This window comes from Pseudomonas allii, from assembly GCF_055380095.1.
This window is the reverse complement of record NZ_AP039450.1, coordinates 5,639,482-5,697,152: the sequence shown is the minus strand read 5'-3', so window position 1 is coordinate 5,697,152 and position 57,671 is coordinate 5,639,482. Positions and strand designations below refer to the sequence as shown.

The 57,671-nt window shown below is 58.8% G+C and carries 47 protein-coding genes, 2 tRNA genes and 1 other RNA gene (2 of these 50 only partly in view); 29 read left to right on the top strand and 21 right to left on the bottom strand.

Annotated features, from left to right (window positions below; genetic code table 11):
• Together ACZ445_RS26090 and ACZ445_RS26085 are read right to left on the bottom strand one after the other, a co-directional pair.
• On the bottom strand, positions 1–1,182 hold the 5' portion of the coding sequence (locus ACZ445_RS26090) for an Lnb N-terminal periplasmic domain-containing protein (RefSeq protein WP_464707744.1). Its footprint begins 672 nt before the window's first position; only the first 1,182 of its 1,854 coding nucleotides appear in the window; its start codon is at positions 1,180–1,182; its stop codon lies off the left edge, out of view.
• A 93-nt stretch (positions 1,183–1,275) separates the two neighbouring features.
• Positions 1,276–1,764 (bottom strand): DUF3015 domain-containing protein, encoded by a 489-nt coding sequence (locus tag ACZ445_RS26085; RefSeq protein WP_015885974.1) that lies wholly within the window; start codon positions 1,762–1,764, stop codon positions 1,276–1,278.
• A 267-nt stretch (positions 1,765–2,031) separates the two neighbouring features.
• Between ACZ445_RS26085 and ACZ445_RS26080 the strand changes: the two genes are divergently transcribed.
• On the top strand, positions 2,032–4,470 hold the full coding sequence (locus ACZ445_RS26080) for a Lon protease family protein (RefSeq protein ID WP_464707742.1): 2,439 nt from the start codon (positions 2,032–2,034) through the stop codon (positions 4,468–4,470).
• Positions 4,471–4,852: 382 nt separating this feature from the next.
• A complete protein-coding gene (locus ACZ445_RS26075; RefSeq protein WP_058427690.1) occupies positions 4,853–5,161 on the top strand; it encodes a PA4575 family protein in 309 nt (102 codons plus the stop codon).
• A gap of 3 nt (positions 5,162–5,164) precedes the next feature.
• Here ACZ445_RS26075 and ACZ445_RS26070 read toward each other — a convergent pair whose 3' ends face one another.
• On the bottom strand, positions 5,165–6,988 hold the full coding sequence (locus ACZ445_RS26070; protein WP_464707741.1) for a hypothetical protein: 1,824 nt from the start codon (positions 6,986–6,988) through the stop codon (positions 5,165–5,167).
• A 166-nt stretch (positions 6,989–7,154) separates the two neighbouring features.
• Between ACZ445_RS26070 and ACZ445_RS26065 the strand changes: the two genes are divergently transcribed.
• Complete coding sequence (locus ACZ445_RS26065) at positions 7,155–7,643, top strand: TIGR00645 family protein (protein WP_016973829.1); 489 nt, start codon at positions 7,155–7,157, stop codon at positions 7,641–7,643.
• Between the two features lie 15 nt (positions 7,644–7,658).
• On the opposite strand, the gene ACZ445_RS26060 is transcribed toward ACZ445_RS26065, so the two are convergent.
• The 4 genes from ACZ445_RS26060 to ACZ445_RS26045 all read right to left on the bottom strand — a co-directional run bounded on the left by ACZ445_RS26060 (position 7,659) and on the right by ACZ445_RS26045 (position 11,422).
• Entirely contained in the window at positions 7,659–9,092 is a 1,434-nt protein-coding gene (locus ACZ445_RS26060) for an ArnT family glycosyltransferase (protein ID WP_310863778.1), read from the bottom strand.
• 116 nt (positions 9,093–9,208) lie between these two features.
• On the bottom strand, positions 9,209–10,234 hold the full coding sequence (locus tag ACZ445_RS26055; protein WP_464707739.1) for a hypothetical protein: 1,026 nt from the start codon (positions 10,232–10,234) through the stop codon (positions 9,209–9,211).
• A gap of 91 nt (positions 10,235–10,325) precedes the next feature.
• A complete protein-coding gene (locus tag ACZ445_RS26050) occupies positions 10,326–10,733 on the bottom strand; it encodes a PIN-like domain-containing protein (RefSeq protein ID WP_464707738.1) in 408 nt (135 codons plus the stop codon).
• Complete coding sequence (locus ACZ445_RS26045; RefSeq protein WP_248484641.1) at positions 10,730–11,422, bottom strand: MerR family transcriptional regulator; 693 nt, start codon at positions 11,420–11,422, stop codon at positions 10,730–10,732. Before ACZ445_RS26045 ends, ACZ445_RS26050 begins: the two co-directional genes overlap by 4 nt.
• Before the next feature lie 302 nt (positions 11,423–11,724).
• On the opposite strand from ACZ445_RS26045, the gene ACZ445_RS26040 reads away from it, so the two are divergent.
• The 3 genes from ACZ445_RS26040 to ACZ445_RS26030 all read left to right on the top strand — a co-directional run bounded on the left by ACZ445_RS26040 (position 11,725) and on the right by ACZ445_RS26030 (position 15,716).
• Positions 11,725–12,234, top strand: a complete 510-nt coding sequence (locus tag ACZ445_RS26040) for a sigma-70 family RNA polymerase sigma factor (protein ID WP_179040709.1) — start codon at positions 11,725–11,727, stop codon at positions 12,232–12,234.
• Positions 12,231–13,199 carry a DUF4880 domain-containing protein gene (locus tag ACZ445_RS26035; protein ID WP_179028278.1) on the top strand — a complete coding sequence of 323 codons (969 nt, stop codon included), beginning with the start codon at positions 12,231–12,233 and terminating at the stop codon, positions 13,197–13,199. Before ACZ445_RS26040 ends, ACZ445_RS26035 begins: the two co-directional genes overlap by 4 nt.
• 108 nt (positions 13,200–13,307) lie before the next feature.
• Positions 13,308–15,716, top strand: coding sequence for a TonB-dependent siderophore receptor (locus ACZ445_RS26030; RefSeq protein WP_464707736.1), 2,409 nt, complete (start codon positions 13,308–13,310; stop codon positions 15,714–15,716).
• A 42-nt stretch (positions 15,717–15,758) separates the two neighbouring features.
• Here the strand turns inward: ACZ445_RS26030 and ACZ445_RS26025 are convergent, their stop codons facing one another.
• From ACZ445_RS26025 to ACZ445_RS25980, 10 genes are all read right to left on the bottom strand, one after another.
• Positions 15,759–16,010, bottom strand: a complete 252-nt coding sequence (locus ACZ445_RS26025; protein ID WP_179028280.1) for a DUF6124 family protein — start codon at positions 16,008–16,010, stop codon at positions 15,759–15,761.
• Positions 16,011–16,530: 520 nt separating this feature from the next.
• Positions 16,531–17,466, bottom strand: a complete 936-nt coding sequence (locus ACZ445_RS26020; protein ID WP_060752289.1) for a restriction endonuclease — start codon at positions 17,464–17,466, stop codon at positions 16,531–16,533.
• A 26-nt stretch (positions 17,467–17,492) separates the two neighbouring features.
• On the bottom strand, positions 17,493–18,911 hold the full coding sequence (locus ACZ445_RS26015; protein WP_464707734.1) for a restriction endonuclease subunit S: 1,419 nt from the start codon (positions 18,909–18,911) through the stop codon (positions 17,493–17,495).
• Positions 18,904–20,454: a class I SAM-dependent DNA methyltransferase gene (locus tag ACZ445_RS26010; RefSeq protein ID WP_464707733.1), complete on the bottom strand. Its 1,551-nt coding sequence runs from the start codon at positions 20,452–20,454 to the stop codon at positions 18,904–18,906. Before ACZ445_RS26010 ends, ACZ445_RS26015 begins: the two co-directional genes overlap by 8 nt.
• Positions 20,455–20,520: 66 nt before the next feature.
• Positions 20,521–22,032, bottom strand: a complete 1,512-nt coding sequence (locus tag ACZ445_RS26005; protein ID WP_464707732.1) for an RNA-binding domain-containing protein — start codon at positions 22,030–22,032, stop codon at positions 20,521–20,523.
• Between the two features lie 95 nt (positions 22,033–22,127).
• Positions 22,128–25,592: a type I restriction-modification system endonuclease gene (gene hsdR / locus ACZ445_RS26000; protein ID WP_464707731.1), complete on the bottom strand. Its 3,465-nt coding sequence runs from the start codon at positions 25,590–25,592 to the stop codon at positions 22,128–22,130.
• 424 nt (positions 25,593–26,016) lie between these two features.
• Positions 26,017–26,413: a transfer-messenger RNA gene (ssrA, locus tag ACZ445_RS25995) on the bottom strand.
• Between the two features lie 104 nt (positions 26,414–26,517).
• Complete coding sequence (locus ACZ445_RS25990; protein WP_010206635.1) at positions 26,518–26,796, bottom strand: hypothetical protein; 279 nt, start codon at positions 26,794–26,796, stop codon at positions 26,518–26,520.
• A 137-nt stretch (positions 26,797–26,933) separates the two neighbouring features.
• The gene (locus tag ACZ445_RS25985; RefSeq protein ID WP_058427666.1) at positions 26,934–29,744 is read right to left on the bottom strand and encodes an FAD-binding and (Fe-S)-binding domain-containing protein; all 2,811 of its coding nucleotides are present in this window, start codon (positions 29,742–29,744) and stop codon (positions 26,934–26,936) included.
• Positions 29,745–29,814: 70 nt separating this feature from the next.
• Positions 29,815–31,509, bottom strand: coding sequence for a lactate permease LctP family transporter (locus ACZ445_RS25980; protein ID WP_058427665.1), 1,695 nt, complete (start codon positions 31,507–31,509; stop codon positions 29,815–29,817).
• A gap of 251 nt (positions 31,510–31,760) precedes the next feature.
• Here ACZ445_RS25980 and ACZ445_RS25975 point away from each other — a divergent pair, with 251 nt between their 5' ends.
• Complete coding sequence (locus tag ACZ445_RS25975; RefSeq protein ID WP_058427664.1) at positions 31,761–32,528, top strand: GntR family transcriptional regulator; 768 nt, start codon at positions 31,761–31,763, stop codon at positions 32,526–32,528.
• Between the two features lie 36 nt (positions 32,529–32,564).
• Here the strand turns inward: ACZ445_RS25975 and smpB are convergent, their stop codons facing one another.
• Entirely contained in the window at positions 32,565–33,047 is a 483-nt protein-coding gene (gene smpB / locus ACZ445_RS25970) for an SsrA-binding protein SmpB (protein ID WP_058427663.1), read from the bottom strand.
• Between the two features lie 168 nt (positions 33,048–33,215).
• On the opposite strand from smpB, the gene ACZ445_RS25965 reads away from it, so the two are divergent.
• Both ACZ445_RS25965 and ACZ445_RS25960 read left to right on the top strand, forming a co-directional pair.
• Positions 33,216–33,650, top strand: a complete 435-nt coding sequence (locus tag ACZ445_RS25965) for a type II toxin-antitoxin system RatA family toxin (protein WP_049711477.1) — start codon at positions 33,216–33,218, stop codon at positions 33,648–33,650.
• A complete protein-coding gene (locus ACZ445_RS25960; protein ID WP_058427662.1) occupies positions 33,643–33,945 on the top strand; it encodes an RnfH family protein in 303 nt (100 codons plus the stop codon). Before ACZ445_RS25965 ends, ACZ445_RS25960 begins: the two co-directional genes overlap by 8 nt.
• A gap of 63 nt (positions 33,946–34,008) precedes the next feature.
• On the opposite strand, the gene ACZ445_RS25955 is transcribed toward ACZ445_RS25960, so the two are convergent.
• Positions 34,009–34,536 carry an outer membrane protein assembly factor BamE gene (locus tag ACZ445_RS25955; RefSeq protein ID WP_058427661.1) on the bottom strand — a complete coding sequence of 176 codons (528 nt, stop codon included), beginning with the start codon at positions 34,534–34,536 and terminating at the stop codon, positions 34,009–34,011.
• Positions 34,537–34,634: 98 nt separating this feature from the next.
• Between ACZ445_RS25955 and fur the strand changes: the two genes are divergently transcribed.
• Entirely contained in the window at positions 34,635–35,039 is a 405-nt protein-coding gene (gene fur, locus ACZ445_RS25950; RefSeq protein ID WP_003194220.1) for a ferric iron uptake transcriptional regulator, read from the top strand.
• Positions 35,040–35,126: 87 nt separating this feature from the next.
• Here the strand turns inward: fur and recN are convergent, their stop codons facing one another.
• The gene (recN, locus tag ACZ445_RS25945) at positions 35,127–36,800 is read right to left on the bottom strand and encodes a DNA repair protein RecN (protein ID WP_058427660.1); all 1,674 of its coding nucleotides are present in this window, start codon (positions 36,798–36,800) and stop codon (positions 35,127–35,129) included.
• Positions 36,801–37,053: 253 nt separating this feature from the next.
• Between recN and grpE the strand changes: the two genes are divergently transcribed.
• The 8 genes from grpE to ACZ445_RS25905 all read left to right on the top strand — a co-directional run bounded on the left by grpE (position 37,054) and on the right by ACZ445_RS25905 (position 47,521).
• The gene (gene grpE, locus ACZ445_RS25940; RefSeq protein ID WP_058427659.1) at positions 37,054–37,614 is read left to right on the top strand and encodes a nucleotide exchange factor GrpE; all 561 of its coding nucleotides are present in this window, start codon (positions 37,054–37,056) and stop codon (positions 37,612–37,614) included.
• A gap of 102 nt (positions 37,615–37,716) precedes the next feature.
• Positions 37,717–39,633 carry a molecular chaperone DnaK gene (gene dnaK / locus ACZ445_RS25935; RefSeq protein WP_058427658.1) on the top strand — a complete coding sequence of 639 codons (1,917 nt, stop codon included), beginning with the start codon at positions 37,717–37,719 and terminating at the stop codon, positions 39,631–39,633.
• A gap of 317 nt (positions 39,634–39,950) precedes the next feature.
• Positions 39,951–41,075, top strand: coding sequence for a molecular chaperone DnaJ (gene dnaJ, locus ACZ445_RS25930; protein WP_248484612.1), 1,125 nt, complete (start codon positions 39,951–39,953; stop codon positions 41,073–41,075).
• Between the two features lie 10 nt (positions 41,076–41,085).
• Positions 41,086–41,892, top strand: a complete 807-nt coding sequence (dapB, locus tag ACZ445_RS25925; protein WP_464707729.1) for a 4-hydroxy-tetrahydrodipicolinate reductase — start codon at positions 41,086–41,088, stop codon at positions 41,890–41,892.
• A gap of 259 nt (positions 41,893–42,151) precedes the next feature.
• The gene (gene carA / locus ACZ445_RS25920; protein WP_071493565.1) at positions 42,152–43,288 is read left to right on the top strand and encodes a glutamine-hydrolyzing carbamoyl-phosphate synthase small subunit; all 1,137 of its coding nucleotides are present in this window, start codon (positions 42,152–42,154) and stop codon (positions 43,286–43,288) included.
• Positions 43,289–43,393: 105 nt separating this feature from the next.
• Positions 43,394–46,615, top strand: coding sequence for a carbamoyl-phosphate synthase large subunit (carB, locus tag ACZ445_RS25915; RefSeq protein ID WP_010206612.1), 3,222 nt, complete (start codon positions 43,394–43,396; stop codon positions 46,613–46,615).
• Positions 46,612–47,088, top strand: coding sequence for a transcription elongation factor GreA (greA, locus tag ACZ445_RS25910; protein ID WP_003235048.1), 477 nt, complete (start codon positions 46,612–46,614; stop codon positions 47,086–47,088). The genes carB and greA overlap by 4 nt, the downstream gene beginning before the upstream one ends.
• Before the next feature lie 28 nt (positions 47,089–47,116).
• A complete protein-coding gene (locus tag ACZ445_RS25905; RefSeq protein ID WP_179028926.1) occupies positions 47,117–47,521 on the top strand; it encodes an MFS transporter in 405 nt (134 codons plus the stop codon).
• Between the two features lie 9 nt (positions 47,522–47,530).
• On the opposite strand, the gene yhbY is transcribed toward ACZ445_RS25905, so the two are convergent.
• Complete coding sequence (gene yhbY, locus ACZ445_RS25900) at positions 47,531–47,839, bottom strand: ribosome assembly RNA-binding protein YhbY (RefSeq protein WP_028617972.1); 309 nt, start codon at positions 47,837–47,839, stop codon at positions 47,531–47,533.
• 106 nt (positions 47,840–47,945) lie between these two features.
• Here yhbY and rlmE point away from each other — a divergent pair, with 106 nt between their 5' ends.
• From rlmE to infB, 11 genes are all read left to right on the top strand, one after another.
• A complete protein-coding gene (rlmE, locus tag ACZ445_RS25895; protein WP_010206606.1) occupies positions 47,946–48,596 on the top strand; it encodes a 23S rRNA (uridine(2552)-2'-O)-methyltransferase RlmE in 651 nt (216 codons plus the stop codon).
• Positions 48,597–48,796: 200 nt separating this feature from the next.
• A complete protein-coding gene (gene ftsH / locus ACZ445_RS25890; protein WP_058427653.1) occupies positions 48,797–50,707 on the top strand; it encodes an ATP-dependent zinc metalloprotease FtsH in 1,911 nt (636 codons plus the stop codon).
• Positions 50,708–50,715: 8 nt separating this feature from the next.
• On the top strand, positions 50,716–51,567 hold the full coding sequence (gene folP / locus ACZ445_RS25885; RefSeq protein ID WP_464707728.1) for a dihydropteroate synthase: 852 nt from the start codon (positions 50,716–50,718) through the stop codon (positions 51,565–51,567).
• 16 nt (positions 51,568–51,583) lie between these two features.
• A complete protein-coding gene (gene glmM / locus ACZ445_RS25880) occupies positions 51,584–52,921 on the top strand; it encodes a phosphoglucosamine mutase (RefSeq protein ID WP_058427651.1) in 1,338 nt (445 codons plus the stop codon).
• 66 nt (positions 52,922–52,987) lie between these two features.
• Positions 52,988–53,743, top strand: coding sequence for a triose-phosphate isomerase (gene tpiA / locus ACZ445_RS25875; RefSeq protein WP_058427650.1), 756 nt, complete (start codon positions 52,988–52,990; stop codon positions 53,741–53,743).
• 4 nt (positions 53,744–53,747) lie between these two features.
• Positions 53,748–54,131: a preprotein translocase subunit SecG gene (gene secG / locus ACZ445_RS25870; protein ID WP_003194191.1), complete on the top strand. Its 384-nt coding sequence runs from the start codon at positions 53,748–53,750 to the stop codon at positions 54,129–54,131.
• A 22-nt stretch (positions 54,132–54,153) separates the two neighbouring features.
• Positions 54,154–54,239: transfer RNA gene (locus tag ACZ445_RS25865), tRNA-Leu, on the top strand.
• A gap of 96 nt (positions 54,240–54,335) precedes the next feature.
• Positions 54,336–54,412 (top strand) — tRNA-Met (locus ACZ445_RS25860).
• Positions 54,413–54,552: 140 nt separating this feature from the next.
• A complete protein-coding gene (gene rimP / locus ACZ445_RS25855) occupies positions 54,553–55,011 on the top strand; it encodes a ribosome maturation factor RimP (RefSeq protein WP_003235029.1) in 459 nt (152 codons plus the stop codon).
• Positions 55,012–55,058: 47 nt separating this feature from the next.
• Positions 55,059–56,540 (top strand): transcription termination factor NusA, encoded by a 1,482-nt coding sequence (nusA, locus tag ACZ445_RS25850; protein ID WP_010206599.1) that lies wholly within the window; start codon positions 55,059–55,061, stop codon positions 56,538–56,540.
• Between the two features lie 27 nt (positions 56,541–56,567).
• A protein-coding gene (gene infB / locus ACZ445_RS25845; protein WP_058427649.1) for a translation initiation factor IF-2 crosses the window boundary here: on the top strand, positions 56,568–57,671 show its 5' portion. The gene runs 1,422 nt beyond the window's last position; 1,104 of the gene's 2,526 nt are visible here — the first part of the coding sequence; it begins with the start codon at positions 56,568–56,570; its stop codon lies off the right edge, out of view.

Genomic DNA, 57,671 nt, shown 5'->3' with positions numbered 1-57,671 from the left:
GGGCGGGGTGATCTTGAGGTCGGGCGCGGGGTTTTGGTTGATCGCGCGCAGCAGTTCGAAGCTGCGTTGGGAGCGGACGGTGTCGCGTTCCAGGCCGTTGGCGCGGTAGCGGCCAAGGCGGTAGGCGGCGTCGATGATCAGGGCTTGGCGGTCTTTCGCGATGGCCTTGAACGCAGGCTCCTGCAGCTGCTGCTGGTCATCGCTGACCTTCAACACCCATTGCTGTTCGTCGCTGTCCAGCGGCTTGGCGCGCTCCAACAGCTCGCGTTCGCGGGACGGGCGGTAGTCGATCCTTTCCACCAGGCCCGCATCCTTGACGGCCTTGACCGTGTCGGTCGGGATGGCGGTCAGCGGAAACTGTTCGGTCAGGCGCAGGCCGGGGCGGGCCACTTGCAGCAGTTCGAGCAGGCGATAGGAGCAGTTTTCGTCGAAAAAGAAGTAATCGAACTGGATCTGCTTGAGCTCCCACACGTGCTCGACCATGCGCTCGGTCTCCACCTGGGTGAGGTTGAGGCGGTATTCCCAAAGGTCGCGGTTCTCAAGGCTACGGTATTCGGAGAGTTTTTCCTGATAGGGCACCAGGGCGAACAGGCCAGGGTAGCCGCCCATCAGGCCTTTCCAGGCGTAGAGAATGCTGTTGTCGGAGCCTTCGATATAGGCGCCGAAGTTGATCGCGTAGCTGAGCAGGGCGGTGTTGTTGCTTTGCACGTCGGCCTGGTCGATGCGCAGCAGGGTGTGGCCGAACATCGACGACGGGCTGTTGAGGTAGGCCGCCGGGAAGATCATCACCGCGCTGTGCGGGGCAACGTCCTTGAACCATTGCTTGAATTCGGTGCAGTCCACGGTGGGCAGGTCAGTGAGGTGCAACTGATCCTTGAGCCAGCGGGTACGTGCGGGGTAAACGCATTGGGCGTGTTTTTCACCCAGGCTGGCGGGCGCGTAGAGCGCGTCAACGGTGGCCTTGAGTTCGGCGTCCGGGTGGTGGGCACCATCGGCTGCAAGGAAGAATTTCTTGTCGCTGACATAACTGCGCCAGCCACTGATTTTACCGGCTTCGTAATGGCCGAGGGACAGCCAGAACGGATCGTTGGCCAATTGCTGCAAACGTTGATCATCAAGATGCGGGGCCGCGTACAGCGGGGCGCAGGCAAAGAGTGCCATCCAGGCAAAGCGTTTGAGCATAGGGGCAACTTAAGTCGGAAATAAGAGAGACCCAAAGGGGAGGCGGGCCCAAAAATAAAACCCGCGCCTTAAGCAGGCGCGGGCTGGACGAGCTTAAGCCTGGGTAGCGTATTTCGCCAGACGGGCATCGCTTTTCAGTACCGCAATGGTGTTGTTGTGCACGTCGTCAGCGGTCACGTCAGCCTTGCTGAAGATCTGCTGGAAGTGCTCGTGGGTCACGGCCGCGAAGTGCTCGCGATCTTCCGGTGCCACGCCCAGTACCACGGCGTAGGTGGTCAGCGCTTCGCCATTACCCTTGGCCATGTCTTCGGACAGCTCGTTCATCATGCCATTCATGGCAATCCACGATTTGCCGCCGTAAGTCAGGGCGCTGTTGGTGCTGCAACCGTTGGTGCCCGAGGTCATGCCGAAAGTGGCGTTACCCGAAGTACCGTTGGTGGTGGAAGCCAGGAAGTGAGCTGGAGTGCCGCGCTGGCCTTCGAACAACATGTTGCCCCAACCGCAGTTCGGGCCACCTGGTGCTTCTGCCATTGCATTGAGGGAGACGACGGTGAAGAGAGTACCGAGAAGGATCCGTTTCATAGCTTTGTTCTCTTTGTGTGCAAACCAATGGACAAGGGTTCAGGCGCGTCGCAGCGCCCTAGGGGCCAGTTATTAGTCCAACCCGCGCAGTTTGGAGTTTAGGCACGTTCCAAGGGTTCCGTGCATTTTTATAAAACAATCGGTGATCACGCGATATTTTTGCAGGACGCGTCCCGTGTCTATGCTTTCCCGCAGGCGCGCCTTGCCAGAGCGCGTAACCGGGAGCCAGAATGCCGTCATCTGCCCCGCCTGATGTAAGGAAGCCCGATGCCTGATCCTGTTGCTGCCAGCTTGCGTCTAGCGCCCGAAGCGCTGACTCGCCCCTTCTCCGCTGAACAGTTCAGCTTCTCGACCACCAATGATTTGGAGCCCTTTCGCGGTGTGCTTGGCCAGGAACGTGCGGTTGAAGCGTTGCAGTTTGGTGTGGCCATGCCACGCCCCGGTTACAACGTGTTTGTCATGGGCGAGCCGGGCACCGGCCGCTTTTCGTTCGTCAAACGCTACCTGAAGGCCGAAGGCAAACGCCTGCAGACCCCGGCTGATTGGGTCTACGTGAATAATTTCGATGAGCCTCGCGAACCTCGCGCCCTGGAATTGCCCGGCGGCGCAGCGGCGGCGTTCATCAACGACATCAACGGTCTGGTCGACAACCTTGTCGCGACCTTCCCGGCGGTGTTCGAGCACCCCACTTATCAACAGCGCAAAAGCGCCATCGACCGCGCCTTCAACCAGCGCTACGACAAGGCCCTGGACGTGATCGAACGTCTGGCCCTGGAAAAGGACGTGGCGCTGTACCGCGACAGTTCCAACATTGCCTTCACGCCGATGCTCGACGGCAAGGCGCTGGACGAAGCCGAGTTCTCGCAGTTGCCGGAAGCCGACCGCGAGCGGTTCCACACGGATATTTCCGAGCTGGAAGAGCGCCTCAACGAAGAGTTGGCCAGCCTGCCGCAGTGGAAGCGTGAGTCGAACAACCAACTGCGCCAGTTCAACGAAGAAACCATCACCCTGGCCCTGCAGCCTCTGCTTGCGCCATTGTCGGAAAAGTACGCGGAAAACGCAGGCGTTTGCGGTTACCTGCAAGCCATGCAGGTGTACTTGCTCAAGACCGTGGTCGAGCAACTGGTGGACGACGCCAAGACCGACGCCCAGGCGCGCAAGCTGCTCGAAGAGCAATACTGCCCGAGCCTGGTAGTCGGCCATCCGGTCAACGGTGGCGCACCGGTGGTGTTTGAACCGCACCCGACCTACGACAACCTGTTCGGCCGCATCGAGTACAGCACCGACCAGGGCGCGCTCTACACCACCTATCGCCAGCTACGCCCCGGCGCGTTGCACCGTGCCAACGGCGGTTTCCTGATTCTTGAAGCCGAAAAAATGCTCGGCGAGCCGTTCGTGTGGGACGCGCTCAAGCGCTCCCTGCAATCGCGCAAGCTGAAGATGGAATCGCCGCTGGGCGAGCTGGGCCGCCTGGCCACCGTGACGCTCAACCCGCAGATGATCCCGTTGCAGGTCAAGGTGATCATCATCGGTTCGCGCCAGTTGTACTACGCGTTGCAGGACGCCGACCCGGACTTCCAGGAGATGTTCCGCGTACTGGTGGACTTCGACGAAGACATCCCGATGGTCGACGAAAGCCTGGAGCAGTTCGCGCAGTTGCTCAAAACCCGTACGTCGGAAGAAGGCATGGCGCCGCTGACTTCGGACGCGGTGGCGCGGTTGGCCACCTACAGCGCTCGACTGGCGGAACACCAGGGGCGCTTGTCGGCGCGCATTGGTGACTTGTTCCAACTGGTCAGCGAGGCGGATTTCATCCGTCACCTGGCCGGCGACGAGATGACCGATGCCGGGCATATCGAACGCGCCCTCAAGGCCAAGGCCACGCGTACCGGGCGGGTGTCGGCGCGGATTCTCGACGACATGCTCGCCGGGGTGATCCTGATCGACACCGCCGGTGCGGCGGTGGGTAAGTGCAACGGGCTGACGGTGCTGGAAGTCGGTGACTCGGCCTTTGGCGTACCGGCGCGGATTTCCGCCACGGTGTATCCGGGCGGCAGCGGTATTGTCGACATCGAGCGTGAGGTCAACCTCGGCCAACCGATCCACTCCAAGGGCGTGATGATCCTCACCGGTTACCTGGGCAGCCGTTATGCCCAGGAATTCCCGCTGGCGATCTCGGCGAGCATCGCGCTGGAGCAGTCCTATGGTTATGTGGACGGCGACAGTGCCTCCTTGGGCGAGGCGTGCACCCTGATCTCGGCCTTGTCGAAAACCCCGCTCAAACAGTGCTTCGCCATCACCGGCTCCATCAACCAGTTTGGTGAAGTGCAGGCGGTGGGCGGGGTCAACGAGAAGATCGAAGGGTTCTTCCGCCTGTGTGAAGCGCGCGGTTTGACTGGTGAACAGGGCGCGATCATTCCCCAGGCCAACGTCGCTACGCTGATGCTGGATGAGAAGGTGCTGCAAGCCGTGCGTGCCGGGCAGTTCCATATCTATGCGGTGCGCCAGGCGGACGAGGCGTTGAGCCTGCTGGTGGGCGAGGATGCCGGTGAGCCGGATGCCGAGGGGCAGTTTCCGGAAGGCACGGTGAATGCGCGGGTGGTAGAGCGGTTGCGGGTGATTGCCGAGATGATCAGCGAGGATGACCTGAAGGAGGCGGAAAAGGAGTTGGCGCAGGAAGCGTTGGCGCAAGCCAAGCCCACCTGATGGCGACGTGAATTGTGGCGAGCGGGCTTGTTCTGGCGAACGGGCTTGTTGTGGTGAGCGGGCTTGCCCCGCGTTGGGCTGCGAAGCAGCCCCAAAACCACACAATTCAATCTCACTGGCACACCGCAGCAGTCCTATTGGGGCTGCTGCGCAGCCCAACGCGGGGCAAGCCCGCTCGCCACAACAATTCCCTCGCCACATGACGGGTAAAACCGTCACAAATTTGGCGCGGGTGTAGGGCCAACGCCCGTTGGTCCCTACAACCTTGGTTTGTCGTGGTTTTCTTCTATTCTGTGCTCAAGGGATATCCACAGGAGTCGCTGGATAGAAACAGCCTCGCCCCAGGCGCAGGTTGAACACCGATCTACCGAGGGTCGCCGCCATGCCGCGCAACCTTTGCCTTACCCGCCAGTGCTTTGGCCTGGTCACCCGTATCGAATGTTCCATTCGCCCTCTCGCGGGGGATAACGGGATGTGGACCTTGTTGTTTGCCGCCGGAATGACCGGTGAACAGCCTTCCACCATCAAGTCTCAAGGCCCGTTCCCCGGGCCCTTCGTCGCGGAAAACATGCTGGAGTCCATCGTCGACAGCCTGACCCAGCATGGCTACGAGAAAGCGGGCGACCCGCAGATCTGGTGCCTGCACATGCAGGCCCATCTGCGCCAGCTCAATGGTGACACCCAGCACTGACCGCTATTTGCCCTCGGGCTTGTCGAGCTTGACCTCGAAGCCGTATTGCACGGTGCTCAGGTCGGTGCGCTGGTAGCTTTCCAGGGCGGTCGGCTGGCCGTAGAAGTAATGCACGTCAAACAGCGCCGTGCCGTACTCCTCGGCACGGTGGCTGACGCCGAGGATTTCCTTGAGGTAGTTGCCGCTGGCGTCCTTGGCGTAGAACCGCCAGCTGTCGGCGGGGAATTCCTTCTGGTCGACGATCAGCGCGTTGTCCTTGAGCGACAGCCCCTTGGGCAGCTTGGCCACGTCGATCTCGGCTTTGTCGATGGTCGCCAGGAACAGCGGGATCGAGCCCACCACATACGCCGGGTTTTCCGGGAACAGGTTCAGGTCGTAGGTCAGGGTGCCACGCGCTGGGTTCAGTTCAAACGCCTCGGCCGGCAGTTCGATCGGCTCACCGCGCTCGCCTTTTTCATCGGCGGTGAAGAAGGTCACCGGTGATTCGCTGCTGTTGCGCTCGCTGCCCACCAAGTCGTCATTGAAGGTGAACGGGTGGTCGAACACGATGTGCGCGGCGCTGGCGTCCTCAACCGACTGGCTGATGGTGACGCTGTTTTTCAGCTGGTCCTCGGTCATGCTCGCGTCTTTGAGCCAGCTGGCGGCGCCGTCGTCATACACGGTGACCGGCATCGGCAGGGCCTGGACGCTGTTCTGCAGGCTGTTCTTGTCGAAGCGCATCACGGGCAGGTCGAGGTCTTTGCGCGTGCGCGTGGCGGTGGAGAAATCCAGCACGTTGACCTGCAGGTTGTCGATCACGCCATTGAAATACACCTTGGCGTAATGGCTGCTTTGTTTGTGTTCGAAGGCTTTCTGCTCATCGGTGAGCTGTTTCTCGAACGCCTCCGACCAGACCTTCTGCTTTTGCATCTCGGCCAGTTGTTTCTCGTAGAACGCCACCTGGGCGCTGCTTTCGTTGATCGAGCCCGACCGAGTGAGGAACTGCCCGGTGCTGTCCCGCGCCTGCACCAGGAGCGGGTTGGGCGATTCGTCACCGACTTCAGGCGCCAGCGGTTGGCTGTTGGTCAGCTCGATCTCGGCGTAGTTTTTTTCCAGGAGCAACAGGTTGAGGGTGATGTTGCCCTCGGTGCGCTTGTGGCCCACGTCTTTTTTCGACAGATCAAAGGTCAACACCTTGCCCGGCGCGACCACTTCCACCGTGCCCTTGAGGCTGACGGGCTGTGGCTGGCTCTTGTTTTCCGTCTCGATGCCGTCGATGAACGGGTAGGTCACCGTCAGGTCGTCGGGGTTGGTCAGGTTGGAGCTGCTGGGGCTCAGTTGGATGCCCGGATCGGTTTCCGACCATTCCGGCTGGAAGGGGATGACCTTGTTGTTGCTCAGGGTCACCGACTGCCATTCCAGGCCGTGGGGGAAGGGGAACTGGTCAGGCATGTTGAAGTTGAACGGGAACACCGGCTGCAAGTCGGTCAGGTAGTCGGAATGGGAGCTCTTGCGCAGCACAAACAGGCCATTGATGTAGGTGTCCACCAACGCCTGGGGCGTGGGGTAGTGCTTGAGCAGGGCCAGGGAGTCTTCGCCGTACTCGGCTTCGATGGGCTTGCTGGCGAGTTTGACCCGCGCCCGCTCCAGCAGCAGCAGCGAACCGCCCAGGTCGGCGACGGCGTCACGCAGCTTGGGGTCCTGGATGCTGTCCAGGGAGTGTTCGAACTTTGCGGTTTTCTCTTCGAGGGTGGTCTGCTTCTGCTCGTCACTGGGGGAGCAGCCGCCAGCCAGCAGCAATGCCGCGCACAGGCCGATACTGGCCAAAGGGGATCGCACATCCATCATCTGAGTTTTTCCTGTCCGACGTCATCGAGCCGAGTTGTTATTGGGCTCGACACTAGCAGAAAAATTCTCTTACAGATGCCGCACAGGTCAGTTTTCTCGTGGTTACAGGTGTCTTGTAGCGGCTGGTATACTCGCCGCCATTTCTAGCCAAGCTGTGTGAGATCCCATGGAACGCTTTATCGAAAATACTATGTACGCCTCACGCTGGCTGCTGGCGCCTATCTATCTGGGGCTTTCCCTGGGCCTGCTGATCCTGGCGCTGAAGTTCTTCCAGGAAATCATCCACGTCCTGCCCAATGTGTTTTCCATGCTGGAAGCTGATGTGATCCTACTGCTGCTGTCGCTGATCGACATGGCCCTGGTTGGCGGCTTGCTGGTGATGGTGATGATTTCCGGCTACGAGAACTTTGTCTCGCAGCTGGACATCGATGAAAACAAAGAGAAGCTCAACTGGCTGGGCACCATGGATTCTTCATCGCTGAAGATGAAAGTGGCGGCCTCCATCGTGGCGATCTCGTCCATCCACTTGCTGCGCATCTTCATGGACGCCAAGAACGTCGATCCGCAGCATCTGATGTGGTACGTGATCATCCACATGACCTTCGTGATCTCGGCGTTTGCCATGGGTTACCTGGACAAGGTCACCAAGCACTGATGCCCCGCGCCGGCCTTACTGCTCCACGAAGTAGTAAGGCTGGCGATTGATCGACATTTGCTTGATCACCTTCACCGGGGTCGCCAGGTCATCGGTATGGTCCAGCAGCGCAACGTTGCCGGGCTTGGCGTCGAGGTAACTGTGCAACTCAGCCTCGGTCTTCAGGATCGGCAAGTAGGCCTGCAGATAGAACACGCTGGCCCCGGCGATACGCTCGTTGGGCCGGTACAGTACCACCTCTTTTCCTTCGTCTTTGAACGCCTGAACCTGGCTGATCACCGGGACGAACGACTGGCGCACATCGGCTTTGGGCGCGAACCAGAAGGCAGCGATCAGGTAGCAGCCCACCGCCAGGGTGAACACGCCGCCGACTACCGTTCTGTGATGCTTGTGCAGCGTGGGTTTGTGGGTTTTCAGCCAGTCCAGCAGCACCCGTGCATACTCCGCGGCCAGTACGGCGGCGGCCGGGGCCAGTGCCATCAGGTACACCGTACGTTTGCTCGACGCCAGGGTCAGCAGGGTGAACTGCGCCACCAGCCAGACGCTGAAGAACAGGCGGTAGCGGTTGCGCACCAAGCTTTTGCGCAAGTGCCACAGGCCCAGGTACACCAGGATATTCCAGGGCAGGAAGGCCTCGGGCAGCTTGACGATGTAGTAGTAGAACGGCTCGTAATGCCCCGCCTCGACAAACGAACCGCTGAACCGGCCGACGCTGTTGGTCAGCAGCACTTCGGCCACTGCCTGCAGGCCGCCGCGCTGGAACAGGAAGCCCAGCCAGATCACCAATGGCACCAGCGCCAGCAAGGTGAACAGCGCGGGCTTGAGCCAGTCGCCAAGGCGCAGGCGCTTGTCCATGACGCTGGTGCTGGCCAGGTACACAAATATAACAATGCCCGGCATCGCCAGGCCCAGCACGCCTTTGCTGAGGGTGGCGATCACCATCCCGGCGGTAAACAGTGCCCATGCGCCTGTGCTAGACCCTTCACGATCGGGTCGCACAGCCTGGTAAAACGCCAGCAGCGCGGCGGTTACGCCGAGGGTGAGCAGCGAGTCCTCACCCACACCGCGCGCATTGCTCCAATAACTGGCCATGGTCGCCAGGATCAGCGCGGCGCTGAACGCCAGCGTCTGCGGTCGTCCGAACCTGCGCAGCATTGTGTAAAGCAGCATCACGCTGAACAACCCGGCAAATGCTGAAGCCAGGCGCACCGCCCAGGTGGTGCCGCCAAACAGGCGAATCGCCCCGGCATCGATCCACAGGCTCAGGGGTGGCTTTTCCAGGAACGGTTCACGGAACAACTGGGGCACCACCCAGTTATTGTCCAGGTGCATGGCCATGGCGATCCCAGCCACGCGGGCTTCGGTGGAGCCTTGCAGCTCGTGGTTACCCAGGGCAAAGAAGAACAACAGACCAGCAAGCAGGAACAGCAGGGGAGCGGGACGCGTCATGGAGTGTGGCTACCAGGGCAGGAGGACCGTCCGGGGGAACGGTCATTGCAATGGGCTAGTATCCGTCGGCGTTTCTGAATATTTCGTGAACGAATGTGGTTTTTTTGTAAGGTCGCTCACGGCGCCATCAGGCTGGGCAGTGCGGCTCTACCTTCCGGACTCAGCACCGGCTCCAGTTGCTCCCAGGTAAAACTCAGTTCGTTATCGCAGCCATCACCCTGGGCGGGCGTCGACAGTTGCAGGCCCTGGGTGTTGAAGCTCAAGTCGAACGAGGAATAACTGGTCACGGCCGGGCACCCTTCGTCCGTGGTGGTCTGCTTGGCCAGCCAGCTGCTGAAAGCGGCCGGCAGTTTGACCTGGCCCGAGTAGGGCGTGTCCCATTGCTCATGGCCGCCCAACCACGTCCAGGGGTCGACCTTTTCACCGGTTTGCAGGTTCCAACTGTGCAGGCCCCAGCTGATGCCCCCGCGCCCGTAGCCCGCCGACCAGCGATAGAACCGCACGGTGATCCATTGAGATGACCAATAGAACGGTTCCACCGTGATCTCGCTGGTGGTGGTGCCGCCGCTTTGGTCCAGTGAGTTGCGCCGCTCCCTGTAGAAATCGGCCTGGCCGTCCGGGTTGATGGCCATGCGCGCGAGCTCGCGGTTGATCTTGTCGATGGCCGCACCGTCGCCTTCCAGTTTCAGGATGACCTGACCTCCTTGGGTCTTCACTTGATAGGCATGTTCGGCGAAGGTTTTTCGCTCGACCGTTACCGCGGGAGGCACGGCCTCAAGCGCATTGTTATAGGCATCGCTGGCGCAACCGTCGGTGTCCGCGCGTTTGAGCATCAGCGCTAGGCTTTTACCGCCGAGGGTTTTGCTCCAGGTGCCGGTCAGCGTGTCGCCCTGCGGCTCATCCAACTGCCAGAGCCCGGTTTGCCCTTCCTCGGCCCACGGCTCACTGGCGTTGGCTTGAGTGAGCTGAATGGGCGTCAGGATGCGTTGATAGTAGTAACTGCCATTGGCGCCGTGGGCACCGTTGAAGCAGGCGGTGATCGCGGATTTACCCAAGGTGCCGGTCCAGACACCGGCCAGGTCGGCGGCGTTTGCAAGCAGAGGGGCGCAGGCAAGGGTGAGGATGGCGAGTGACTTGAACACGGGTATCGGACTTCCGGGTGTCTGATAGAGGAGAGCAGGGTAATCGTAAGTGGGGGGGGATTCCAGATAGGGACTGTTTTGCGTTGCAGGCTTACATTTTTATCTGATCAAATTTCCCGGGCGCAGAAAAACGCCATGGCACGCTGAATGCGGCTGCTCCTCTTATCAACGCTGATTGATTCATGATGGCCGGCCACCATCGCACGAGATTGTGTGCCTTGTTCCAATAGGTCTCGTTATTCCAGTGTTTCGCCAGACAGAAAATGGGGAGCCCGCAGTCTCGAAATGCCTGTTTTTCTGCATGCCCTGTGGTAAAGCGGTCTTGAGAGATAACGACCCAATCACCTTCATCGCGAAGCACTGATATCCAGGAAACATCACTTGCGTTCTGGGGGAATTTATCCCTGAGCGGAACTACGCCATGCTCATGGACTTTTGAAAGTTCATTCAATGCTCGCGCCAGTGCAGGTGGCAGGTTGTGGTCCAGAAGGAAATTCAAGCCGCGCGCCTTTGCTCGAACTCGATAGCGGCTCTTACAGCGGAGGGTGGGATCTCGTATAGCAGGGCAATACGTTTTGTGTCGTTTCCTTCCGCCTCATAGGCGTTAAACAGCGTTGCGGTGTCGATACCCGCTCCAGTCAGTACCGGCTTTCCAAAATTCCTGGCGGGGTCCAGTACGACGATCTTGCTGCGTTTGACTGGGTACCAGCGTTGGGCCGAGCCTTTGCCGGTGTAGTCGATCCCCTCGTACAACGATGGGCTGATGACGTGCTTGAACGCGTATTGTTTTTTAATCAGGTCCAGCAGCGTCTCGTCGCCTGTCTCATCCAGAACAGTCGCAAAGATGCTGCGACCATCTGTTTGGAAGCGCTTGCAGGTGAACGGGTAGGCTTGACCGAACAGCTCTGAGGCTTGTCGGGAGGCGTTGCGAATGGCTTGCAGGCTCACGCCGTGTTGACGAAAGGCGTGCACGAAGCGAATTTCAAGCAGGTCATGGAAGCTCAATATGTATTCGTTCACATCCATCAGTTCTGATTGCCAAAGGCCGGGATGATGAATGCCGTTGGAACTGTAACCGAATAGCCATCTACGAATATCTGCGGCGGGGATACCGGTGTAAAGGGAGGCTTCACTGGGGGTATAGAGGCCGACGCCCACAAGGGGGCTGGGCGAGACAGTGCTTTGCATGAAGGGCCTCCTTATTCGTGAATGGGCGTGCTGGACTCTGGGGGCTTGAGTGATTGCGTTCAATCTTCGGCAGACGAGCAGTCCTCTGAAGACTATTCGAGCAACCGAGTTCGCGCCAGTTCATCCACGGCGCGCCAACATGCAGGACTTTTCTGGCTGCTTGAGTAAGCGGGTGTAGTCCATATCGGTGACTTGCAACAGCTCGCAGCATTCTTCAGGTAAGACAGAAACTCCTAACCCGTCTCTAATGAGAAGTATTATCATGTGTGACTTTCCCCAGCCGTTCCCTGGATATCACACCGATGGCCTCATCTTCTTCTGCCCATCAGGTTGTGGGCGAACTCTACGCCCAGCACCACAGCTGGGTGGTGCAGTTGTTGCGGCGCAAGCTGGGTGGGCAAGAGCAGGCCTTGGACTTGGCGCAGGATACCTTCGTGCGGATCCTGAGCAGCGGCAGCGTGCCGGTTTTTCGTGAGCCGCGAGCCTACCTCACGACTGTCGCCAGCCGTTTATGCGGGCAGTACTTCCGTCGCCAGGCGTTGGAGCGAGCGTATGAACAGTCGCTGATGATCCTGGAGCCCGAACACATGCCGTCGCCGGAAACCCGTTTGCTGGTGCTTGAAGCGTTGGACGCCGTCGGCCAGGTGCTGGACGGGTTGGGCAGCAAGGTGCGCGAGATCTTCCTGCTGTCCCAGTTGGATGGCCTGACTTATCCACAGATCGCAGAGCACATGGACCTCAGCGTGAATGTGGTGCAAAAAGCCATGCTTAAAGCCTATCGCCATTGCTATCTGGCGGTGTACGCTGCATGAACCGTTTCAAGCCCGCCAATAATCAGCCTCTGGACGAGCACGTGTTGGACCAGGCGCTGAACTGGATGGTCGCGCTGCAATCGGGCACCTGCGGCGCCGCCGAGCAGCAGGCTTGCCAGCAGTGGCGCAACGATAACCCGCAACATGAGTTGGCCTGGCAGCGCTTGGCTGGGCTCAGCCGCGACATGCGCCTCCACACGCACACATTGCCCGCGCCCAGCGCCCGCCAATTGTTGCGTGCACGTAGTGTTCCGTCGCGGCGCACCGTGCTCAAGGGCCTCGCCGGCCTGAGCGTGGCCGCTGCCCTTGGCCTGAGTGTGCGCGAGCGGGCGCTGTTGCCGGAGCTGTTCAGCGATTACCACACCGCTACCGGGGAGAGACGGCACCTGCGCCTGGCCAATGCCGGGGAATTGCAGTTGGATACGCGCACCGCTGTGGATATCCGTGGCGCCCACTTGGCGCTGAACCTCGGTCGGCTGCTGTTGACCACAGGCCCGCGCGCCGACATTGCGGTCCAGACTGCCAATGGCTGGGTACGGCCTGCGGCACTCTCACAGATCATCATCAGCCATGACCTGCTTCGCCAGCAGGGTACGCAGGTGCAGATGCTCTCGGGCAGCGCCTCTGTCGAGCCGTTGCACGGTGCCAGCACGCAACTCGGTTTGGGCCAGCAGTTGACCTTAAATCGTCTCCAGAGCAGTCAGCCGGCAGCCATGCCATCCACCGCCGACGCCTGGACCCAGGGCCTGTTGATCGCCGAGCGCATGCCGCTCGGCGCAGTACTCGAAGAACTCGACCGCTACCGGCGTGGCGTGCTGCGCTGCGACCCTGCGGTGGCGGGTTTGCAGGTGTCAGGTTCGTTCTCGCTGGACCAGCCCGAAGCCAGCCTCGACCTGCTGGCCAAGGTGTTGCCCGTGCGCGTGCAGCGGGTGTTTGGCTACCTGGCGACCGTCGTGCCCGCCTGACCGAAAAATAGTGTTCACCGCGTGGCAGGTTTTCCTATCTCAAGCATCAAGACAGGTAAGACGCAGAAAAAAGCGTCCACCCAACCCTTTCATGACAGGACAGTCTTTATGCTCAGCCGCGTCAGCGCTTTGCGCACCGTTATCCTCGGTTTATCGGTGGCAACCGCAAGCCACAGCATCATGGCCGCCACTGCGGCGCCTACCCAGCAACAATCCCAACCTCGTGCGTATGACATTTCGCCCGGTAGCCTGGACCGTGTGTTGGGGGCCTTTGGGCAGCAAGCGGGCGTGATGATCGGCATTGATTCGGCGCTGGCAGCCGGCATTCAGAGCAAAGGCCTGAAAGGCAATTTCTCGGTGGACGAAGGCCTGGAGCACCTGTTGAGCCCTGCGGGTTTGCAGGCGGAGCGCGAGCAGGGTGGCTATCGCGTGGTCGCCAAGCCGTTGTCCCAGGACGGAAAGGTGGAGTTGCAGACCACCCAAGTCAGCGCCAACCAACTCGGCACGGTCACCGAAGGCACGGGCTCGTATACCCCGGGCACCATCGCCACGGCCACGCGCCTGGTGCTGACACCACGGGAAACACCACAATCGATCTCGGTGGTCACACGCCAGGTCATGGATGACTTCGGCCTCAACTCCATCGATGACGTAATGCGCCACACGCCAGGCATCACGGTGTCGACCTATGACACCGAGCGCACCAACTATTACTCGCGTGGTTTCTCCATCGAGAACTTCCAGTACGACGGCATTCCGACCCTGCGCGACGCCCAATACTCGGCAGGCCAAACCATGACTGACATGGCGATCTACGACCGCGTCGAAGTGCTCAAGGGCGCCACCGGCCTGCTCACCGGGGCCGGCGGTCCGGGCGGCACCATCAACCTGATCCGCAAGAAGCCGACCTCCGAGTTCAAGAGCAGCATCGAACTGGGCGCGGGCTCCTGGGACAACTACCGTTCCCAGGTCGACGTCAGCGGCCCCCTGACCGACACCGGCAACGTGCGTGGCCGCGCGGTGGCGGCATACCAGGACAAAAAGTCGTTCCTCGATCACTACTCGCGCAAGACCAGCGTGCTCTACGGCATCCTCGAAGTCGACCTGACCCCGGACACCCTGCTGACCCTGGGCGCCGACTACCAGGACAGCGACCCCAAAGGTTCCAGCTGGACCGGCACCCGCACCATCTTCGACGCCACCGGCAACAAACTCGACCTGCCGCGCTCGTTCAACAACGGGCCCAAGTGGGGTTCATGGCAACAATACAGCCACACCGTGTTCGCCACCCTGGAACACAATTTCGACAACGGCTGGGTCACCAAAGGCCAGTACAACCATCAGGTCAACGGCTATGACGCGCCGCTGGGCTACATCTCCCAGGATTCTGCGACGGCGAGTTCGATCTATGCCGCCAAATACACCGGCGACACCACCAGCGACAGCCTGGATGTTTACGCGTCGGGGCCGTTTGAACTGTTTGGGCGTGAGCATGAATTGGTGATCGGGCAGTCCGTGTCGAGCTCCCGGTGGAAGGGCAAGGACTACCGTAACCCTGTCTACTTCAACAATTCCTATGACTTTTACAACTGGCACGGCGAAGCCATTGAACCGGCGTGGGGCAAGGCCTCCCGCTTCAGTGATGAAATCACGCGCCAGACCGGCACCTACATCACCGGGCGCTTCAGCCTGACCGACGCGATGCACCTGTTGCTGGGCACGCGGGTGGCCAACTATCAAGTCACCGGCACCAGCGACACCGAAGAAAGCGGCAAAGTCGTGCCGTACGCCGGCCTGACGTACGACCTCAACGAAAACCTCACCGCCTACGCCAGCTACACCGAAATCTTCAAGCCGCAAACCCAATACCGCGACCGCACCAACACCATGCTTGAACCGGACGAAGGCAAAAACTACGAGATCGGCCTCAAGGGCGAATTCTTCGATGGCCGCCTGAACGCCAGCCTCGCCTACTTCGAAGTGCACGAGACCAATCGCCCAATCGCCGATACCGCCTGGAACTCCCAGCCGGCCGTCGACTATTCGTACATGGGCACCGAGAGCAAAACCAAAGGTTACGAAGCGGAAATCTCCGGCGAACTGGCTCCAGGCTGGCAGTTGCAGGCGGGCTATACTCACAAGATTGCGCGTGATGCCGATGGCAAAAAAGTAGCGACCTGGGAGCCCGAGGATCAGGTCACCCTCTACACCAGCTACAAACTCCAAGGCAGCCTGGACAAACTCACCTTGGGCGGCGGCACGCGCTGGCAGAGCACGGGCTGGCAAACCGTACGCAACTGGGGTTATCCGGGCGGCGGTCGTTCGGAAAAATTCACCCAGGACCCGTACTGGCTGGTGGACGTGATGGCGCGCTATCAACTGACGAAAAACCTGTCGGCCACGCTTAACGTCAACAACCTGTTCGACAAGAAATACTTCACCAATATCGGGTTCTATGACTCGGCGTACTACGGTGACCCACGCAATGTGATGGTGACGACGCGCTGGGATTTCTGAGGCGCATTACAGCAAAAGGCCGAGTTTTCTCGGCCTTTTTTGTTACTGGAATGTTTGGGGGGCTTGGGTGAGGACCAGCACTCGCTCCACCAATAGTTCGCCCAGCACGATCAGTTGCTGAGTGGCCAGCAGCTTGTGACGGTGGGCGCCTTCGAGTTCGAAGGCCAGGTCGGTGGTCATGGCGTTGAGTGAGGCGAGGGTTTCGCTGGCTTGGATTAGCAGGGTTTCGGGGGAGATGTCTGGGGCGAGGGTGAAGAGGGTTGTGGAGGGGGGATTGGGGGTGATCTTTTTCATGGCTGAAACTCCTTGATTGATGGAGTCGCCAGACATCGCTGCTAAACGAAAAGGGTGGCGACTGTGCGCGGGTTAGCAGACCAGGAATCAAGGAACCCGGCGCACCCGAAAGTGCCCCACGCACAGCCGCCATAATACGCACCAGCGGATGCTGACAGCATCGCTGGAACGGATGGTGGCTTTGCAGGCCTTGATAGTAAACGAGCTGCTAAACCCGGTCGCTGATTTTGCAGCGACTGGGGGAGGCTATCTGTGTGGGGGGAGTTGCGCCAGTTCACCGATGGCGCGATATCTTGAAGGAAAATTCCGAAGGTTCATTCTGTCGGGCTTTCCAACCCCCAGAAACAACAAAACCCGCACTAGGCGGGCTCGGTTGATGCAGAAGTGGTGGGCCGGGGGGCGCTGAAAATATGCCGTATCCTTCTGTTTTTGCTGGCTAATAATCAATCAGATATATGGCTTGGAATACCAGATGGAATGCTGGTTGATCTGGCTTTCAATGGAATGGTGCTTTTTGAACTCAGCCGAGCGACTCGTCAAAGTAATCGCTGTCGAGCCTAGGCACCTTGTAAAGCTGCGAGCTGACTCCGACCTCATGATCCAACATCAGATTGACCAAGCGTTTACCGTCGACCAGTACAAGCCCTTCGACCGATAGTGCGAACTCAACCGCTTGGGCGGTGAAGCCAGAGGTGGTTATGAATACGCCGCGTTTGGCTTTCTGTCCTGCCAGAGCGCCATAGAACGCCTGCAAATCGGGGCGGCCGACGGTGTTCTGCCAGCGCTTGGCCTGAACGTAGACTTTCTCCAGGCCCAGCGCGTCGAGCGAGATCACGCCGTCGATACCGCCGTCGCCACTACCGCCGACCTGCTGCAGCGCCTGACGGTTCGCTCCGTAGCCCAAGCTGTGCAGCACATCGAGTACGATGTGCTCGAAGCGCGTCGGGCTCGCTTGCAGCAGGCTGTCCAGCAGGTCGCCCGCGACGCTGGTACGCAGCTCGAGGATGGCTTGGTTCAAGCGCTCCTGCGGGCTGCTAGTGGCGAGGTCGGTCTGGGCAATCGGCGTTGACGTTTCGTTGCTTTCATCCAGCGAGGCGGCGTCCGGCGCTGTCTTCAGCTTCACGCTCATGAAGTTCACAGCTAGATGCTCGACCTGTTCTGCGCTCAACGGGGCGGGGCTGGCCTGAACGAATGTGCGGCCGGTGTCGGTCAGCTGCCAGTAGCCACGCTTGGCGCTGCTGGAATAGCCGGCGCGCTTGAGCCGGTCATGTGCCCAACCGGAGCGGTTCTTGTAAGTAGCCTGGCCACTGGCGATGGTCTCCTGCCGCTGGGCCTGGGTCAGGCTCAATGCCTGTGCGGCCGCCTCGTGGGCCTCGCCTGCCGTCGCGCCCTCGGGGTGGGCGGCGAGAAAACGCAGGATGGGCTCGATGAACTGGTCGTAGGTCGGGACTGACATGGTTTTTTCTATTCCTGCTAAAGGCCTTAGTCCAATGTAGCCGCTCGGCGACCGCGCTTTGTCTTGGGCACGGTGGTACGTTGAGCCTTAATGCGCTCTAGTAAAACGCTGGCCGGTTCGTCTGTCGGCTCCTGCGGCACCAGTTCGCCACGGAAAGCCTTGGCAAGGATGCTTTGGGTTAGATGGTTAATACGCGCTTGGGCGACTTTGAGGCGGATTTCCAGCTGGTCGGCGAAGGCGAAAAGTTGTTCGACGCGGCGGACAATTTCGGTTTGCTCCACCGATGGTGGCACCTGAATTGGAAGCGACAGGAGGGCCCCTTGAGTCAGCTTTGCCCGGCCTGTTGTACCTGTTAGCCAAGGGATGACATCGTAATGCATTAACGCATAGCATAAATAGTCGCGGGCGATAGAGTCATGAGCCCTAAGTGCGTGAACATGATTGTTGATCCAGCACTTCCCCGAATACTTATAGGCAATTGGCTTTTCGCGCCCGTAAAAAGTTTCATCCTCTGTTACCAAGACCAGGTCATCATCAAATATGTACTCATCTACACGATCCACTTCGCCGTTAGCACCAAAGTAGGGATACCTCCCCTCACCACTTTTGCGCAGCTCTTTTTTCACGGGAACGCGCATGCTGTCCAAGCACTCTGCGAAATTAGATACGCTGGCAATCATCCACCCTGGGGGAGCTTCAAAATCATTCTTTTCAAGATCAGGAGAGATTGGCTCCTTGAATTTCACGACGGGGCTTTGACGGCGAGCTTGGATTACTTTTTCCAAGTATTCTTCTGCGCTCTCACCTACCGGGTTTGTGGCTCGCCATTCCTCTGTCAGTCGCCCGGATGTAGCGGCAGCGAGTACAGACTGGCGGAAGCGCTTGAGTAGTGAGGGGATACCGTCAATTCGGGCTTTGAGGGTATCAACCTGGGCCAGCAGTTCGTCGAGCTTGGCGGTGATGCGGGTCTGCTCAGCAGCCGGCGGTACCGGCACTAAATAACTCTCTACAAATTGCTTGGGCACCCGACGCAGACCAACAGCGCCAGTCATGTTTTCTGCGCCCCCACGTAGAAAGTCGTAGCTCTTGACCAAGGCCAGCAGATACTTGGCCGATACCCCGTCGCAGCAAGGCCGGAGCACGAAGAACTCGCTGCTTCCGGCTCCCACACCGTTAGGCAAACCGTCAACAAAGGCCGCTTTGCCGTTCTCAAAACACGGAGTGACCTTGGCAAAAATTACGTCTCCGTCTTTAAAGTTTGTGTAAGCCTTCTTAATTTCGCCCCACGGACGCTCATCGAAACGCAGCTTGTCGCGAAAGGTGGTGGGGGCGTGGGACATAGGTACAAACCCAGCGACGGTTTCATCATCGAATGCTTGCTTTGGGTTCAGGTCGGCCAAGTCACCAATGCACGCTTTGGCCCACCCGTTTGGCAATTCACTCATCCCCATTCTCCTGAGCCACTGCCAACCCCATCACCTCAGCCATCAACTGCTTCTGCGCCACCACTTCATCCCCTGCCCCCAGCGCCTTCATCAGCTCTTCCAGCTCACGCAGTGCCTCGATCAATTCAGCCATCGCCTCACCCGCCAGTACTTCCGGAGCGGGCAGGTCGGCGGCATCCAGGCTGCTGCTGTCTTTTAGCCAACTGATGTCCAGCGAGTCACTCCGCTCGTTGCGGATGTAATCCCGGGTAAAGCTGCGGAAGCGGCTGGTTTCACCGATACCTTCGACGTTCTCGGCGCGTGGGCTTTCGCCGTCGGGGGTGTCGCCATAGACGTCCTCGAACGGTTTGAGGTGCGTGGGGCCGAAGGGCGTGCGCTTGCCGAAGCTGGGCATGTTGCTGCGCAGGTCATAGATCCACACGCGCTTGGTGCAACCCTCCTCCTGGCGCGGGTTTTCTACGGTGCCCTTCTGAAAGAACAGTACGTTGGTCTTCACACCCTGTGCGTAGAAGATGCCAGTAGGCAGGCGCAGGATGGTGTGCAGATTGCACTTATCCATCAGGTCGCGACGCACGTCGGTGCCAACGCCGGCCTCGAACAGCACGTTATCCGGCAGCACCACGGCGGCGCGGCCGCCCGGCTTGAGGCCACGGTAGATGTGCTGGAGAAAGGCCAACTGTTTGTTACTGGTGCGGTACGTGAGGTCATCACGAGTCGGGCCACCGCCACCCTTGGCCGTGCCAAACGGTGGGTTGGAGAGGATGACGTCGACCTTGGGTAAGTTGGCCCCGGTCTGACCTAGGGCGTTGCCCAGGTGCACCACGCCTTCTTCGTCGCCTTCCATGCCATGCAGCAGTGTGTTCATTAGTGCCAGACGGCGAGTGCCGGGCACCAGTTCTACGCCAACAAAGGCGCGATTGCGCTGGAATGCCTGGGCTTTGGCGTCGAGGTCGTAGTAATCGTCGGTTCGACTTTTGATATAGGCGTCAGCAGCGATCAAAAAGCCCGCAGTACCGGCGGCCGGGTCTTGTATGGTCTCGCCCGGCTGCGGCTTGATGCAGCGGATGATGCTGTCGATCAGCGGCCGAGGGGTGAAGTACTGGCCGGCGCCGGACTTGGTCTCGCTGGCGTTTTTTTCCAGCAGGCCTTCATAAAGATCGCCGAGGCCGTCTTGGCGGGCGCTGAACCAGTCGATGCCGTCGAGGCTCTTGATCAACTGCTCGAGGTGGCGCGGTTCCTTGAGGCGAGTCTGAGCGTCGGCGTAGATGGCGGCGATCAGCGGGTCCGGGTTTTTGCCAAGGTCCAGCAGCATCTGCCGGTAGTGATCGAGCAGGTTAACGCCGGACCTGCCGGCCAGGTCTGGCCAGCGCGCGCCTTCGGGCAGCTTGTGACCGAAGTTGGCGTCGTTCTGAACCTGTTCGTACTCCATCTTGATGAACAGCAGAAGCACGAGTTCGGTGACGTAGTCGCTGTAGTTGATGCCATCGTCGCGCAGGACGTCGCAGAGGTTCCAGAGCTTCTGGACGATATCGGAGTTGGTCATGGGGTACCTGTGGCGAAGTGTGTAAAGCGCCAGATTGCGCTGGCGCAAAGAAATGGTTGTCTGGGCTCAGTCGTTTGAGGAGCGTTGTTCGGCCTTTAGCGCTCGGCCGGCCGCCGTCAGGCGATAGCGTTGCTTGCTGCTGTTGGGCTTGTCTGGAATGGTCATCTCGACCACGCCAAGCGTCAGCAGTGGGGTCAAAACCTGCTCGCGGAACTTGCTGCGGTTGCTGCGCCCGACGAAGGCCATTAGCTCTGGCGTAGTGTGATCGCCTGTCATCTTGCACAGCAGCGTTACCTGCTCTTGCTGCAAAGACGGGCGACTTTCTGCGTGTTCTCCTTCGACAGCGGACTCAGTCCCTACTTGGTCCCTACTTGGTCCCGACTTAGCCCCTACTGGGTCCCCACTTGGGCCCGAAAGAGGCCCTTTTTCAACGGCGCGCTGAATCACCACCTTGAACTGATTACTCTGCCGGTCGTCCTCCAGTCGGATCATTGGCCAAGCATCGATAGCGCGCGGGATACCCGTGCCCAAGCCGCGATAGGGCAGAATGTGCACAGCATGGGAGGTGAGCGTCGGGTTGCGACGGTTGGACAGGCCGAATCGAATTTTATCGGTATCGAGCACATCAGGCAGGTGCCCAGGGCTGATGAGCTCGATGCGATCGGCGAAGATCATGATCCGGATGGAGGCGCTGATAAAGTAATCGCGGTGGATCAGGGCATTGACCAGCAGTTCTTCAAACACCTCCTCTGGCACTTCCAGCTGGCCGAGAGTATTGAAGCCCTGCTGGCGCTGCACGTGGTGTAGGTTGCGCTTTATGAAGGCAAGGCTGCGTCGGTACTGTTCCTGCAGATTGCCGTCGATATCTTCGCTGTCTAGATAGTGGCGGTCATGCAAAATCGTGCCCGGAAACGCCACGGCCTTGATATCGAATGCCGGGCATAGGCGTTGTGGTGCCTGGCCGAAGAGCAGCAAACCGGCCAAATTGGGTGTGTCGCCACTGGCGAGGCCAAGATTTTCCAGGATGCGGGTGGTTTCCAAACCTGTCTGTTCGGGGCTTTGCCGAAAGCGTCTTTGGAAGTACTCGCCAAGCGCTTTGGCGTCGATATCCGCCACGCTGCTGCCTGCGACCGGTACCGCATCTGCGCATACAAGCCCGGCCTGCTGAAACAACCGCTGCAGTTCTTCACGAGCCGTGACCCGACGCTTGTCGGCGCCGTTCTTTACCCAGATGCGACCCTGGTTGTCGACGTAGGGTTTATTGAGCCCTTGTTCGACTGTCACCACCATGACCAGCCCATGCTCGGTCTGAAGGTTACTGGACAGTGGGTTGATCGCCGGGCGGACATTCTGTGAGGCCGCGTTGGAGAGCAGTTGATTGAGTCGCGAAATGTCGGCGCTACTCAACCCGCTCACCGTGCCGGAGTCGTCTACGCCAATCAGCAAGTAGCCACCGGACGTATTGGCGAACGCCACCAACTCGGCTGCCAAGGCGTCGATATTGTTGAAATCGCGCTTGAACTGATGGCGGCTGTCTTCACCACGGGCAAGGATCTGATGAAGCTCAGCAGGGGTCATGAGGTATCTCTAAGTAGCGCGGCGATAAGTCGTATAGCAGGGGCATTATCCCTTATGAACGAGCACGCTGGCCAATCCGGCGTTCCAGATCGGACTCATCCCGTTTGTGCCCAAAGGTTGTCATTCAGGGCATCCAGCACCACGCCTAGGTTGCCGCCGAGCATCTTGTCCAGCCGTGTGCTGCCGCCATCGCTCTTGAACGCTTCACCAATCTGCTTCTTGTCGATAACGACCTCGTGAACCAGCTGCTTGGCCAGGCGGTCCAGCCACTTACGTTGAACTTGAGTCCAAGGCTGCAGGGTGTAAATCGTCTCCATCGCCTTGGTTACGCGCTGCTCGAATGGCAGCAAAGCCTCTCCGAGGGCAGCGCGGCGGATGAAGCCGACGATACTGGCAGCGATTTCCTGGTTCGTCTGGTTGCGCCAGGCGCTTTGCAGGTTCACCTCACTGTAGCCATGCCCGTCGAGCAGTAGACGTATTTCGCGCAACTGTTCACGGGTCAGGTCTTGCGGGCGGTTGACCACTACGCCGAGGGCCACCGACTGGTTCAACTGATTCTTAATGAAGTCGTTGAAGCTCTCCAGATAGTCCGCGGGCTTTTGGTAATTGCCATAGTTCTGCTCACGGACCATCAGTTCGTCCGTGTGGGTGGAGATCACCGGGTAGTTCTGCGATCCCTGCAGGGCATTAACTGTGGCAAGCTGATTAAGCAATTGGGCATGCTGTTGGATGAACCGGGAAGCTTGCTGAGGGCCGAGCTGGTGAAGGTGCTGATGCAGTTTGTCCGGGGCCACGCCCCAGGTGTTTTCCAGTTCGGCGAGCTTGGCCTTTAGGGTTGGCTTTTGCTCGGCCTTATGGCTGGCCTTCCGCAGAATACGCATGATCCGCTGGCTGAGCTGGTCCAGGACGTCGTGGGCATGACTAGTGTCTGGCTGGTTACCAGGCGCATGGAGGCTGGCTGGGTTGCTTAGCTCGCTGAGCAGCTGTTCGAGGCTGATGCTTGGGTCTTTCACCAGCGGCTTCATTGTATCTACTGGTTCGAGGGCCGCGTACAGGTCAACTGGGTCGTAGATCTTGAATACCGTCTTGCCGATTTCATCGCAACGGCGAGTCGCACGGCCCTTCATCTGTTCATAGAGGATGCGCGAACGCACCCGACGCATGAACACCAAGTGGCAAATGCGTGGTACGTCGATACCGGTGGTCAACAGGTCGACCGTGATGGCAATGCTCGGGTAGCGCTCGTTCTTGTACTGGCGGATCAGCTGTTTGACCTTGTCACTTTGCCCGGTGATGATCTGTACAGCTGCCTGGTTGTAATCTTCGCCGTGAACTTCCTTGAAGGCGTCGTCGAGGAGGTTTTTAACCCGCTCGGCATGGGCCTGGTTAACGCAGAAGATCATCGTTTTTTCGTCGCCCGACGGGTCGAGTTCTTGTGCCAGTTGCTCGCAGATGACCTTGTCGAAGCCGGGCGTAATCACGCGGCGATTGAAGGACTCGATTTCGAAGTCGAGTTCGTCCTCGAGCTCGGCGACATCCACTTCGCCGGTGCTCGTATCGATGACGCTGACGCTCTCGCCCTTGGCAAAGTGGATGCCATTCTGGCTCAGCAGGGTTTGGTAGCGGATTGGAGGTTCGTGATCAATCAGCCAGTCGTCAGCCACGGCCTCACGGTAGCTGTAGGTGTATATCGGAGCCCCGAAGACCTCGCTGGTGTGCTTGGCTGGGGTAGCGGTGAGCCCGACGCGGCAGGCGTCGAAATAGTCGAGCACGCGACGATACTGCGATAGATACTGGTTGAAGTCGCGCACTGCCAGCTCGCCTTCAGTCATTTCCTGATCGAGGGTGTAACCGCGGTGGGCTTCGTCGACGATGATGCAGTCGAAGGCATCGATGGGCGGCGGAGTGTCCGACTGGAATATGCGCTTGACCATGGCCTGCACAGTGGCGACCTGAACCCGTGTTTCAGCTTCGGCAGCCATGTCACCTAGTTCTTTGACGTCGTAGATCTGCGCCAGCGTGTGGTTCTGTTCCAGAGTCGCCTCATTGAAGGCTTCGATGGCCTGTTCCCCCAAGGCGCTGCGATCGACCAGGAAAAGAATACGGCGAAAGCGCTCGGCCTTCAGCAGGCGGTACATCAAGCCAATGATAGTGCGCGTTTTGCCGGTTCCGGTCGCCATGGCCAGCAGACAGTTGCGGTGATTGTCGGCTAGGGCCTGCTCGACGGCGCGGATGGCGTTTTCCTGATAGTCACGCAGCTTGAGATAGGCGAAGCCTTCCTGCTGTAGCTTCGCCTCGGCGTCCTCACGGCTGCGTTTGAGCAGATCGAGTAGGCCGCCCGGAGTGTGGAAATCCTGCAGCGGCCGGCGCAGGTTGGCTGGGCTGCGCAAGTCACGAAACCAAATGCCAGACAGCTCGGCGAGCTGCTTAATAAAGGGCCGGCCATTGCAGGCAAAGGCAAACGGGACTTTGAAGTGGCCGCCCTGGCCATCCGCCCAGCCCGTGTTCTGCCCGGCCGGTTGCAGATTGTCGGTAACGATCAGTTGGCGTGAATAACGCTCGGCTTGGGGAATGCGGTCCGCTATGTTGACGCGCTTGCGCTTGGCTTCGACGATGGCGACAGGGATTAGGCCAGCGAACAGCATGTAATCAGCGTTTTCTTTTGGCTTGCTGGTTGGCCATTCGGCGATGGCCTTGTTCTTGCCCTTTTCAGGCCGAGCACCCTTGCTGTAGGTAAGATCGAGCGAATCGGTTTCCCAGCCGGCATCGTTCAACTGTTGATCGATGAGAATACGGGTGAGGTCTTCATTGAGGTCGAACTGGCTGCTTGCCTGCTGAGTTTTACGCGTGACCTGCTGGGCAGCTTGCGGCTGATCTTCAAGCTGTTGTTGCAGTACTTTCAGCCGCGCCTCGAAATGGACTCGGGCCTTCGATAGTTCTGCCTCGCGCTCAAGGGCAATCTGCTCGTAGACGCGGGCTTCCTCGTTCATCTGCCCAACAAGACTGGCTTGCTCATGCTTTTCTTGCGCCAGTAGCTCGGCTAATTGGTGATTGTTCTCCAATTGCTGGCGACTGTCGCCCAGCTCTGCACGAAGTTTTTCGATCTGCCCCTGCAGCTCACGTAGAGGCTCACTCGGATCGGCCGGAATTATGAAAGGCCCAGGCTTGAAGGTGTTGCCGCCCGTGCCAAATGATTGGTGATACCAGATCGCCAAGGCACGGGCGACCCTCAGCCCGTCCAGTGCCTCGCGATGCTGGGTGCGGAATTCATGGGTAGCCTTATTGCCTTCGATACGCAGCGTATGGAATAGGTTACGGATGTTACCGTCGAGCTGGATTTCACGACTCAGGCGGAACAGCAGATCAGCTTGGGAAGTGGTGGCGTCGAACTCAGTGCCTGCTCTTACCGCCAGATCCTGGGCGAGCGCTTCGCCCAACTGGCGCAGTTTGATCAGTGTCGTGTTGGGGTCACTGGAAAATACTCGCTCGGCCGCATTGGCTAGTTGGAAAAAAACCGGATCGTGTTCTTTGAAAAACGCGAAGTTGCTGTTCTCTGCCATGTCCCATCCCTTGAGTTCGTCACCAGCCATCCCGCGAGTGGTGGCGCTATAAAGGCATAATGCCAGACGAAGAGTGGTGCGTGTATGACGATATGCCCTCGGTCCAGCGTGATCAGCCGTTGACCGAGGGCTAAATGTTACGCTTTTAAGCGAAGCTGCAAACCGTGGCCGTCGGTGAGGACATAATCCAAGGACGCCGATTTGACTCCCTTCAGTCGTCGGCCGGAGAGGCAAAGGGCTGGAGCAGGGATGAAATCTACTTCAGGCGCGTTTTGTTCTTCAGAGATTAGCCCCGCGGTGCTGGGATACCCGAGTGGTCAGAGCTCGTCGGATGCCAAAAAATCCTCAGAAACGCTAGAACCCTTGATTTCACTAAATGCTAGGCACAAAAAAAGACGTCCGTGGACGTCTTTAGATGATGAAGTGGTGGAGCCGGGGGGATTTGAACCCCCGTCCGCCAGTACTCCGCTGTCGGTACTACATGCGTAGCCGTTTCTATTAAGTTAACCCTCAGCGACCCGAAGGGCAGGGTGCTTTGGGCGAGTTGTGTAAGTTTTAGCCGCTTCGTCCACAACGTACTGCACGGCGATTCTGTTCTATATGACAATCACTTTGGGTTTACAGACATCCCCTGGTGATTGCTGGACCCGAAGGTACCAGAAGCTCAGGGCTAAGGCTGCTTACGCAGCGAGAGCGAATTCCTGGCCGTAGTTTTCGTCATTGGCAACTATAAGAAGTTGCAACAGTGGATTTACGAGTTCTGTTACCAACTCGGCATGCACCTAAAGTTTCGCGACCGGCGTCGAATCCTAAACGGCCCCGTGCTTGTAACTCGTTGTTTCTTAGTGAGTGACAAGCCTATGCAGTGTACGCCAAACGCTCACGGAAGGCCAACCCGAAGGTTGGCCTTCCGTGACTGAGCAACCTATTGGCCGCCTTTTTCGCTGTTCTGCAGGTCTTGCAGCGCCTTCGAGGTGATCTCGATGCACTTTTTGTCATCGCCGGCGGCGTGAGCTGCTTTGGCCTGGGAGACGGCAGTGTCTATCTCGCCGCTTTTACCACTGGTGTCGGTGGCGAGCAGGGCCTTACCGTTGTTGATTTTGTCCAGATTGATTTTGCACAGATCGGGCTCGCCCGCCGCGAATACAGGGGAAGCCAGCATCGCAGCGGTAATGAACAAGCCAGCAAGAGCGGAACGCTTCATCGGGTATCTCCTTGCGAAAAAGGGCTCGACGCTGCTTGCGTTCAACCGCTGCCAGCGACATCACTGATAAACCTCGCTTGGCGAGGCCTATGCAGATGACTACGCCGGCGCGCAGGGGTTCTGTTTTTTTTGCAGGATCAGTGAGCGCGGGCCTGGGTGACGCGGTCAACCAGGTAGACCAACCCGTGATAATCGATGCCGCCATGCTGGCTCAGGCCGATCTCGCAGGTGCGGCTGGTGGAGATGCCTTCACTGCAATGTTGCACCGCATCCTTGAGGCTGCGCAGTGAGTGGGCGTTGAGTTCCGGCGTGGTGAAGCCTTTGTCGCCGGCAAACCCGCAGCAATGAATGCCTTCCGGGATCACCACGGTGTTGGAGCAGCGGCGAGCGAGGTCGATCAGGGCCTGACTCTCGCCCAGGTGCTGGGTGCTGCAGGTGACATGCACCGCGATGGGGGCTTCCTGGGGGGTGAAGTCGAGGCGGTCCATCAGGTGCGTGCGGATAAATCGTACGGGGTCGTAAAGATCCAGGCTCGTTTCGCCCAGGTCCTGCACCAGGCGCAGAGTGCAGGGGCTGGTGTCGCAGTAGATCGGGTCGAGCCCGCCGCGACTGGCGTGGAGCAGCGCGCCGATCAGTTCCTGGCGCTTGTGTTCGGCCTGTTCGGCGTAGCCTTTGGAGGCGAACGGCTGGCCGCAGCAGAGGTTGTCCTGGTTGTCGGGAAATACGACTTGGTAACCGGCCTTTTCCAACAGATTGCGGGTTTTGTCGTACAGCGACATCTGCTCTTTATCGCCCGCCGCCGGGCCCATGGCGCGTGAGACGCAGGCGGCCAGGTAGACCACCCGCGGCCGCTCGTCCGTCACTGCCGGGCTGAAACGGATGGCTTTTTCCGGCTGCGGCATGGCGTTGGTCCACTGCGGAATCTGCCCCTTGGACAGTTGGGTCATGCTGGCCGATAGCTTTGCCAGGCGCGGCGCGCCCAGCAGCATGCGCGCGCCGTTGGCCACATGCAGCGTAAAGCGTGCGCCTTGCAGCGCGGTGGCGAAATGCGTGGCGAGCCATTCGGCGGTTTTCGTGCGGTCGGCGTCACGGCTGCGCAGTTTTTTCACCAGGTCGCCGGTATTGATTCCCACAGGGCAGCGCTGGGCGCAAAGCCCGGTGGCGGCGCAGGTGTCGATGCCGTGGTACTGATACGCGGCTTCCAGCTCAGTGGTATCGACACCGGCGCGTTTCTTCGCCTGAATATCGCGCCAGATCACGATGCGTTGGCGCGGGCTCAAGGTCAGGCCTTTCGATGGGCACACCGGCTCGCAGAAGCCGCACTCGATGCACTTATCCACAAGCTCGTCGGCTGCGGGCAGCGGCTTGAGGTGCTTGAGGTGGATTTGCGGGTCTTCGCTGAGCACCACGTCCGGGTTGAGAATGCCGTTGGGGTCGAGCAGGCGCTTGAGTTGCCACATCAGTTGGTAGGCTTCGCTGCCCCATTCCAGCTCGACGAAAGGCGCCATGTTACGGCCGGTGCCGTGTTCGGCTTTCAACGAACCACCGAATTCCACGGACACCAGTTGCGCCACGTCGTCCATAAACGCTTGGTAGCGTGCGACTTCTTCCGCGCTGTTGAAGCCTTGGGTGAACACGAAGTGCAGATTACCTTCCAGCGCGTGTCCGAAAAGTATCGCTTCGTCGTAGTGATGTTTGTCGAACAGCTCGATCAAGCGATTCACGCCGATTGCCAGTTGTTCGACCGAGAAGGTCACGTCCTCGATGATTACCGTGGTGCCGGTTTTGCGCACGGCGCCGACGGCCGGGAAGGTGTCCTTGCGGATCGCCCACAGGCGGGCGTTTTCCACGGGGTCTTCGGTGAAGTCGACCTGCTTCTCGACCGGAAACTGGGCCAGGGAAGCCATGATCAGCGCCAGTTGCTCGTGCAGTAACGACGAGGAAGCTGCACGCGACTCGATCAAAAGGGCGCAGGCATTTTCCGATAGGTGCTGTACGAAAGCAGGCATGCCCGGCTTGTTCTGTACCGAGCGCATGCTGCGACGGTCCAGTAGCTCGACGGCCGAAACGGGTTGGGTCTTGAGGACAGTAACTGCATTGCAGCAGGTTTCGACGTCGGGGAACACAATCAACGCCGACGCTTTGTTGGGGTGATCGATCACAGTGTCGTAGGTGACCGCGCTGATAAACCCAAGGGTGCCCTCGGAGCCCACCAGCAGATGGCTGAGGATATCCAGCGGCTCATCGAAATCCACCAAGGCATTGAGTGACAGCCCGGTGGTATTTTTCAGACGGTATTTGTGGCGGATCTTTGCCGCCAGTTCAGCGTTTGCCCGGGTCTCGCGACCGAGTGTCGCCAAGCGTTCCAGCAGCGCGCTGTGCTGTTCGCGAAACGCTGCCACGCTGGCCGCGTCTTCGGTATCCAGGCGGCTGCCGTCCGCCAATACCAGGCGTATCCCGGCCAGGGTGTGGTAGGTGTTCTGCGCCGTGCCGCAGCACATGCCGCTGGCGTTGTTGGCGACGATACCGCCGATCTTGCAGGCGTTGATCGATGCCGGGTCTGGCCCGATCTTGCGCCCGAACGGCGCCAGCCACGCGTTCGCCTGGGCGCCGATCACGCCGGGCTGCAGGCGGATTTGTGCCCCCTGCCCACGGATCTCGCGGTCGTTCCAATTGTCCCCCAGCACGATCAGCACCGAGTCGCTGATGGCTTGCCCGGACAGGCTGGTGCCGGCGGCGCGGAAGGTCACTGGAACATGGTCGCGCTGAGCCAGTTGCAGCAGCGCGACGACTTCGTCTTCCGACTCCACACGGATTACCAGCTGTGGGATCAGTCGGTAAAAACTGGCGTCGGTGCCGAAGGCGAGGGTGGAAAGCGGGTCGTCGAAGCGTCGATCTTTCGGGATCAGTTGTGCGGCGTCGCGCAGGAAAGCAGCAGGCAGGCTCATCGGTCCTCCAGAAATAGCTGACGCCGGAACCGTTGTCCGGCGTCGATTCTTACCCTAGTGCGTGCAGGTCTCAGTGCACCAGCATACCGGTGAACCAGTAGGCCTGGGCCAGGGTGATCAGCCCGACGATGGTGGCGAAGAACAGGCTGTGCTTGAGGGTGAAGCGGAACAGGTCGGATTCCTTGCCCACCAGGCCGGTGGCGGCGCAGGCCACGGCGATCGATTGTGGTGAGATCATTTTGCCGGTGACGCCGCCGCTGGTATTCGCGGCAACCAGCAGGGTGTCGTTCACCCCGATCTGATGCGCCGTGGTGGCTTGCAGCGAGCTGAACAGGGCGTTGGACGACGTGTCGGAGCCTGTCAGGAAAACCCCCAGCCATCCGAGGAAAGGCGAGAAGAACGGGAAGGCTGCACCGGTGCCGGCCAATACCAGCGCCATGGTCGACGACATGCCGGAGTAGTTGGTGACGAAGGCGAAGGCCAGCACCATGCCGATGGAAAGGATCGGCCAGCGCAGTTCGTAGAAGGTCTCTTTTAAAGTGGTAAGACCAGTCTTGATGTCGATCTTCAGTACCAGCATCGAGATCAGCGCGGAGAAGAAAATCGCGGTGCCGGTCGCGGAAATCGGGTCCAGCTTGAACACGGCCGGGATCGCAGTGGGGTTGGTCACGATCGGTGCGACCTTGATCACCAGTTGATCCAGGTGCGGGATCGCAAAGTTGAACACCCAGCTGTACATCGAGCCACCGGCGGCGAACATCGCCTTGAACGGCTTGAGGGTCCAGATGGTGACCAGCACGGTGAGAATCAGGAACGGCGACCAGGCCTTGAAAATCTGCACCAGGCTGTAGGGCGAGACAATCGTGTTGCGCGGCAGGCCGAAACCGCCTGCACTTGCGGTGACCGCAGCGCTGGAGGTGGCGCCGGCAATCTGTGCGCCCGCAGTGCGCTTGGGCTGCCAGACTTTCAGGAACAGGGTCAGGGAAATCAGGCTGGCCAGGGCCGAGGTGATGTCCGGCAGTTCCGGGCCGATGAAGTTGGAGGTGAAGTACTGGGTGATGGCAAAGCTCAAGCCCGCGACCAGCGCGGCCGGCCAGGTTTCACGCACGCCGCGCAGGCCGTCCATCATGAACACCAGCCAGAACGGCACGAACAGCGACAGCAGAGGCAATTGGCGGCCAGTCATGGCGCCGATCTTGAACGCATCGATGCCAGTGACTTGCCCGGCAACGATGATCGGGATGCCCAAGGCGCCGAATGCGACAGGCGCGGTGTTGGCGATCAGGCACAGGCCGGCGGCGTACAGCGGGTTGAAGCCCAGGCCGACCAACAATGCGGCGGTGATCGCCACGGGGGCGCCGAAACCGGCCGCACCTTCCAGGAAGGCACCGAAGCAGAAGCCGATCAGCAGCACTTGCAGGCGTTGGTCGTCGGTAATCGACAGGACCGAACTGCGGATGATCTCGAACTGGCCGCTTTTTACCGTGAGTTTGTAGAGGAACACCGCGGCGACGATGATCCACGCGATAGGCCACAGCCCGTAGGCAAAGCCATAACCGGCAGCGGCCAGCGCCATGTCCACCGGCATCTGGAAGGCGAAGATCGCCACCAGGATCGACAATGCCAGGGTGATGCTGCCGGCCACGTGGCCTTTGAGGCGAAACACGGCCAGGGCCAGGAAGAAGAATACGATCGGGATGACGGCCGCCAGTGCGGACAGGCCGAGGCTGCCGAGCGGGCTGTAGAGCTGTTGCCAGGTTTGCATATGGGGTTGCCCCTGATTGTTGTTGTTTGGTCAGCTTGGGTAATTGGTAATACCAATTTACAGTCGCTGTTGGCTAGAGTAAAAGCCTTGCTGGGGGCGTGTCAATTTGCCGCCTGCGAAACTTTGGTCGTAGGTCGCTGTGCAGGGTGTTCTGATGGGGTGAAAGGCAGGCGTTCTGATAGGTGTCGCAAGCGCTGCGATAGTCCAGAATAGAGGCCCCGGCGAGTGGTCGGGATGGTGGAGAGTGAGTGATGGGGTTTGATCAGGTGCGTCAGCGCCGTTTGTCTGACGATATTGTCGAGCAGCTCGAGGGCATGATCCTCGAGGGCACCCTCAAGTCGGGCGAGCGTTTGCCGGCCGAGCGCGCTTTGGCTGAGCAGTTTGGGGTGTCGCGGCCTTCCTTGCGCGAGGCGATCCAGAAATTGGTGGCCAAGGGTTTGCTCGTCAGCCGTCAAGGCGGTGGCAATTATGTGGCTGAGTCCCTGGGCTCCACGTTCAGTGATCCGCTGCTGCACCTGCTGGAGAACAATCCCGAGGCCCAGCGTGATTTGCTGGAGTTTCGTCAGACCCTCGAAGCCTCTTGCGCCTATTATGCCGCGCTACGCGCCACGGAAGTCGATCGCGAGCGGCTGACGGCGGCTTTCGAGGCGCTACAAGATTGTTACACCCGCTCCGATGAAGTGAGTCGAGCGGAAGAGGGCGCAGCCGATGCGAGTTTTCATTTGGCGATAGCCGAAGCCAGCCATAACGCCGTGTTGCTGCACACCATTCGCGGTCTGTTCGACCTGCTCAAGCGTAACGTGGTGACCAACATTGGTGGCATGTACCAGCAGCGTACGGAAACCCGCGACATGCTGATCAGTCAGCATCGGGATTTGTACCTGGCGATTATCGAAGGTCGCGCCGAGCAGGCGCGCGAGGTTTCAACACGTCACCTGCTCTATGTGCAGGAAGTGCTGGAGGAAGTGCGTCAGGAAGTTCAGCGCGTGGCGCGTGCGGAGCGGCGCAAGGGGATGTAGCCGAGGGGCTCGCCCACGGCTGCATCGCAGCAGAGATTATTCTTCCTTGCCTTTGTTGCGCACGGCGCGATGCAGTTCACGGTTGGAATCACGTTCGCGCTCGGAATCACGCTTGTCGTATTCCTTCTTGCCCTTGCCCAGTGCGATTTCGCACTTGACCAGGTGCTTGCTCCAATACCATGACAGGCAGACGCAGGCATAGCCCTTCTGCTGTACAGCGGCTGCGAGCTTTTCCAGTTCGCGGGCATTGAGCAGCAGCTTGCGCGTACGTACCGGGTCGGCGATCACGTGGGTGCTCGCGGTGGTCAGCGGGGTGATATGACTGCCGAGCAGCCACGCCTCGCCATCCTTGAGCAGCACATAACTGTCGACCAGTTGCAGCTTGCTGGCACGCAGACTCTTTACTTCCCAGCCGGCCAGGACCAGACCAGCCTCGAATCGATGTTCGATGAAGTAATCGTGTCGCGCCTTTTTATTTTGCGCGATGGTCCCTGTGGGGTGTTTCTTTTGTTTAGCCATAGGGGCGGCATTATAGGGAGTTGCGAGCGTGTCGGCTACGGTCAACCTGCGTGCTTGAGCGTGTTGGACGAATCCCGGACAATGCAGGCAGTTCTCTGGTTTTTTTCTTTCGCGGATTGGGCTGTTCTTTCGCGATGTTTGCCGCTCAGCTGTGGAAATAACGCACACATGACGACGCATATTCAACGTTCAGCGCTGTTGCCCTATCCGGCACAGGCGCTCTATGACCTGGTCAACGACGTGGCGCGTTACCCGGAATTCCTGCCGTGGTGCTCAACGGCCGAGGTGCTGGAAGGCAGTGATGAGCATATGGTTGCCAGTGTCGGGGTTGCGAAGGGCGGCCTTAGTCAGCATTTTGTTACGCGTAATGTGCTGGTGCCCGGAAAATCCATCGAAATGAATTTGCAGGAGGGGCCGTTTACCCAGTTGCATGGCGTATGGGTGTTCAAGGCGCTGACGGATAAGGCCTGCAAAATCAGCCTGGATCTTTCTTTTGATTACGCCGGGCCTATTGTTCGGGCGACGTTGGGGCCTTTGTTCAACCAGGCAGCCAATACCCTGGTGGATGCATTTTGTCAGCGAGCCAAGCAACTGCATGGTTGAGATCGAAGTGGTTTATGCCTCCGAGGATCGCCAGGTGTTGCTGGCGGTGACGGTGCCGGCAGGCACCCATCTGCGTGCTGCGGTGCAGGCGTCCGGTATTGCAGCGCGATTTCCCGAACTGGATTTGGCGGAGTGCCCTTTGGGGATATTCGGCAAGGTGGTTGCGGATGCTGATGTGCGCGCAGTGCAGGACGGTGACCGTATTGAGATTTACCGGCCTTTGCTGGCGGACCCGAAAGAGGTGCGCCGGCTTCGGGCGGCCAAGGCGGCTTTGGCCAAGCAGCAGAATCCATAGGGCAGCCAAATGATACTCAACAAAAAGCCCGGCATGCCGGGCTTTTTGTTGAGCGCCGCACACTTACTGCGGGCTGGTGTCCAGAGGTTGCGGCGTCGGGACGGGCACTGTTTCCACGCCGTCGACGTCTTTCTGGATCTTGTCGAGCAAGGAGCCAGGCTTGGCTGGTACCTCGGACTTCGGTTTCTCAGCTTCCTGCGCAGGCGCAGTCACGTTGGTGCCGTTGTCCTTGCCAAGCAAGGCTTCGTCACGGCTTACGCCGGGCATGAAGTCGCCGGACAGGCTGACAAGCTGGTCATTGCCATTGAAGATGACACTGACGCGCTCCTGCTGGCGTTCACCGCCACCTGGCTGCAGGCTGTAGAGATAATCCCAGCGATCGGCATGGAAAGTGTCGGTCAGCAGGGGGTTGCCCATGATAAACCGTACTTGCCGTCGGGTCATTCCGGGGCGTAACTGGTCTATCATGTCCTGCGTGACGACATTGCCCTGCTGGATGTCGATTTTGTAAACCCCGGGGAATGAACAACCGGCGAGTGCGAGCAGTCCCACAAAGGTGAAACTGGTTAGCAAGAGCTTGGTGTTTTGCATCGGTGGGCGACTTCCACTATCTTGGCTGGGACAACGTAAACGCCGATCATACCCGTATTAAGAGAAGCTGCGAAGCAGCATCCGCGAGAAAGCTAACCATGGTTGAAAATAGCGAACTACGCAAAGCCGGTCTCAAAGTGACTCTGCCACGAGTCAAGATTCTACAAATGCTCGATTCTGCTGAGCAGCGCCACATGAGTGCCGAGGATGTCTACAAAGCACTGATGGAGTCTAACGAGGACGTTGGCCTGGCCACGGTTTACCGTGTGCTGACCCAGTTTGAAGCCGCAGGGCTGGTGGTTCGTCATAATTTCGACGGCGGTCATGCAGTGTTCGAATTGGCTGACGGTGGTCATCACGACCACATGGTTGACCTGGATACCAATGAGGTTATCGAGTTCACTAGCCCTGAGATTGAAGCGCTGCAGCATAAGATTGCTGAAGAGCATGGCTTCGATCTAGTTGACCATAATCTGGTCCTGTACATCCGTAAGAAAAAGTAACAAGCGCTGCAGATTTACGCTGCAAAACGATCGAAGGCGACCTCAGGGTCGCCTTCGTGCTTTCTATTAAGAGAGAAAATGATCCGATCAGGCCTTTGCCGCTACGACCATTTTCTTCGCGTGCGCCAACGATTCCTTGGTCAAATCAATACCGCCGAGCATGCGCGCCACTTCTTCCACGCGTTCCGACTTGTTCAGCTTAGACACGGCTGTGTGCGTCGCATCACTGCCGCGTACCTTGTGCACAAACAAATGTTGATGCCCTTGGGCTGCCACTTGCGGCAAGTGAGTGACCGTCAGTACCTGGCCGCGATCCCCCAGGCGGCGCAACAGTTGGCCAACAATTTCTGCTGTCGGCCCGCCAATGCCCACGTCAACTTCGTCGAATACCAGTGTCGGCACACGGGAGGTTTGCGCGGTAATCACCTGGATCGCCAGGCTGATCCGCGAGAGCTCGCCGCCGGATGCCACTTTTGCCAACGCCTTGAGCGGCTGTCCAGGGTTGGCGCTTACCAGCAGTTCAACCTGCTCCAGGCCGTGGGGTTGCAGCTCGTTGCTGGCGTTGGCGCGCAGTTCAATGGTGAAGCGTCCGCCCGGCATGCCCAGGCGTTGGATCTCAAGTTCCACTGCGCTGGCCAGGCCGGTCGCGGCTTGTTGGCGCAGGTCGCTCAGTTCGCGCGCTTTCTCCTGGTAATGACGAGCGAACGAGGCGAGTTCCTCGCCCAGTCGTTCGATGGACTCGTCATTCGCATTCAGGGTCTCGATTTCATCCAGCAGCTTTTGCTGCATTGTCGCCACTTCGGTGGGCTGGATTCGATGCTTGCGCGCCAGGGTATAGATGGTGTCCAGGCGCTCTTCTATTTCCTGCAGGCGTGCAGGATCGGCATCGAAGTGATCCAGAAAGCGATTCAATTCACCGACTGCTTCCTCCACCTGAATCTGTGCACTGGTGAGCAGTGTCGTAGCTTCGCTCAGCGAGCCGGAGGCATTGTTCACGCTCGACAAGCGATTGAGGCTGGCAGTCAGTGCATTGAGCACGTTGCCTGAGTCGCTTTCACTGCATTGCTCTACCACCTGGCGACAAATGCCCAGCAAGGTTTCAGCGTTGGTGAGGTTCTTGTGTTCCTGCTCAAGCTGCTCCAGTTCGGTCTCGCCCAGGCCAAGGCTCTCCAGCTCTTCGAGTTGATAGCTGAGCAACTGGTGACGAGCGCGTTGTTCATCGCCGGAGTTGGAGAGTCGCTCCAGTTCCTGGCGCGTCTGGCGCCAGCGCTGGGCGGCAAGTTGCACCTGGCGGGCAAGGTCTGTGGCGCCGGCATATTCATCGAGCAGGCGGCGATGGGTGTCGGTTTTCAGCAGCGACTGGTGCTCATGCTGGCTGTGGATATCGATAAGCAACTCGCCCAGCGCTTTCAAGTCGCCCAGTGGGCAGGGCGTCCCGTTGATATAGCCGCGAGAGCGACCTTCCGCCGTGATAACCCGTCGCAGGATGCACGGGCCTTCATTATTAAGGTCGCGTTCGGTCAGCCAGGTTTCGGCCTCGGGAATATCGGCCAGGTCGAAGGTGGCCAGGATATCGGCCTTGTCTGCGCCGGGGCGCACCACGCCGCTGTCGGCGCGATCACCCAGGGTGAGGCCCAGGGCATCGAGCATGATCGACTTGCCGGCGCCGGTTTCGCCTGTGATTACGCTCATCCCGCGATCCAGTTCGAGATCCAGATGTTCAACGATGGCGTAATTATGTACGGACAGGTGCACGAGCATGACGGGCGCTCCAGGCTTTAGGTCTGGTTATTTATACAGTGTTTTGTTCAGGGCTGACAATCCTGGTGCTTAGCTCGATTTGCTTGAATGAGCGTGTTTTTTAGCGCAATGCGGAATGGGGAGGCAGGAATTGATCCCGATCATGGGAAAGACTTTTGGTAACGCCTGCGCCCTTGAACCTGGAAATTGTGGCCCCATATACCGGAACAGAAGCGCGAGTTGAGTTCGCGCATGATTTTGAAAGGAGAAAACTATGGCTGACGAACAGACGCAGGATACGCAAACTCCAGACGCCAATTCGGCTGTCGGCGATGAGCTGGCAACGCGTGTGCAAGTGCTCGAAGAGCAATTGGCTGCTGCGCAGGATCAGTCTTTGCGTGTTGCCGCCGATCTGCAGAACGTCCGCCGCCGTGCCGAGCAGGATGTAGAAAAGGCTCACAAGTTCGCGCTGGAAAAATTCGCCAGTGACTTGCTGCCGATCATCGACAGCCTGGAGCGTGGTCTCGAGTTGTCCAACCCGGACGACGAAAACATCCGTCCGATGCGCGAAGGGATCGAGCTGACCCTGAAAATGTTCCAGGACACCCTGAAGCGTTATCAGCTGGAAGCCATCGATCCAACCGGCGGCGAACCGTTCAACGCTGAACATCACCAAGCCATGGCCATGCAGGAAACCCATGACCTGGAGCCTAACAGCGTGCTGAAAGTGTTCCAGAAGGGCTATCTGCTCAACGGTCGCCTGCTGCGTCCGGCGATGGTCGTGGTGAGCAAGGCGCCTGCACCGGTTTCGCCTTCTATTGATGAGCAGGCTTGAAATACGCTGTAAAGCCCCCATCTATAAGTCAAGCGTTTAAGTGCTACCGCAGTTAGCCACCACTGCTGCGGCAACCAAATTCAAGTTTCGGGAGAGTAAATCATGGGCAAAATTATCGGTATCGACCTGGGGACCACCAACTCCTGCGTCTCCGTCATGGAAAACGGCAAAGCCAAAGTTATCGAGAACGCCGAAGGCGCGCGTACCACGCCGTCGATCATTGCTTACGCAAATGATGGCGAGATCCTGGTTGGTCAGTCGGCCAAGCGTCAGGCTGTCACCAACCCGCACAACACTCTGTACGCGGTAAAACGTCTGATCGGTCGTAAGTTCGACGAAGAAGTCGTACAGAAAGACATCAAGATGGTGCCTTACAAAATCGCCAAGGCTGACAACGGTGACGCCTGGGTTGAAGTAAATGGCAACAAGATGTCTGCGCCGCAGATTTCGGCTGAAGTCTTGAAAAAGATGAAGAAGACTGCCGAAGACTATCTCGGCGAAACAGTGACCGAAGCAGTGATCACCGTTCCGGCCTACTTCAACGACAGCCAGCGCCAGGCGACCAAAGACGCCGGCCGCATCGCGGGCCTGGACGTAAAACGTATCATCAACGAGCCAACCGCAGCCGCTCTGGCTTACGGTATGGACAAGGCCAAAGGCGACCACACTGTGATCGTTTATGACCTGGGTGGCGGTACTTTCGACGTGTCGGTCATCGAGATCGCTGAAGTTGATGGCGAGCACCAGTTCGAAGTGTTGGCCACCAACGGCGACACCTTCCTGGGTGGTGAAGACTTTGACATCCGTCTGATCGACTACCTCGTTGACGAGTTCAAGAAAGAAAGCGGCATGAACCTCAAGGGTGACCCGCTGGCCATGCAGCGTCTGAAAGAAGCTGCTGAGAAGGCCAAGATCGAATTGTCCTCGAGCATGTCGACCGACGTTAACCTGCCGTACATCACTGCAGACGCCACCGGTCCTAAGCACTTGAACGTGAAGATCTCTCGCGCCAAGTTGGAAGCACTGGTTGAAGACCTGGTTCAGCGCACCATCGAACCTTGCCGCATCGCCTTGAAAGACGCCGGTATCGACGTTGGCGCGATCAACGACGTGATCCTGGTGGGCGGTCAGACCCGTATGCCACTGGTTCAACAGAAAGTTACCGAGTTCTTCGGCAAGGAAGCACGTAAAGACGTGAACCCGGACGAAGCGGTTGCCATGGGTGCTGCCATCCAGGGCGCGGTATTGGCCGGCGACGTTAAAGACGTGCTGCTGCTGGACGTCAGCCCGCTGACCCTGGGTATCGAAACCATGGGTGGCGTGATGACTGCGCTGATCGAGAAAAACACCACGATTCCTACCAAGAAATCGCAAGTGTTCTCGACTGCCGACGACAACCAAGGCGCTGTGACCATTCACGTGCTGCAAGGTGAGCGTAAGCAGGCAGCTCAGAACAAGTCCCTGGGCAAGTTCGACTTGGCCGAGATTCCACCAGCACCACGTGGCGTGCCGCAAATCGAAGTGACCTTCGACATCGATGCCAACGGCATCCTGCACGTTGGCGCGAAAGACAAGGCTACCGGCAAAGAGCAGAAAATCACCATCAAGGCCAACTCCGGTCTGTCTGATGAAGAAATTCAACAGATGATCCGTGATGCTGAAGCCAACGCTGATGCGGATGCCAAGTTTGCTGAACTGGCTGGCGCCCGTAACCAGGGTGACGCACTGGTTCACTCGACACGCAAGATGGTCGCTGATGCTGGCGATAAAGTGACTGCTGAAGAGAAGGCTGCCATCGAAACTGCTGTAGTTGCCCTGGAAGCTGCTGTAAAAGGCGACGACAAGGCGGCTATCGAAGCCAAGATCGAAGAGCTGTCGAAAGTCTCTGCGCCAGTGGCTCAGAAAATGTACGCCGAACAAGGCCAGCCGGCTGACGGTGCTGCACAGCACGCAGAGCCTGAAGCCAAGCACGACGATGTTGTCGACGCCGAGTTCGAAGAAGTCAAAGACCAGAAGTAAGTTGGTCGCCCGGTTGACCGCTATCAAGCGGTGACTGGTAGGATGTCGCCGCGCGGGAGCTTGCTCCCGCGTTGGCGTGTCTGGGGTATGCGAATTTTTACAGCATGCGACAGTGTTCGGATGCTGGCGGTGTGATCGGGAATGCTCCTGCTTTCCGAGCAGTAAATACCGCATTTTTGGCCGGGTACCTGGCTAAAAGTAGTAATGACCAGGATCGTTGAATTGACGTGAGTTGGGTCCGGGCCTGTATTGGGGCTCAACGAGTTTGGCAAGGCTCAGGAGGGTCTGGCTGAACGTCCTTAAGAGTGCAAAGACTTATGGCAAAGCGTGACTATTACGAAGTATTGGGTGTGGAGCGCGGCTCCAGCGAGGCGGACCTGAAGAAGGCGTACCGTCGCCTGGCGATGAAGCATCACCCGGACCGTAATCCGGATAGCAAAGAATCTGAAGAAATGTTCAAAGAGGCCAATGAGGCCTACGAATGTCTGTCTGATCCCAACAAGCGTGCGGCGTACGACCAGTATGGTCATGCCGGCGTCGACCCGAGCATGGGTGGCGGCGGTGCTGGTTTTGGTGGTCAGAACTTCTCCGATATCTTCGGCGACGTATTCAGCGACTTCTTCGGCGGTGGCCGGGGTGGTCAGCGTGGCGGCGCCCAGCGTGGCAGCGACTTGCGCTACACCCTGGAGTTGAACCTGGAAGAAGCCGTGCGCGGCACCAGCGTGAATATCCGGGTGCCGACGCTGGTCAACTGCAAGCCGTGCGACGGTTCGGGGGCCAAGAAAGGTTCTTCGCCGATCACTTGTCCGACGTGCGGCGGTATTGGTCAGGTCCGTATGCAGCAGGGCTTCTTCTCGGTGCAGCAGACCTGTCCGCGTTGCCATGGTCAGGGCAAGATCATTTCCGACCCGTGCGACTCGTGCCACGGCGAAGGCCGTGTCGAAGAGTACAAAACCCTTTCGGTGAAAGTGCCGGCGGGTGTGGATACCGGTGATCGCATTCGCCTGTCGGGCGAGGGCGAGGCTGGTACTCAGGGCGGTCCTACGGGCGACCTGTACGTGGTGATCAATGTGCGCGAGCACTCGATCTTCCAGCGTGACGGTAAGCACTTGTTCTGCGAAGTGCCGATCAGCTTTGTCGACGCGGCGCTGGGTGGCGAGCTTGAGATTCCAACTCTCGACGGTCGGGTCAAGCTCAAGATCCCTGAGGGTACGCAGACCGGCAAGCAGTTCCGTATTCGTGGCAAGGGCGTTGCGCCAGTGCGTGGCGGCGGTGCTGGTGACCTGATGTGCCGTGTGGCGGTAGAGACTCCGGTCAATCTGGATCGTCGCCAGCGAGAGCTGCTTGAAGAGTTCCGCAGTTCGTTGGACGGTAACAGCTCTCAATCGCCGCAAAGCTCTGGCTTTTTCGAAGGCGTGAAGCGCTTCTTCGGCGACCTGTAAGGAATTGAGTATGCGACGTATAGCCGTAATGGGCGCTGCCGGGCGCATGGGCAAGACACTGGTCGAGGCGGTGCAGCAGCGCTCGCCGGCCTCCGGGCTGACCGCGGCGATCGTCCGCCCGGGCAGCACGTTGATCGGTGCGGATGCCGGTGAGTTGGCTTCGCTGGGGCGCATCGGCGTTTCGTTGTCCGGCAACCTGGAGCAGGTAGCTGACGAGTTCGACGTGCTGATCGACTTCACTCTGCCGGACGTGATGCTGAAAAACCTGGCGTTCTGCCGTAAGGCGGGCAAAGCGATGGTAATCGGTACCACCGGTTTGACGGTTGAGCAGAAGCAGTTGTTGGTGGAGGCGGGCAAGGATATTCCTATCGTTTTCGCGGCCAACTTCAGTGTGGGTGTGAACCTGTCGCTCAAGCTGCTTGATTTGGCCGCCCGTGTGCTCGGGGATGAAGCGGATATCGAAATCATCGAGACCCATCACCGCCACAAGATCGATGCGCCGTCAGGCACTGCTCTGCGCATGGGCGAAGCGATTGCCGATGCGTTGGGTCGCGACTTGTCGAAAGTGGCGGTGTATGGCCGTGAAGGCCACACCGGTGCGCGCGCGCGCGACACCATCGGCTTTGCAATCGTGCGTGGTGGTGATGTGGTGGGTGACCACACCGTGTTGTTCGCCACTGAGGGCGAGCGCCTGGAAATTACGCACAAGGCGTCCAGTCGCATGACGTTTGCCAAGGGCGCGGTGCGTGCTGCGCTCTGGTTGGAGGGGCGCGAGGCGGGCCTTTACGACATGCGCGATGTGCTGGATCTGCACTAATCAGTAGCTAAAACGGGGCCTCAAGCTTATGCTTAGGTCCCGTTTTTACCCGCTAAGCGACGTCCTGTCGCATTCCCCTGCCTTTAAGGCTCATTAGCGGTGGACCAAAAAAGCCTTTTTCTGTAAGCTACAGCTTTAGTGTGTCCACTAAAAGCGCGCAGAATAATTCGGTGAAGAAGCGGGGTGACGTGTCCATACGTCACTCCGCTTTTTTACAACCTGCGATCGCCCTTTCAGGCTTTATTTACGGGAGGTCTTCTTGACTAAGCCAGCCATACTCGCCCTTGCTGATGGCAGCATTTTTCGCGGCGAAGCCATTGGAGCCGACGGTCAGACCGTTGGAGAGGTAGTGTTTAACACTGCCATGACCGGCTATCAGGAAATCCTTACCGATCCTTCCTACGCCCAACAGATCGTTACCCTGACCTATCCGCACATCGGCAATACCGGTACTACACCGGAAGACGTCGAGTCTGATCGTGTCTGGTCGGCGGGTCTGGTGATTCGTGACCTGCCACTGGTTGCGAGCAACTGGCGTAACACGATGTCGCTGTCCGATTACCTGAAAGCCAACAACGTTGTGGCGATCGCCGGTATCGATACGCGCCGCCTCACGCGCATCCTGCGTGAGAAAGGCTCGCAGAACGGCTGCATCATGGTCGGTGACAATATTTCCGAAGAGGCGGCGATTGCCGCAGCCCAAGGCTTCCCTGGCCTGAAAGGCATGGACCTGGCGAAAGTCGTCAGCGTCAAAGAGAAGTACGAGTGGCGCTCCACGGTCTGGGATTTGAAGACAGACAGCCATGCGACCATCGACGCTGCTGAGCTGCCTTACCATGTGGTCGCTTACGACTACGGTGTGAAGTACAACATCCTGCGCATGCTGGTCGAACGCGGTTGCCGCGTGACCGTGGTGCCGGCGCAAACCCCGGCCAGCGACGTGCTTGCCCTGCAACCGGACGGCGTGTTCCTGTCCAACGGCCCGGGTGACCCTGAGCCATGCGACTACGCCATCCAGGCGATCAAGGAAGTACTGGAAACCGAAATTCCGGTGTTCGGTATCTGCCTCGGCCACCAACTGCTGGCCCTGGCCTCCGGCGCCAAGACCCTGAAAATGGGGCACGGCCACCACGGCGCCAACCACCCGGTACAAGACCTGGACACCGGCGTTGTGATGATCACCAGCCAGAACCACGGTTTTGCGGTAGATGAAGCCACCCTGCCGAGCAACGTGCGCGCCATTCACAAGTCGCTGTTCGACGGTTCCCTGCAGGGCATCGAGCGCACCGACAAGAGCGCGTTCAGCTTCCAGGGCCACCCTGAAGCCAGCCCGGGCCCGAACGACGTAGCGCCGCTGTTCGACCGTTTCATCAATGAGATGGCCAAGCGACGCTGACTGAGCGGCCTGCGGGCGGCCCCGAATGTCGGTGGCCCCCGCAGGCTCTTCAAAGATTGTTCAAGACGGCTTGCCGACTGACCTGCGGATTTGAGTGACAAACCCATGCCAAAACGTACAGACATAAAAAGCATCCTGATTCTCGGCGCTGGCCCGATCGTGATCGGCCAGGCCTGCGAATTCGACTACTCCGGCGCCCAGGCCTGTAAAGCCCTGCGCGAGGAGGGCTACCGCGTCATCCTGGTGAACTCCAACCCGGCCACCATCATGACCGACCCGGCCATGGCCGACGCCACCTACATCGAGCCGATCAAGTGGCAGACCGTCGCCAAGATCATCGAGAAGGAGCGTCCGGACGCGCTGCTACCGACCATGGGTGGCCAGACCGCACTGAACTGCGCCCTGGATCTGGAGCGCGAAGGCGTCCTGGAAAAGTTCGGCGTAGAGATGATCGGCGCCAATGCCGACACCATCGACAAGGCTGAAGACCGTTCGCGCTTCGACAAGGCCATGAAGTCCATCGGCCTGGCCTGCCCGCGTTCCGGTATCGCCCACAGCATGGAAGAAGCCAATGCGGTCCTCGAGACCCTGGGCTTCCCGTGCATCATTCGTCCGTCCTTCACCATGGGCGGCACCGGTGGCGGTATCGCGTACAACCGTGAAGAGTTCGAAGAGATCTGCGCCCGCGGCCTGGACCTGTCGCCAACTAAAGAGCTGCTGATCGACGAATCCCTGATCGGCTGGAAAGAATACGAGATGGAGGTTGTCCGCGATAAGAAGGACAACTGCATCATCGTCTGCTCCATCGAAAACTTTGACCCGATGGGCGTGCACACCGGTGACTCGATCACCGTGGCTCCAGCGCAGACCCTGACCGACAAGGAATACCAGATCCTGCGTAACGCCTCCCTGGCGGTACTGCGCGAGATCGGTGTGGAAACCGGCGGCTCCAACGTTCAGTTCGGTATCTGCCCGAACACTGGCCGTATGGTCGTGATCGAGATGAACCCGCGCGTATCCCGTTCGTCGGCCCTGGCTTCGAAAGCCACCGGCTTCCCGATCGCTAAGGTCGCGGCCAAGCTGGCCGTGGGTTACACCCTGGACGAGCTGTCGAACGACATCACCGGCGGCAAGACTCCGGCGTCCTTCGAGCCGTCCATCGACTACGTCGTCACCAAGCTGCCACGTTTTGCCTTCGAGAAATTCGCCAAGGCTGACGCCCGCCTGACCACTCAGATGAAGTCTGTTGGTGAAGTCATGGCCATCGGCCGCACCTTCCAGGAATCCCTGCAGAAAGCCCTGCGCGGCCTGGAAGTAGGCGTATGCGGACTGGACGAGAAACTCGACCTGAGCAACCCGGAAAGCATGAGCGTGCTCAAACGCGAGCTGACCGTGCCGGGTGCCGAGCGTATCTGGTACGTGGCGGACGCCTTCCGCGCCGGCATGACCGTCGAAGATATCTTCGGCATGAACATGATCGACCCGTGGTTCCTGGTACAGATCGAAGATCTGATCAAGGAAGAAGAGAAGGTCAAGACCCTGGGTCTGGCCAGCATCGACCGCGACATGATGTTCCGCCTCAAGCGCAAAGGTTTCTCCGACCAGCGCCTGGCCAAGCTGCTGGGTGTGACCGAGAAGAACCTGCGTACCCATCGCCACAAGCTGGAGATCTTCCCGGTCTACAAGCGCGTTGACACCTGCGCGGCCGAGTTCTCCACCGACACCGCGTACCTGTACTCCACCTATGAGGAAGAGTGCGAAGCCGCGCCGTCGGGTCGCGACAAGATCATGATTCTGGGTGGCGGTCCGAACCGTATCGGCCAAGGCATCGAGTTCGACTATTGCTGCGTGCACGCTGCCCTCGCCCTGCGCGAAGACGGCTACGAGACCATCATGGTCAACTGCAACCCGGAAACTGTTTCCACTGACTACGACACCTCCGATCGCCTGTACTTCGAACCAGTGACCCTGGAAGACGTGCTGGAAATCGTGCGCGTTGAGAAACCGAAAGGCGTGATCGTCCAGTACGGCGGCCAAACCCCGCTGAAACTGGCGCGTGCCCTGGAAGCTGCCGGCGTGCCGATCATCGGTACCAGCCCGGACGCTATCGACCGTGCCGAAGACCGCGAGCGCTTCCAGCAAATGGTTGAGCGCCTGAACCTGCGTCAGCCGCCAAACGCCACTGTGCGCAGTGAAGACGAAGCCATCCGCGCAGCCAGCAAGATCGGCTACCCGCTGGTGGTGCGCCCGTCCTACGTGCTGGGCGGTCGTGCGATGGAAATCGTCTACGAAGAAGAAGAGCTCAAGCGTTACCTGCGCGATGCGGTGAAAGTGTCCAATGACAGCCCGGTGCTGCTGGATCACTTCCTCAACTGCGCCATCGAGATGGACGTGGACGCGGTCTGCGACGGCACCGACGTGGTGATTGGCGCGATCATGCAGCACATCGAACAGGCGGGCGTTCACTCCGGTGACTCCGCTTGCTCGCTGCCGCCATACTCGCTGCCGGCGCACATCCAGGACGAGATGCGCGAACAGGTCAAGAAAATGGCTCTGGAACTGGGCGTAGTCGGCCTGATGAACGTACAGTTGGCGCTGCAGGGCGAAGACATCTACGTCATCGAAGTCAACCCACGCGCTTCGCGTACCGTGCCATTTGTTTCCAAGTGCATCGGTGTCTCCCTGGCCATGATCGCTGCCCGCGTGATGGCCGGTAAGACCCTGAAGGAAATCGGCTTCACCAAGGAAATCATTCCGAACTTCTACAGTGTGAAAGAGGCGGTGTTCCCATTCGCCAAATTCCCTGGCGTGGACCCGATCCTGGGCCCAGAGATGAAGTCCACCGGTGAAGTGATGGGCGTGGGCGATACCTTCGGTGAAGCCTTTGCCAAGGCCCAGATGGGTGCCAGCGAGGTGCTGCCGACCGGCGGTACTGCCTTCATCAGCGTGCGTGATGACGACAAGCCACTGGTTGCAGGCGTGGCCCGTGATCTGATCAACTTGGGCTTCGAAGTCGTGGCCACTGCCGGGACCGCCAAGCTGATCGAAGCTGCCGGCCTGAAAGTGCGTCGCGTGAACAAGGTGACGGAAGGCCGTCCGCACGTGGTCGACATGATCAAGAATGACGAAGTCACCCTGATCATCAACACCACCGAAGGTCGCCAGTCGATCGCGGACTCCTACTCCATTCGTCGTAACGCCTTGCAGCACAAGATCTATTGCACCACCACCATTGCTGCTGGCGAAGCCATCTGCGAAGCGCTCAAGTTCGGTCCGGAAAAGACCGTGCGTCGCTTGCAGGATCTACACGCAGGATTGAAGGCATGACCAAATACCCAATGACCGTCCAGGGCTTCAAGGCCCTGGAAGAGGAGCACGCCCATCTGACCAAGGTCGTCCGTCCGAAGCTGAGCCAGGACATCGGTACGGCCCGCGAACTGGGTGACCTGAAGGAAAACGCCGAATACCACGCTGCCCGCGAGCAGCAAGGTATGGTCGAGGCGCGGATCCGTGACATCGAAGGCCGCTTGCAAAACTCGGTGGTCATCGACGTAACGACCATTCCGAAGACGGGCAAGGTGATCTTCGGCACTACCGTGGAAATCGCCAACGTTGAAACTGACGAAAGCGTGGTCTACCACATCGTTGGTGAAGATGAAGCTGATTTCAAGCTCGGCAAAATCTCCGTCGGTTCCCCGCTGGCCCGTGCCTTGATTGCCAAGGAAGAGGGTGATGTGGTGGCTGTAAAGACGCCAGGTGGCGTAATCGAGTACGAGATTGTTGAAGTTCGTCACGTCTGAAAGACGGCGCCCGCTTCGTGCGGGCGCCATGCTTTGGCAGTTGTCCCAGATGCTTTGGGTTGGCGGCCTTTGGTTGTTGCACATTGGTATGCTGCCGGCGCTCGGCCTGATAGGCCTGGCACCGCTGCTGATCGATGAGATCGATGGATTGCTTAGTGCGCTGTTGGTGGGTTTTGCGGCGGCGTGCGTGACGCTCCAGGCATTGGTGCTGGTCAAGGCCGAGGGTTTGGAGAGTTTGTGGCGGGATATTCGCGGGCAACTGCTGTTGATGGCGCTGTATGCATGCGCAATGTTTTGCGTGGTGCATGTCTGGTTGCCGGAAGCGTTGCGCTGGCAGCTATTCAGCTATCTTGTGCTAGGGTTCTCCGGCCTGGTGCTGGTTTTGCAGCCTGCACCGGGATGGAGTGGCGGGGCGCGCGAAGCACGCCCGTGACCCTTTTTATTACTTGAAGCGGTGTACGTTCGACAGTTGCTTGTTGACGCTGAAGTTCTTGCGATAAAGCAGCGCCATCTTGCCGATGACCTGGACCAGGTCCGCTTTGCCTGCCTTGCACAGTTCTGCAATGGCAGCCAGGCGCGCTTCGCGATCAAGGATGTTGACCTTGATCTTGATCAGTTCATGATCGTTCAGCGCACGTTCGAATTCGGCTAACACACCTTCAGTCAAGCCGTTATCTGCCACAATCAGAACTGGTTTCAGATGGTGGCCAATGGATTTGTACTGTTTCTTCTGCTCTTGAGTGAGCGGCATAATCTGACCCCTGCGTCTGATCTTGTAAAAAGCGGCGGCCAGTTTACCCGAGCGAGTCCGGGACCGCCCAGTTAATCACGACCCGTTTTATTTTTCGAGGTGGCCCGTGGCCCGTTCCAAAACCAGCCTTAAGTGGCTACAAGAACATTTCAACGATCCTTACGTCAAAAAGGCGCAAAAGGACGGCTACCGTTCCCGGGCCAGCTACAAACTGCTGGAACTTCAGGACAAGGACAAATTGTTTCGCCCCGGCATGAGCGTGATCGACCTGGGCGCTGCCCCGGGTGGCTGGTCCCAGGTGGCCAGTCGTCTGATTGGTGGGCAAGGCCGATTGATCGCTTCTGACATCCTGGAGATGGACAGCATCCCGGATGTGACCTTCGTGCATGGTGACTTTACCCAGGATGCGGTCCTGGCCGAGATCCTGGAAGCTGTAGGAAATTCGCAGGTAGACCTTGTGATTTCCGACATGGCCCCCAATATGAGTGGATTACCGGCTGTTGATATGCCGCGAGCGATGTTCCTGTGCGAGTTGGCACTGGACCTGGCGGGTCGGGTATTGCGTCCGGGTGGTGATTTCCTGGTCAAGGTCTTCCAGGGGGAAGGTTTCGACGAATACCACAAGAACATTCGCAAGCTGTTCGACAAGGTACAGATGCGCAAACCGGACTCCTCGCGTGACCGGTCTCGCGAGCAGTATCTGTTGGCGCGGGGGTTCCGTGGCATCGAAGGCGCCGCCAGTGATGAGCGTCTTTGAAGGTTTGAAGGGAGTCGATAGGTTTTTTTATATCGCTTTCGTCACGAAGCTTTACGAATATTGTGTAGTCAAAGTTTCACAAAGGGTTACAGACGGCGCCTGCCAGTGTTGTAGGTAATGTAGTAAGTTAGGCCGGTGAATATCATGCGAAGCGCGCGCCAGTAGCGGAGCTTGCTTCAGAGGGTAGTTAATTGAACGATATGGCAAAGAATCTGATCCTGTGGTTGATCATCGCGGCTGTCCTGGTGACGGTGATGAACAACTTCTCCAGCCCTAACGAGCCGCAGACCCTCAACTATTCCGACTTCATCCAGCAAGTTAAGGATGGCAAGGTCGAGCGCGTAGCGGTTGATGGCTACGTGATCACCGGCAAGCGCAACGATGGCGACAGCTTCAAGACCATTCGTCCGGCCATCCAGGACAACGGTCTGATCGGTGATCTGGTGGATAACCACGTGGTCGTCGAAGGCAAGCAGCCTGAGCAGCAGAGCATCTGGACCCAGTTGCTCGTAGCCAGCTTCCCAATCCTGGTGATCATCGCCGTGTTCATGTTCTTCATGCGCCAGATGCAAGGTGGCGCAGGAGGCAAGGGCGGCCCGATGAGCTTCGGCAAGAGCAAGGCTCGCCTGCTCTCTGAAGACCAGGTGAAAACCACCCTGGCTGACGTTGCTGGTTGCGACGAAGCCAAGGAAGAAGTGGGTGAACTGGTCGAGTTCCTGCGCGATCCGGGCAAGTTCCAGCGCCTGGGCGGCCGCATTCCTCGCGGTGTGCTGATGGTTGGCCCTCCGGGTACCGGTAAAACCTTGCTGGCCAAGGCGATTGCCGGCGAAGCCAAGGTGCCTTTCTTCACCATTTCCGGTTCCGACTTTGTCGAGATGTTCGTCGGTGTCGGTGCCAGCCGTGTTCGCGACATGTTCGAGCAGGCCAAGAAGCATGCGCCTTGCATCATCTTCATCGATGAAATCGACGCCGTCGGTCGCCATCGTGGCGCCGGCATGGGCGGCGGTCATGACGAGCGTGAGCAGACCCTCAACCAGTTGCTGGTTGAGATGGACGGCTTTGAAATGAACGACGGCATCATCGTGATCGCTGCCACCAACCGTCCGGACGTGCTGGACCCTGCGTTGTTGCGCCCAGGCCGTTTCGACCGTCAGGTTGTGGTGGGTCTGCCGGATATCCGTGGTCGCGAACAGATCCTGAAAGTACACATGCGCAAAGTGCCAATGGGTGACGACGTGGCTCCGGCCGTGATTGCCCGTGGTACTCCAGGCTTCTCCGGTGCCGACCTGGCTAACCTGGTCAACGAGGCTTCGTTGTTTGCTGCCCGTACCGGCAAGCGCATTGTTGAGATGAAAGAGTTCGAATTGGCCAAAGACAAGATCATGATGGGCGCGGAGCGCAAATCCATGGTCATGTCCGAGAAAGAGAAGCAGAACACCGCTTATCACGAGGCTGGTCACGCCATTGTTGGTCGCGTTGTGCCTGAGCACGACCCGGTTTACAAAGTGTCGATCATCCCGCGTGGTCGGGCGCTGGGTGTCACGATGTTCCTGCCGGAAGAGGATCGTTACAGTCTCTCCAAGCGTGCACTGATCAGCCAGATATGCTCGCTGTACGGCGGCCGGATTGCTGAAGAGATGACCCTTGGCTTCGACGGCGTCACCACAGGTGCTTCCAACGACATCATGCGTGCCAGCCAGATTGCGCGGAACATGGTGACCAAGTGGGGCTTGTCGGAAAAACTCGGTCCATTGATGTATGCCGAGGAAGAAGGCGAAGTGTTCCTGGGTCGTGGCGGTGGTGGTCAAAATGCTAGCTTCTCCGGTGAAACAGCCAAGCTGATCGACTCGGAAGTGCGCAGCATCATTGACCAGTGCTACGGCACGGCCAAGCAGATCTTGACGGACAACCGCGACAAGCTGGATGCCATGGCAGATGCGCTGATGAAGTATGAGACCATTGATGCCGACCAGATCGATGACATCATGGCCGGTCGCACGCCGCGCGAGCCTCGCGATTGGGAGGGGGGGTCGGGTACTTCTGGCACTCCGCCCGTGGTTCAGAACGAACGCCCTGAAACCCCGATTGGCGGCCCGGCAGCTGACGTCTAAGGTTTGAAATGACTTCTGTGTTGTCCTCCACCCGGTTGTCTTGCGGCAACCGGGTTCTTGATTTGGCCCATACGCATGTCATGGGCATTCTTAATGTAACCCCCGACTCCTTTTCCGATGGTGGCCGCTTCAGCCAGCTTGATGCTGCATTGCGTCACGCTGAGGCGATGGTAGTGGCGGGGGCTACCCTGATTGATGTAGGTGGTGAGTCGACTCGGCCTGGCGCTCGCGTGGTTTCTCCCTTGGAGGAGTTGGAGAGGGTCGCGCCGATAGTTGAGCGTATTGCGCGTGAGCTGGATGTGATCATCTCTGTTGATACATCAACCCCGGCGGTGATACGCGAAACTGCGCGCCTGGGGGCGGGAATGATTAACGATGTCCGCTCCCTACAACGTGACGGTGCGCTTGATGCGGCAGCAGCCACCGGTTTGCCGGTTTGCCTGATGCATATGCTGGGTGAGCCCGGCAATATGCAGGACAACCCTCACTACGATGATCTTGTTGGTGAGGTGAGTGGGTTTCTCGCCAAGCGGGTTGCACAATGCGCTGCTGTCGGGATTGCTGCAGAAAAGATCGTCCTCGATCCCGGCTTCGGCTTCGCCAAGACCCTGCAGCACAATCTAAGCCTGTTCAAGCATATGGAGTCCTTGCATGCCCTTGGTCGGCCTCTTCTGGTCGGCGTTTCGCGCAAGAGCATGATAGGGCTGGCGCTGAATCGGCCGGTGGGCGCGAGGCTGTACGGCGGTCTTGCGCTGGCAGCGCTTGCAGTCACCAAGGGTGCGCGTATCTTGCGGGTGCATGATGTTGCCGAGACGATGGATGTGGTGCGTATGATGGCCGCGGTTGAATCAGCCGAATAAGAATGATGGAGCACTTATGACAAAAAAATATTTTGGCACCGACGGTATTCGCGGTCGGGTCGGCGAGTTTCCGATTACTCCTGATTTCATGCTCAAGCTTGGTTGGGCGGCAGGTATGGCGTTCCGCAGCATGGGCGCGTGCCGCATCCTGGTGGGCAAGGACACTCGTATTTCGGGGTATATGTTCGAGTCGGCGTTGGAGGCGGGGCTGTCTGCCGCAGGTGCCGATGTGATGCTGCTGGGGCCGATGCCGACGCCGGCTATCGCTTACCTGACGCGTACCTTTCACGCTGAAGCCGGTATCGTGATCAGTGCCTCGCATAACCCTCATGATGACAACGGCATCAAGTTCTTCTCGGGCCAGGGCACCAAGCTGCCGGACGAGATCGAGCTGATGATCGAAGAGCTCCTGGATGCGCCGATGACGGTGGTCGAGTCCAGCAAGCTTGGCAAGGTGTCGCGTATCAATGACGCATCCGGCCGATACATTGAATTCTGCAAAAGCAGTGTGCCAAGCAGCACCAATTTTGCTGGACTGAAGATTGTGGTCGATTGCGCTCATGGTGCGACCTATAAGGTGGCGCCAAGCGTATTTAAAGAGTTGGGTGCGGACGTGACGGTGTTGTCGGCCCAGCCTAATGGGTTGAACATCAATGAGAACTGCGGCTCCACGCACATGGAGCAGTTACAGGCGGCCGTCCTTGCCGAGCATGCCGACTTGGGTATTGCCTTCGATGGTGACGGTGATCGTGTGCTGATGGTGGACCACACGGGCGCCATTGTTGATGGTGATGACCTGCTGTTCATCATTGCTCGCGACCTGCATGAGCGTAACAAGCTGCAGGGCGGTGTCGTCGGTACGCTGATGAGTAACCTGGGGCTTGAACTGGCCCTGGCGGATCTGGGTATTCCGTTCGTGCGTGCCAATGTCGGTGACCGCTATGTGATCGCGGAACTGCTTGAGCGCAACTGGCAGGTGGGTGGCGAGAATTCCGGACACGTAGTCTGCTTTCAGCACACCACGACAGGCGATGCGATCATTGCTGCGCTCCAGGTGCTTATGGCCATGAAGCGTCGCGAAGAGAGCCTGGCCCAGGCGCGCCAAGCTATGCGCAAGTGTCCGCAAGTATTGCTGAACGTGCGTTTTGCGGGCGGTGAAAATCCTATCGAGCATCCGGCTGTCAAAGAGGCGTGCGAGCGTGTAACTCTGGCAATGGCGGGGCGTGGCCGTGTGCTGTTGCGCAAGTCCGGCACAGAGCCATTGGTGCGTGTCATGGTCGAAGGTGATGACGAAATACAGGTTCGCGGCCATGCCGAAGACCTGGCAAAACTGGTAACTGAAGTTTGCGCCTGAATTCGGCTTGCCAGTGATGATGTGGTTGGGTAACATCTGCGCCCACTTTGACCGACGAGGTACAGCATGCGTCGCACTATGGTAGCTGGTAACTGGAAGATGCACGGTACCCGCGCCAGTGTCGCTGAGCTGATCAATGGCCTTCGTCACTTGGCCTTGCCGAGCGGTGTTGATGTCGCGGTTTTCCCGCCTTGCTTGCATATCACCCAAGTGGTTGATGGCTTGAAGGGCAAGTCGATCCAGGTCGGCGCGCAGAATTCTGCGGTGGAAGCCATGCAAGGTGCGTTGACCGGTGAAATTGCGCCGAGTCAGTTGGTCGATGCGGGTTGTTCCTATGTGCTTGTCGGGCACTCCGAGCGCCGTCAGATGATGGGCGAGCGTGACGGGACACTCAATCGCAAGTTCGCAGCGGCACAGGCTTGTGGCTTGATTCCGGTGTTGTGCATAGGGGAGACCCTGGAGCAGCGCGAATCGGGCAAGACTCTTGAAGTTGTCTCGCGTCAGCTAGGCAGCATCATCGAGGAGCTGGGTGTTGGTGCGTTTGCAAAGGCAGTAATTGCTTACGAGCCGGTCTGGGCCATTGGCACCGGGCTGACTGCTACACCGCAACAGGCGCAGGATGTGCACGCAGCCATCCGCGCGCAGTTGGCGGCAGAGAATTCTGAAGTCGCGCAAGGTGTGCGGCTTCTATACGGCGGCAGCGTGAAGGCGGCCAATGCGGTCGAACTGTTCGGCATGCCGGATATCGATGGGGGGCTCATTGGTGGAGCTTCCCTGAATGCAGATGAGTTCGGTGCGATCTGTCGCGCCGCGGGAAACTGAAAAAATGCTGGAAACAGTCGTAGTCGTTTTTCATCTGTTGGCTGCTCTGAGCGTAGTTGCTCTGGTTTTGCTGCAACAGGGTAAAGGTGCGGATGCTGGTGCGTCTTTCGGTGCAGGTGCTTCAAATACTGTGTTCGGAAGCCAAGGTTCCTCTACCTTTCTTAGTAAGTTTACTGCTATACTTGCCGCCGGTTTCTTCATAACCAGCTTGGGGTTAGGTTACTTTGCTAAAGAGAAAGCTCATGTGCTGACTCAAGTAGGTCTCCCAAACCCAGCAGTGTTGGAAGTGCCAAAAGCAAAACCGGCTTCTGATGATGTCCCGGTGCTTCAAGAGCAAAAGTCGGCTACTCCAGCGACTGACGTACCTCCAGCTCAAGAGCAGAAGTAAGAAGGGTTGTAAACGCTGTATTGCCGAGGTGGTGGAATTGGTAGACACGCAACCTTGAGGTGGTTGTGCCCATAGGGTGTAGGGGTTCGAGTCCCCTTCTCGGTACCAATTATCAGGAGAGCCCGCTGTTGCGGGCTTTCTTGTAGGTGGAAGGTTACATTGACCCTGTAAGGGATCGGTCGTATACTTCCGCCCCAGCTTTGTCGCGGGGTGGAGCAGTCTGGTAGCTCGTCGGGCTCATAACCCGAAGGTCGTCGGTTCAAATCCGGCCCCCGCAACCAGTTTTAGCGGAGCCCCTTTTAAGGGGCTTTTTGTTAGCTGGACACTTTCAACGCCGCTGTTCGACGGCGTTTCAAGGATGGGCGTTTCGCCCATTTTTTTATTTTGCACAGCATGCACATACATGCACGAGGGGGTTCAGGTGTCGAGCAAGCTAGAAGAGTTGCAGGCCTTGTTGGCCCCGGTGGTCGTGGCCCTAGGCTATGAATGCTGGGGTATTGAGTTTTCGGCTCAAGGTCGCCACTCAATGTTGCGCGTTTATATCGATAAAGAGGGCGGCGTGCTGGTGGACGATTGTGCCATTGTCAGCCGTCAGATCAGCGGTGTGCTGGATGTTGAAGATCCGATCTCCGTTGAATACACCCTCGAAGTTTCCTCGCCAGGCATGGAACGCCCACTGTTCACTATTGATCAGTTTGCAAAATTTGCCGGTGAACAAGTGAAGATCAAGCTGCGCTCTCCCTTTGAAGGGCGACGCAACTTTCAGGGCCTTCTGCGCGGTGTAGAAGAACAGGATGTCGTGGTGCAGGTAGAAGACCATGAGTTCCTGTTGCCGATCGATATGATCGACAAGGCCAACATTATTCCCAGTTTTGACTGAGACGCGGATCCCGCGGATCCAATGGCTTGCGAAAGGCGAGGCGTACGATGAGCAAAGAAGTACTGCTGGTTGTTGAGTCGGTATCCAATGAAAAGGGCGTACCGGCAAACGTGATTTTTGAAGCGTTGGAGCTGGCCCTGGCCACTGCTACCAAAAAGCGTTTTGAAGACGAAGTTGATCTGCGTGTGGAAATCAACCGCCACACCGGTGCCTATGAGACTTTCCGTCGCTGGACGGTCGTCGAAGAAGCCGATCTTGATGATCCGGCCATCGAAACCTGGCCAAGCAAGGTTGCGCAAACGCATCCTGGCGCCAAGGTCGGTGATGTCGTCGAAGAAAAGATCGAATCGATCGAATTCGGCCGTATCGCTGCACAGACCGCCAAACAGGTCATTGTGCAGAAGGTTCGCGAAGCCGAGCGCGCTCAAGTCGTTGACGCCTATCGCGAGCGCCTGGGTGAAATCATCTCCGGCACCGTGAAAAAAGTCACCCGCGATAATGTGATCGTCGACCTGGGCAACAACGCCGAAGCGTTGCTGGCTCGCGAAGACATCATTTCCCGCGAAACCTTCCGTGTTGGCGTGCGTCTGCGTGCGCTGCTCAAGGAAATCCGCACCGAGAACCGCGGCCCTCAGTTGATCCTGTCGCGTACCGCGCCGGAAATGCTGATCGAGCTGTTCCGTATCGAAGTCCCGGAAATCGCCGAAGGCCTGATCGAAGTCATGGCTGCGTCCCGCGACCCGGGTTCGCGTGCCAAGATCGCGGTCCGCTCCAAGGACAAACGCATCGACCCGCAAGGTGCTTGCATTGGTATGCGCGGTTCGCGCGTCCAGGCGGTTTCGGGCGAGTTGGGTGGCGAGCGTGTGGACATCGTCCTGTGGGACGATAACCCGGCGCAGTTCGTGATCAACGCCATGTCGCCGGCTGAAGTGGCGGCAATTATCGTTGACGAGGATGCCCATGCAATGGACATCGCCGTTGGCGCAGACAATCTGGCTCAGGCCATTGGTCGTGGTGGTCAGAACGTGCGTCTGGCCAGCCAACTGACCGGTTGGACCCTGAACGTGATGACCGAATCGGACATCCAGGCTAAGCAGCAAGCTGAAACCGGTGACATCCTGCGCAACTTCATCGAAGAGTTGGAAGTCGATGAAGACCTGGCGCAGGTGCTGGTAGATGAAGGCTTCACCAGCCTGGAAGAGATTGCCTACGTACCGTTGGAAGAAATGCTCAACATCGACGGCTTTGACGAAGACACCGTCAACGAGCTTCGCGCTCGGGCCAAGGATCGTTTGTTGACTAAAGCCATCGCTACTGAGGAAAAGCTGGCAGACGCCCATCCGGCCGAAGACCTGCTCTCGCTTGAGGGTATGGACAAGGATTTGGCGATGGAACTGGCGGTGCGCGGCGTAATTACCCGCGAAGACCTGGCCGAGCAGTCTATTGACGATCTGCTCGACATCGACGGCATTGACGATGATCGTGCCGGCAAGTTGATCATGGCCGCCCGAGCCCATTGGTTCGAGTAACTAGGCGCGGCCTGAGGAGAGAAGTGCATGACGCAAGTCACGGTGAAACAACTGGCCGATGAGGTCAAAACACCGGTAGAGCGCCTGTTGCAGCAGATGCGTGAGGCAGGTCTGCCGCACACCGCCGCCGATGAAGGTGTGAGCGATAGTGAGAAGCAGTCTTTGCTGACTCACTTGAAGAGCAGCCACAAGGCGAAAGTGGAAGAACCGCGCAAGATTACATTGCAGCGCAAAACCACCAGCACCCTGCGTGTTGCTGGTAGCAAGAGCATCAGCGTTGAAGTACGCAAGAAGAAAGTCTTCGTACAGCGCAGCCCGGAAGAAATCGAAGCCGAGCGCAAACGCGAACTGGAAGAACGTCGCGCAGTAGAAAATGCTGCTCGTCAGAAGGCTGAAGAAGAAGCCAAGCGTCGCGCCGAAGAAGAAGCGCGTCGCCAGCCTGCTGCTGCGCAACCTGCTGCCTCTGAAGCGGTCGCTGCGCCTAGCGCGCCAGTTGAAGCTGTGCGTGAGGCCGCTCCGGTTGCCGCAGCACCAGCACCGGCTGCTGACGCTCGCAAGCGCGACGAACCTCGTCGTCCGGACAAACCACGTGCCGACGATAACAATCGTCGCGGTGGTGGTGGCGATGGCGAGCGCAAAAACGCTCCGCATCGTGCCTCGGTCAAAGAGAAAGCGCCTGCTCCACGCGTTGCCCCACGTACTACCGACGAAGAAAGCGATGGCTTCCGTCGTGGTGGTCGCGGCAAGGCCAAGCTGAAGAAACGCAACGCCCACGGTTTCCAGAGCCCAACCGGCCCTGTCGTGCGTGAAGTGAAGATCGGCGAGACCATCACTGTGGGCGATCTGGCCCAGCAGATGTCGGTCAAGGCTGCTGAAATCATCAAGTTCATGTTCAAGCTGGGTACTCCGGCCACCATCAACCAGGTACTGGATCAGGAAACTGCCCAGCTTGTTGCTGAAGAGTTGGGCCACAAAGTGACCCTGGTCAGCGACACCGCCCTGGAAGATTCCCTGGCCGAGTCCCTGAAGTTTGAAGGTGAGGCGGTTTCCCGTGCACCGGTTGTGACCGTAATGGGCCATGTTGACCACGGTAAAACCTCCCTGCTCGACTATATCCGTCGTGCCAAGGTA

Excerpts from the sequence above, each read along its gene's own strand:
- ACZ445_RS26085 (WP_015885974.1), bottom strand. The coding sequence starts at position 1,764 with ATGAAACGGATCCTTCTCGGTACTCTCTTCACCGTCGTCTCCCTCAAT.
- ACZ445_RS26080 (WP_464707742.1), top strand. The coding sequence starts at position 2,032 with ATGCCTGATCCTGTTGCTGCCAGCTTGCGTCTAGCGCCCGAAGCGCTG.
- ACZ445_RS26075 (WP_058427690.1), top strand. The coding sequence starts at position 4,853 with ATGCCGCGCAACCTTTGCCTTACCCGCCAGTGCTTTGGCCTGGTCACC.
- ACZ445_RS26070 (WP_464707741.1), bottom strand. The coding sequence starts at position 6,988 with ATGATGGATGTGCGATCCCCTTTGGCCAGTATCGGCCTGTGCGCGGCA.
- ACZ445_RS26065 (WP_016973829.1), top strand. The coding sequence starts at position 7,155 with ATGGAACGCTTTATCGAAAATACTATGTACGCCTCACGCTGGCTGCTG.
- ACZ445_RS26060 (WP_310863778.1), bottom strand. The coding sequence starts at position 9,092 with ATGACGCGTCCCGCTCCCCTGCTGTTCCTGCTTGCTGGTCTGTTGTTC.
- ACZ445_RS26045 (WP_248484641.1), bottom strand. The coding sequence starts at position 11,422 with ATGCAAAGCACTGTCTCGCCCAGCCCCCTTGTGGGCGTCGGCCTCTAT.
- ACZ445_RS26040 (WP_179040709.1), top strand. The coding sequence starts at position 11,725 with ATGGCCTCATCTTCTTCTGCCCATCAGGTTGTGGGCGAACTCTACGCC.
- ACZ445_RS26035 (WP_179028278.1), top strand. The coding sequence starts at position 12,231 with ATGAACCGTTTCAAGCCCGCCAATAATCAGCCTCTGGACGAGCACGTG.
- ACZ445_RS26030 (WP_464707736.1), top strand. The coding sequence starts at position 13,308 with ATGCTCAGCCGCGTCAGCGCTTTGCGCACCGTTATCCTCGGTTTATCG.
- ACZ445_RS26025 (WP_179028280.1), bottom strand. The coding sequence starts at position 16,010 with ATGAAAAAGATCACCCCCAATCCCCCCTCCACAACCCTCTTCACCCTC.
- ACZ445_RS26020 (WP_060752289.1), bottom strand. The coding sequence starts at position 17,466 with ATGTCAGTCCCGACCTACGACCAGTTCATCGAGCCCATCCTGCGTTTT.
- ACZ445_RS26015 (WP_464707734.1), bottom strand. The coding sequence starts at position 18,911 with ATGAGTGAATTGCCAAACGGGTGGGCCAAAGCGTGCATTGGTGACTTG.
- ACZ445_RS26010 (WP_464707733.1), bottom strand. The coding sequence starts at position 20,454 with ATGACCAACTCCGATATCGTCCAGAAGCTCTGGAACCTCTGCGACGTC.
- ACZ445_RS26005 (WP_464707732.1), bottom strand. The coding sequence starts at position 22,032 with ATGACCCCTGCTGAGCTTCATCAGATCCTTGCCCGTGGTGAAGACAGC.
- hsdR (WP_464707731.1), bottom strand. The coding sequence starts at position 25,592 with ATGGCAGAGAACAGCAACTTCGCGTTTTTCAAAGAACACGATCCGGTT.
- ACZ445_RS25990 (WP_010206635.1), bottom strand. The coding sequence starts at position 26,796 with ATGAAGCGTTCCGCTCTTGCTGGCTTGTTCATTACCGCTGCGATGCTG.
- ACZ445_RS25985 (WP_058427666.1), bottom strand. The coding sequence starts at position 29,744 with ATGAGCCTGCCTGCTGCTTTCCTGCGCGACGCCGCACAACTGATCCCG.
- ACZ445_RS25980 (WP_058427665.1), bottom strand. The coding sequence starts at position 31,509 with ATGCAAACCTGGCAACAGCTCTACAGCCCGCTCGGCAGCCTCGGCCTG.
- ACZ445_RS25975 (WP_058427664.1), top strand. The coding sequence starts at position 31,761 with ATGGGGTTTGATCAGGTGCGTCAGCGCCGTTTGTCTGACGATATTGTC.
- smpB (WP_058427663.1), bottom strand. The coding sequence starts at position 33,047 with ATGGCTAAACAAAAGAAACACCCCACAGGGACCATCGCGCAAAATAAA.
- ACZ445_RS25965 (WP_049711477.1), top strand. The coding sequence starts at position 33,216 with ATGACGACGCATATTCAACGTTCAGCGCTGTTGCCCTATCCGGCACAG.
- ACZ445_RS25960 (WP_058427662.1), top strand. The coding sequence starts at position 33,643 with ATGGTTGAGATCGAAGTGGTTTATGCCTCCGAGGATCGCCAGGTGTTG.
- ACZ445_RS25955 (WP_058427661.1), bottom strand. The coding sequence starts at position 34,536 with ATGCAAAACACCAAGCTCTTGCTAACCAGTTTCACCTTTGTGGGACTG.
- fur (WP_003194220.1), top strand. The coding sequence starts at position 34,635 with ATGGTTGAAAATAGCGAACTACGCAAAGCCGGTCTCAAAGTGACTCTG.
- recN (WP_058427660.1), bottom strand. The coding sequence starts at position 36,800 with ATGCTCGTGCACCTGTCCGTACATAATTACGCCATCGTTGAACATCTG.
- grpE (WP_058427659.1), top strand. The coding sequence starts at position 37,054 with ATGGCTGACGAACAGACGCAGGATACGCAAACTCCAGACGCCAATTCG.
- dnaK (WP_058427658.1), top strand. The coding sequence starts at position 37,717 with ATGGGCAAAATTATCGGTATCGACCTGGGGACCACCAACTCCTGCGTC.
- dnaJ (WP_248484612.1), top strand. The coding sequence starts at position 39,951 with ATGGCAAAGCGTGACTATTACGAAGTATTGGGTGTGGAGCGCGGCTCC.
- dapB (WP_464707729.1), top strand. The coding sequence starts at position 41,086 with ATGCGACGTATAGCCGTAATGGGCGCTGCCGGGCGCATGGGCAAGACA.
- carB (WP_010206612.1), top strand. The coding sequence starts at position 43,394 with ATGCCAAAACGTACAGACATAAAAAGCATCCTGATTCTCGGCGCTGGC.
- greA (WP_003235048.1), top strand. The coding sequence starts at position 46,612 with ATGACCAAATACCCAATGACCGTCCAGGGCTTCAAGGCCCTGGAAGAG.
- ACZ445_RS25905 (WP_179028926.1), top strand. The coding sequence starts at position 47,117 with ATGCTTTGGCAGTTGTCCCAGATGCTTTGGGTTGGCGGCCTTTGGTTG.
- yhbY (WP_028617972.1), bottom strand. The coding sequence starts at position 47,839 with ATGCCGCTCACTCAAGAGCAGAAGAAACAGTACAAATCCATTGGCCAC.
- ftsH (WP_058427653.1), top strand. The coding sequence starts at position 48,797 with ATGGCAAAGAATCTGATCCTGTGGTTGATCATCGCGGCTGTCCTGGTG.
- folP (WP_464707728.1), top strand. The coding sequence starts at position 50,716 with ATGACTTCTGTGTTGTCCTCCACCCGGTTGTCTTGCGGCAACCGGGTT.
- glmM (WP_058427651.1), top strand. The coding sequence starts at position 51,584 with ATGACAAAAAAATATTTTGGCACCGACGGTATTCGCGGTCGGGTCGGC.
- tpiA (WP_058427650.1), top strand. The coding sequence starts at position 52,988 with ATGCGTCGCACTATGGTAGCTGGTAACTGGAAGATGCACGGTACCCGC.
- secG (WP_003194191.1), top strand. The coding sequence starts at position 53,748 with ATGCTGGAAACAGTCGTAGTCGTTTTTCATCTGTTGGCTGCTCTGAGC.
- nusA (WP_010206599.1), top strand. The coding sequence starts at position 55,059 with ATGAGCAAAGAAGTACTGCTGGTTGTTGAGTCGGTATCCAATGAAAAG.